Here is a 57,671-nt window from a genome sequence, read left to right on the forward strand (position 1 = left end):
CACATCATACCTATACTTTTGAAATTTCGCATAATAATCCTTTAGAATTACAAAATATTGTTTTATCACTTCAAGATGATGGTAATTATAAAGCATTCCTAACCACTTATCAAATTACCAACCAAGAACGTATTGACCTTTACAATGGTGTTTCTGTAGATTTATCTCAAAGAACCTCAATAAAAGAAATTAACATCAACCAAGTGGAATATGCAAATAAAGTTGGGGGTGGTTGTTATGAATTAGAAAAAGTTGGAGAAGAATGGTGTAACCATACAGACCATACAGTTGAAGCTCACATTTTACAAGGAGGTTATTGCAACCATCCAACAAGTGTTTATGCTTGGGTAGAAGAACCTTGCCCTGGTGAAGAAACTGGTAGTGGGAGTCCTAATGTTCCCTTAAATGGCTCTGATGGGACTTTATACAATAATGGTGGGAATTCTAGTGCAGATGGTGGAACTATAACAACTTCACCTATAGCTTTAGAATGTGATAATTGCTCAAATTCTCTATCTTTAATTTCTAATTTAAATTTAACAGAACAATCACAAATAGATTGGGTAAATGATTCAGCTAATTTAATAGAAGTAAACGCTCTTTTTAATTTTGGAAATACAAAACAATGGTCTGATGACACTAAAACATTCATTAAATCTGTTGTTGAAATTTTATCACTAAAAGAGCTATCTCCTATAAATAATATAGATACTTTTAAAAATAGAATTTTAAAATTGACTTCTAAATTAAAATTATGGGGGAACCCTGAAGATCGAACTTTTGCAGACTATATCCAAAGTTTAGTTACAGATTTCAATAAAATGACAGTTGGTGATGTTTATGATATTTACAAATTAACTGATAAACAAACTAAAATATTAATTTGGAAATATGTTGCTGCTATTATTGTTCCTATTGCTGAAACTGCTTATCCTTTTATAGTTTATGCAGTAACAGAAGCAACTATTGGAGCAGCTCTACCTATGATATCTAGAATTCCTTTAGCAGCAGTTGTACGTGGTGCTAAACTTAATAATATGGTAAGGCAATTAGCTAAACTCGGTAAAGCAGGAACTAGTAGTCGAATAAGATTAATACCCAATGGTTCTTATGAAAAATCTTTAGCCTTATTCAATAAAATTACAAAAAATTCTATTTCTCCTGTAACTACCACAACCACAGCTAATGGAAGAATAATTAAAGTCGCAGATATGGGAAATGGTAATTATATTACATTTAGAAATTTTGATAATACTGGAACTACTAATTTAGTTGCTAATATTGATTTAAAATTTCCTTCAATTTGGACTAAAACAAGAGAGTTAAAATTCATAAGATAATGACTGAAATAGAAAAAATACAATATATCATAATAGATAATTCCTGCCATTTCGAGTATTTATATAGTTTTACGGAAAACATTAAAGAATTTTATCCCAATGCAAAGGAACAAGAAGTAAAAAGTAAAGTTCTTAGGATTATCAAAATTCTTTTATCAAGAAAAATATTGACTGTAGGTAATACAAAAACTTATGAATATTTCGATTTACCAGTTCATAAAGTTATTGAAAAAATTGATAAAATGTGGTTTGAAAATGCTTCACATACTGATTTTTTAAATATGGTATTCTTTTCTAGAACAAAGTGGTTTTCTCAAAAATTGGAAGAGCAAGGGTATGATTTTAAGAGTAATTGGCAAGAATATGTTGCAAAAAATCTTTGGCTTAAAAAAATCTTAAAAATTAGTAAAAGTGATTTAGAGTAAATACAAACCACAACCACGTATATAAAAAATAGCAGTTAAGTGCAAACTTCAAAGCTTGTGCTTTTCTGCTATTTTAATTTACAAACTGAAAATAAAAGTAATTTTACTCTGCTACTTTTCATATTGAAAAAACGTTAAAAAACCTACCCCTTATTCAACTCAGCAGCCTTTTTCTCGAGCTCTGTTTTAAACTCTTCCATAGCTGGTTTTACCTATTTTTTTAGTATCACTAGAATTTTTAACCCAGACCAAAAACTTTGTTTTTTAAAAAAACGAAATTCAGCTAAAAACACCTTAAATATAATCATATAAATATCAGCTATTTATAATTACAACCTCCCCATTGATAGGGAGGCTTACTCCCATAAATGGGGAGAGAAAATTTTCACCATAAATGGGGATTGACAAGCATCCTTTTTCACAATAGCTTTACAAAACAAATAATTGCTGATTTTTTTTTTAACCTTAAAAAGGTATTCGGATCACTAAAAAAGTTGAGTTTACAGTTAAAAACATATGGTTAATAGAGGTTTTTATTGAGATATAAGTGGTTGGTAGCCATTTGATGACATATCGCGTTAAAATTAAATGTTCATAAAAAAGAGAAAGTTGTTTATTTAATCAACAAAAGTCACTCACTTAAAGAGATTTGAACATTAAAAGTGAACAAAATATAAAAATTAAATGATTACTGAAAGGTCGAAAACTAACAGCTCAAGACCTCAATGGAGCAAAAATTATTTTAAAAATGAAAAAGGTATTATCAACTATTATGGTGTTAGCTTTTATGCTAACTTGTACACAAACATTTGCTTGGAAACTTTTCGGTTCTGAAAAGTATAAATTAACAAGTAAAGATGGGTGCACTGTAACAACCTACAAAAAAACATATTTTTTAGGTTTTGTTAGTTCACGTGAACCTCAAGATGTGCAATATATCTGTGGCCCAAATTAAATTTAAACAAGGCTGTTTTGAAATTTAATTTCAAAACAACCTATTAAAAATGAAAAAAATGAAAAAAATTTTCACTCTAATATTTTTACAAACAATAATATTATCATACGGTCAAAAAAAAATTTATGTTATAGACTCATTAACTAACAAAGAAATCGAGTATGCTACTATTAAATTCGATAAAGTGAATGATGGAACTTACTCTAATGAAAACGGAATTTTCCATCTACCAGATAATATTAAAAAAATTGAAATTTCTTGTTTAGGTTATAAAACTAGAAAAATAGTTAATTTACCAAATGACACTATTTTCTTAAAACCAAAAGAAATACAACTTGACGAAATTATATTGAAAAAAAATAAAAAAATTGTTTTTGGAAAGAAGAAAAGTAAATTAGATATAGGTTTCAGCTCGTATTCAGAAAGTGTAATATTTGCAAAGAAAATAGTTTTTAAAGATAATTTTTTTATAACTAAAGCACACTTTGATATCTTAAACGACCAAAAAGAGAGAAAATTTAGATTTTTAATATACGATTTAAATAAAAATTTAATGCCAAATAATAATATTTTGAACCAAAATATTATTTCTAAAATACAACCTTATGATAAAAAAGTTGAGTTAGATCTCGAAAAATTTAATATCTATTTAGAAAAAGGAGAATATTTTATAGCTATCGAAATATTTGATATGTCTAAAACAAATGGTAACTCTTCTATAAAACTTGGTTGTTATAAAACTTCAGAAAAAAATGAAAGTTTATCAAAACCTGTTTTTAATGAATCTGAAAATTGGAAGTCTATAAAAACTTATAATCAAAAGAAAGAATATTCATACAATTTTTATCTTACTCTGGAAATGTAAATAAAACAGCTACCAACACCGTATAAGTTTTATTGCTATTTATGGCAATTTTGGAAAGTTTTCGCATTCTTTTAATTCAATAATTATTTAGTAACAATGTGCTTTACCCATACGCAACAAAGCTTGTACAAACACGTTAAAAAACCTACCCTTTATTCAACTCAGCAGCCTTTTTCTCGAGCTCTGCTTGAAACTCTTCCATTACTGGTTTTACAGTACTTTCTGGGATGTCTGCTACTTTAATGTACATTAAACCATCTACAGCGTTGTTAAATTTTGGGTCTACATTAAAGGCTACCAAACGTGCATTTTGTTTTACGTATTTTTTAATCAAAACAGGAATTCTTAAGGCACCAGGCTCTATTTCATCAATAATTTTATCGAACTTTTGCATATCTGCTTTGGTAGCATCAAACACAAAATCTTTATCGCCATCTTTTAATTTTACCTTATATTCTTTCTTAGGATAAATGTATTGCGCAATATAAGGATCGTAATAATGCGATTTCATAAACTCGATCATTAACGATTTTGAAAAATCAGAAAACTGATTGCTAATTGATACACCACCCATTAAATATTTATGTTCTGGATAACGCAAGGTAACATGTACAATACCTTTCCAAAGTAAAAACAAAGGCATTGGTTTTTGTTGGTATTCCCTTATAATAAAAGCACGTCCCATTTCTATGGTGTTTTCCATCATTTGATGCAACTCTGGCTCAATTCTAAATAAGGTTTGTACATAAAACCCGTTAATACCATATTTTTTGTAAATTTCTTGGCCTAAGCCCATTCTGTATGCACCCACCAAACAATTAGCAACACTATCCCATAAAAACATATGGTAATAGTATTTGTCGTATTTATCTAAATCTATCGCTTTATTGGTGCCTTCACCTACTTCTCTAAAAGTAATTTCTCTTAACCTACCAATTTCATGTAACAAATTCGGAATGTCTTTTGCATTCGCAAAAAACACCTCATAATTTTTACTTTGCAATAACCTGCCTTTCTGTTCTCGTAAACGATTTACTTCTTTTATAAAAGAATCGATACTTTTTTGGGCAGTAATTTTTCTTGCTGGCTTTTTAATTTTTATTTTTTCTGTAGATAAAATTGCACTCTTTTTCTCATAAGGATTTGCCAACATGTAGGTTTTCTTTCTAAGAAAATCAGAAAAAGCGGCAATATTTGTAAACTCTTCTTGGTCTTTAACAGCAATCGGTTTTCCGATTCTAACCTTAATTACTTTTCCTTCTTGAGATATTACTTCAGAGGGTAATTTTGCAGTTCGTAAAGTATCTGATATTTTAGATAAAAAGTAGAAAAAACGACTGTTCTTGGCATGAAAATAAATAGGAATTACAGGAACGTTTGCTTTTTTAATTAATCGAATTGCACCTTCTTCCCAAGGTTTATCTACTTTTAATTTTCCATCTTGGTAGGTAGATACTTCTCCTGCAGGAAATATGCCCAAAGGTTTCCCTTCATTTAAATGAATTAATGCACTTTTAAGACCTGATACACTAGATTTTGCATCCTTTCTTGTTTCAAAAGGATTTACAGGCATTACATAGGGTTTTAAAGGCGCAACTCTATGTAATAAAAAATTGGCAATAATTTTATAATCAGCTCTTTTTTCAATCAGTAGTTTTAACAATAAAACACCATCTATACCTCCTAATGGATGATTAGAAATGGTAATAAAAGCTCCATCTTTCGGAATTCGTTTTAAATCTTTTTCTGGTATTTCAAAACCAATATTGCAATCGTCTAAAACTCCATTTAAAAAATCTAAATCGGTTTTAGTTTTATTGTTATTGTAGATTTTGTTTAAGGCAGAAATGCGTAAAACTCTAATTAGCAACCACCCTATAAAGGTTCCAATAAAACCAAGTTTTTGTAAACCAGCAACTTGTGCAATTTCTTTAGATGTTACTAATGCCATGAGCTTTCGTTAGAACTGAAAGGCAAACATAGTAAAAAAAACCAAATCGTAATTTTTTAATCTTTAAGAATTCGTTAAAGGTTTTCTTAAAATACTGATTAAAATAATACTTGAAAATTAATTAGGGCTCACAACGATTTGTGATGTTTCTTTATTTACTTGTGTTAACAAAGAATTTCCTTTTTCTTCTATGGCTTTTATAGCATTTTCATCAAAATGGCGTACTGTGTATAAATCAACTTCTTTTTGTACATCAATTTTAAATTGTGTTTTTAGCTCTTCATAAAAAGCATCGAACTTATTAAATTTATTGTCAATACAAACCGAAAAACTAATTGCTGAATTTTGAATTAAGTTTACTTTTAATTGATAATCGTGTAGTTTTTGAAAGATAAAACTAATGTTATTTTCTACCATAAACGAGAAATCTAAGGCAGAAATTGATACCAAAATCTGATTTTTCTTTACTATAAAACAAGGAATATAAGGTACTAATCTTGTACCTTTAGATACTTTTGTACCTGCTTCTTTGGGATGTACGAATGAACGCACCAACAACGGAATTTCTTTTCTTTCTAAAGGTTGTAATGTTTTTGGGTGAATTACAGAAGCTCCGTAAAAAGCCATTTCTATAGCTTCTTCATAAGAAATTTGCTCTAATAAGGTGGTCTCTGAAAATACTCTTGGATCTGCGTTTAAAACACCAGGAACATCTTTCCAAATGGTAACACTTTCTGCATTTAAGCAGTAAGCAAAAATACCTGCTGTATAATCTGAACCTTCTCTACCTAAAGTCGTTGTATTTTCGGTATCGTTAGCTGCTATAAAACCTTGTGTAATGTTTATTTTAGAGGCGTCTACTTTTTTGGTGATAAGTTCTTGTGTTAAATCCCAATCAACTTTTGCATCTCTGTAACTACTATCGGTTTTTATGTAATTTCTAACATCGAACCAAACATTATCTTGACCTAATTTTACCAAATATGCACTAACAATTTTGGTAGATAATAATTCGCCAAAACATATAATTTGATCGTATACATAATTATATCTTCGAGAAGTATTTCTAGACAAGAACCAACCTAATTCGCCAAAAAGAATATCAATTTCTTTATAAACCTCATCATCAGCATCAAATAAAGAACTCATAATATTTTTATGAAATTCTTCGATAAAATTTAATTTAGTAGGTAAATCTTCTTTTTTATGATAGTAGGCATCTACAACCTCTTCAAAAGCATTGGTTATTTTACCCATTGCAGAAATTACCACTAAAGTGTCTTTTGCACCTTCGTTTTTAATGATGTTTGCAACATTTTTTACACTTTCTGCATCTTTTACAGATGCACCACCAAATTTAAAAATCTTCATTTTCTAAAATATTAATTCATCAGCTAGGTTGTAGTACGAACTAATTATTTGTGCTAAACCTTAATTTCGGTATTTCAAAACAGGATAAATTTCGCCCTTTTTAAAATGAATTTTATCTTTAGGGAGTTGTATAAAAGCATCTGCATTTACCAAACTTGCCAAATCTCCAGAACCATTTCCTGTAACAGGTGTTGCAACTAATTGCCCTAATCTATACGTTAATTTTACTTGTAAAAAATACGCTAAATTAGGTTTAAACGTAATATCTGCATCTAAAATTGCAGTGGCTACTGGTTCATTTACCCCTACTGATTTGTAATACCAAGCGCAAAAATACGCCAAACAATTTACAAAAGTAGAGATTGGATTTCCTGGAAAAGCAAAAATAACAGCTTGTCTTTTAATGTTAAATTTTTTAGTTTTAGTTGCTTGCTCATCACTTGTAACTAAAATAGATTTACGACCAAACCAAAAAGGTTTTCCTGGCCTTTGCGCTACTTTATGGAATAGTTTTTCTACACCTAACTCTTCGAAAACTTCTGGTAAAAAATCAAACTTACCTTTACTTACGGCACCACTAAAAAGTAATACATCATAGGTTTGCAAGTAGTTTTCAATTTTAGATTTTAAAATTGGTTTATCGTCTGTAATATGTGCTGTTTCTGATGGAATTTTTAAGCGCTCTAACAAAGAAACCAACGTAAAAATATTACTTCTTCTTATTTGATGTGCTTCTGGAACTTCGTTTACACCCACCAATTCATCTCCTGTAGAAATAATCATTACTTTAGGTGGTTTGGCAACTTTTATGGTTGATTTACCAACAGTGGCCAAAACCCCAATTTCTGATGCGGAAATAATGGTGTTTTTGTTGATTAAAACATCACCTGATTTTCTATCTTTTCCTTGGATGTGGATATTTTGTTGGTCTTTTACCTCATTAATATTGATTGTTGCAATTCCGTTTTGTAGGCTAACATCTTCATACCTAACCACTACATTGGTGTTTTTTGGCAAAACTGCACCAGTCATTACTTCTACACAATTCTTTGGATTTTGTAGGGTAATTTGTGGACTTCCTGCTGGCTGAATGCCTTCAATTGTAAATGCCCTTTGTCCGTTTTGAAATGCATCAAAATCGATTGCAATTCCATCCATAGCAACTCTATTGAATGGTGGGAAATCTCGATCTGCAACAATCTCTTCCTTTAAAATTCTACCTACAGATTTTAAAAACGGAATTTCTTCTATACCAAAATTTTGAGTTGAATTTAAAACAGTTTCTAAGGCTTCTTTTACTGAAATCATTTTTAAAACGTGTAATTGTTTATTTGTTTAATCGTGTAATCGTTGTAACTTAAACAACAATTAAACTTTTACACGATTACACTTTTTTTTACCCACCAATTGTACTCATACTTTCAGAAACCCCACCTTTTTTTCGGTTGGCTTCTGCTATAAAACCGTTTTCTGGTTTTTCTTTTACTAAAGATAAAAACAATTCTTTTAAATCTTCATTAGAAGCTCCTTTTCTTATAAAATCGCGTAAATTAAAAACGCCATCATCAAACAAACAGTTTTTAAATGTTCCTGTACTTGTAATTCGAATTCGGTTGCAATCGTTACAAATAGTTCTTGTAAACGCAGGAATGATACCCACAGTTCCTAAATGATTGTCAATGGTATAATTTCTAGAAGTTGATGATTTTTCTGATTGTATTTCTTCTAAAGAAAACTCTGTTTTAATTTCGTCTAAAATCTTTTGAAACGTCCAGTTTTCTTGCATTTCACGCTGACCTTTTCCATTAAAAGGCATTTCTTCAATAAAACGAACTGCAACATTTTTATCTTTTGTCAATCTTACAAAATCAACAATTTCATCAGAATTAAAACCCGATTGTACCACTACATTTAGTTTTAAATTTAGTTGGCTTTTTTCTAACAATTCAAAGGTTTTGTACACTTCAGGAAAAACATCTCTTCTTGTAATTTTGGCAAACTTATCACGTTGTAAACTATCAATACTTAAATTAATGTTTTTTACTTTTTTTAGCTGTTCAATTTTATCAATATGATGCGAAATTAAGGCGCCATTTGTAGTAATATTTATGGCATCTAACAAATCGTTGTAAGACAACATTTCTAGAAACCCAACAAAATCTTTACGCACAAAAGGCTCTCCACCTGTTAAACGTACTTTTTTTACGCCTAATTCTGTAAGTACACGAATTAAACGATACATTTCTTTAAACGTTAATAGTTCTTGTTTAGGTACAATCTCAATTCCGTGAACTGGCATGCAATATTGACAACGCAAATTACACCTGTCTGTAACAGCCAAACGCACATATTCTATTTGACGACCAAAACCATCTATTAATCCGTTCATTTAATTGGGTAGTTTCTTGCTTACTAAACCATATAAAAAGGCCCCTAAAAGAGCGCCTAAAAGTATAATTAAAGCAGGTAAAAATTTGAATCCTAAAATTACAAAAACGGGTGCTGCACAAGCTCCTGAAATTCCCCAACCTAAACCAAATAACGTTCCACCAAAAATGGTACTGATAAATCCTTTTTTCTTTGGTGTTGGAATAATTTTGTTTCCATGAATGTCTTTTATTTTTCCGCTTTTAAAGAGTTGCATAATTATTGCGGATATTACAACTGCACCACCAATAATTCCAAACATATGAAACGATTGAAACTTGAACATTTCGTAAAATCTATACCAAGAAATGGCTTGTACTTTACTTAATACAATTGCAAAGAAAACACCTAATATTAAAAATTTTATATTTTTCAAAATGATATTTTTATAATTTATTTCCAATAATTAAAAGATGCTGAAACAAGTTCAGCATCATACCAATAATGTTTTAAAACAACACTGGTATAATAAACCAGGTTGCTATAATACCCCCAATAAAAAAGCCAATAACCGCTAACAAAGAAGGCATTTGCAAGCTACTTAAACCTGTAATGGCATGACCTGAAGTACAGCCACCTGCGTAACGTGTACCAAAACCAATTAAAAGTCCGGATACTAAAAGAATTAGAAATCCTTTTAAAGAAAAAACAACTTCATCACTAAAAATTTCATCAGGAAAATATTGGTTACCTACCTCTGAAAACCCTAAATTTTTGAGTTCCTGAACCGTTTTTGGATTTAAATCTATAGTTTGTTCTGGTATTAAAAATTTTGCAGAAATAAAGCCACCAATAATTAACCCTACAACAAATAGTATTGCAAAATCGCGTTCTTTCCAATCTTTTTTAAAATAGTCAGAAACCTTACCTGCACCAGCCATTGTGCATAAGGTTTCAAAATTTGTTGAAGCTCCAAAATTTTTACCAAAGTAAAAATACAATAGTAATGAGAGTGCAATTAATGGTCCACCTACATACCAAGCCCAAGGTTGTACTATAAACTCCATAGTTAAATATTCTTTTTTAGTTTCTTATTAGAACTTACAAGCAATTTATTATTGATTAAATAACTCATAATTCGTTTTGTAGCTCCCAAATTATCTTCAATATACTTTTTATTAATAACTCCTGTTAATCCTCTAAAGTTTTCATCATTTTTTAAATTGATAAAAGTTGCTGTAAACTCTTCTTGATTTTTGATTGAAATACAACCTCCAATCTTAACTAAATCTACTGCTTCCTTAAATTTGTCGTATTGATTACCTATAATTACAGGAATTCCGAAAGTTGCTGGTTCTAAAATGTTATGTAAACCGGTCTTTAAACCACCACCTACATAAGCAACATCTGCAGCAGCATATATTTTAGTAAGAATTCCAATGGTGTCTATAATAAAAACTTGATAATCTTTTAGAGGTTGCTCTGTTTTATTCGCAATGACATCAGAATACTTAATAACTTTTTTATTGATAGATTGCTGTAAATCTAAAATAGCATCAACTTTAATATTATGTGGTGCAATGATAACTTTTTCACCTACAGATGCATTATTATTGATGTAATTGATCAATAGTTCTTCACCTTCTGGCCAAGTACTTCCTGCAACAATGGTATATTGATTGTTTTTAAACTTATCAATAAAATCTAAAGTATTATTCTGTTCTAAAATTTTAGAAACACGATCAAAACGCGTATCGCCTGCAATAGTAGCATTGGTAAAACTAATCGTATTCAGGAGTTTTTTAGAATTTTCATCCTGTAAAAAAAAGTGATGAAAAGCTTGTAAGGATTTTCTCATAAAACCACCATACCATTTAAAAAATAACTGTTTATCTCTTAAAATTCCTGAAACTAAAATGGTTGGAACTTGTTTTGTATTCAATTCATTTAATAGGTTTGGCCAAAATTCGTACTTTATAAAAATTGCTAATTTGGGATTTACTTGTTGTACAAATTTTTTAGCATTGGATTTAGTGTCTAAGGGTAAATAACAAACTACATCTGCCAACTTGTAATTTTTTCTAACTTCATATCCTGAAGGCGAAAAAAATGTAACTAGAATTTTATATTGATTGTAATTGTTTTTAATTTCCTCTATAATGGGTCTTGCTTGTTCAAACTCTCCCAAAGAAGCAGCATGGAACCATATTACATTATCACCTTTTAATTTTGAAATTTTAGTAAAAGATTCCTTTCTACCGTCAACAAAAAGTTTTATTTTTTTATTGAAAATAGCTATTACAGGCAGCAGAATTTGAGCTTTAAAAACGAGTATATTGTATAGTAAATTCACAGAATGTAAAAATACAAAATAGATGTTTCAAAACACCACAAAAAAAGCTACTCATTTATGAGTAGCTTGTATAAGTACAATAAAATATTAAGTTATAATATCCCCCAACATTATATTTACAGATTATCGTACTATTGCATAAATTTATAATAAAAAGCTCGTATTTTTTAAAGAAATGTTCTAAACAGCAGTTATAATGTTCTAAAAATCGATAAATTGCTACAATTGCAATTTTTTTAGTACATTTTCCCTATACTTTTTTCCTATAGGAATCGTATAATCAGCTATTTGCACTGAGTTTTGATTAACTTTAAGAACATAATTACTGTTAACAATGTAGCCTCTTTGTATTCTTATAAAGTAATTATTTAGCTTTTCTTTTATTTCATTTAAGCTAGATCTAATTATGAATTTTTGTTCATTTTTACAGTAAATTTCTACATAAATATGATCACTTTTTATGAATAAAATGTCATCAAAAAGAATTTTTTTAAAACTATTTTTTTGTTTGATAAAAATAAAATTTTTAGCTGATGAATTAAGTTCTGTTTCTTTTTTTGAGAAGTTATGTATCGCAATTTCTATAGATGTAAATAATTCGTTTTTAGAAAATGGTTTTACTAAATAAGCATAAGGAGCCACTTCTTTGGCTGCATTTACGCTTTTTACATCGGCATTTGCTGTTAAAAAAATAAATGGAAAGTGATAGTCTGTATTTATGATTTTAGCCAAATCAATACCCGTTTTTTTACCTGATAAATGAATATCTAAAATTGCAATATCTGGTTTATTTTGCTCTATAGTTTTTACAGCTTCAGAGAAATTTAATGCGGGCTCTAAAACATGATATCCTAAATTTTGTAAAGTACTACAAATATTATCTGCAATAATAATTTCATCCTCTACAACTAAAACTTTTGTTTTGTTCATATATAATTACTTTGTTTACTACTAAATTATTTGTTTTCTCGTTAAAGTATCTTTAAATAAAATTTGAAATCTTACACCAGATTGGTTGGTAATTTGCATGCTACCTTGTAGTTGCTTTACTAACCTTTCTACTAATTTTAAACCAGCACTTTTTGTGTCTTGAATTCTAAAATTATTCATAAAACCAGGTCCATTATCTTTAAATATTAACTCATAATTGTTTGTTGATTTTTTTAATAAAGAAATATAAAGGGTGTTATTTTGCTGTTTTTTAAAGGCATGTTTAAAAGAATTGATAACTAATTCATTTAAAATTAGGGCTAAAGGAATTGCTGTATCTACATCAAAATAAATTTCGTTAACATTAATTTCTAAACTTAAATTATCTTCGTACTTGTATAAGAAAGTGAGTTCTTGAACCAATAAATGTATAAATTCATCAAATTTAATTAAATCAGATTGACTTGCATATAATTTCTGATGGATTAAAGACATCGATTTTATTCTACTTTTTCCTTTTTCTAAAAGCTCAATTACTTTTTCATCTTGAATTTCTTCTGTTTGCAACTCTAATAAACTAGTAATTAATTGAAAATTATTTTTAACACGATGGTGCATTTCTTTAATCAGTAACTCTTTTTCTTCTAAAGATTTTTTTACCAATTTATTGGTTTTAGAAAGTTCTGCTGATTGTTTTTTAAGTTTTCTAACAACAAAAAATGCAATTAAAAATAAAGCAAAACATAGAGAAGCAATAATTAAGTATAAGTTGGTTTTTTCTTTTTCTAAAATAATTTCTTGTTCTTTAATTTTTACTGCCTGTTCTGTTTTAAAAGTTGCCAATGATTCAGAGAGTTCTTGAGAATATATTTTTCTCGTAATTTCTATAGCACTATGTTTGTAATCTAAAGCTTCTTTATAGTAATTATGTGATGCTAATGCAAGTGCACAACTATTAATTAAACCAAAATAATCGTTTAAATTTAAGCCTTTACCTAATTCTTCAAATTTCTGAACCAACTCTAAAACATTATTAACTTTAAACTTAGAGAGTATTTTTTGTTTTAATTCCGCATCTGGACTAACTGTAGATATTAATTGCGCATACAAAGAATAAGAATAAATTCTAGAATGTGAATTGTACAACTCTTCCATTAACAGTAATACTTTTTCATCATACCCTCCTTTAAAAATATACGCATTTATAAGATCTGTTATTGTGCTGTAGTAAAACTGACTTTTCTCTGGTAGCTTTTTTTCAAGCTCAAGAATATCTTCACATGTTTTTATATACTCATTTAATTTTTGCTCTTTAACATAAAAAGGCAAATAGTAATTTAAAAAAATAATTTCTAACTCAACATCTTTTTGTTCTCTAGCAATATCGATACATTTTTGCGCAAGTGCTTTACCCTCTTCAATTTCATTTTCAATAAAATACATTACAATTGGGTGGGTTTGTAATTTGGTGTTAGCCCATAAAAAATTGTTATTTTTTTTTGTGAAGTTTGCTACATAGCTTTCTAGCTTACCCTGTTCTAGTAATGCTAAATCTAAAAGTGCTTTATCTCTTAATTGGGTAATTAAAGTCCATTTAATATTAAAAAAGTCCTTATTTAAAGTGGTATAATTTTGTGGTTCTTTAATTTTTTTATTAATAAAACTAGCAACCTCTACAAAGTCTATATTTTGTCTTTTTGATAAGTTTAATAAAAATTCATAATAATCTGAATACGACAGATTATCTTCTAAAATTATTTTTTTTAGAAGGCTTTTATCGTCTCCATCTTCTAGCTTATTTACATAATAAACAGCAGAATCTTTTTGAGAATTTAAAATAAATTCTTCTGTTTTCTGATAATTTTTATTGGTTTGGGCATAAAAATTGAAAGAAATTAAGCAAATGATAAAGTATAAAAGAAGTTTCATAAGAGGGGTTTCATATAAAGGGATTCATAATTTCATATAAAACTAACTAAAGATTTTAATATATCTTAAAAAAAAGCATAAAAAAACTCAAACAATTTAATGTTTGAGTTTATTTTATAGATTAAGCTAATTGCTTATGCTTCGAATGGAGTTACAGAAACATACGATCTGTTATCTCTTTTCTTTTCGAATTCTACAATACCATCAACCTTTGCATGTAAAGTATGATCTTTACCCATGTAAACGTTTTCTCCTGGATTGTGATTTGTACCTCTTTGACGAACAATAATATTTCCTGCAATTGCAGCTTGCCCACCAAATATTTTTACACCTAGTCGTTTCGATTCTGATTCTCTACCATTCTTCGAACTACCTACTCCTTTTTTATGTGCCATTGTATTATGGTTTTAAAATTGAAATTTTTATTTAGTTAGCGCTTCAATTAATTCTGCTTTCTTTAAAGAAGTATATCCAGAGATACCTTGTTCTTTAGCAACAGCTTTTAATTCTGCAACAGTCATAGAACTATAATCTGTTGTTGCTTCTTCACTTACCACAGCTTTAGGAGCCTCTTCTTTAGCAGGAGCCGCTTCTTTTTTTGCTGATTTTTTAGCACCAGTAGCAGCAATAGACTCTATCTGAATCTCGCTTAAATACTGTCTGTGTCCATTTTTCTTTTTGTATCCTTTTCTTCTTTTCTTTTTGAAAACGATAACTTTATCACCTTTTAAGTGACCTAGAATTTGAGCTGTTACTGAAGCTCCTTCTATAGCTGGGGCGCCAATAGATACTTTACCATCATCATCTAATAAAAGAACATTATCAAAAGTTACTTTTGATCCTTCTTCTCCTTGTAAACGATGAACGTATACCTTTTGGTCTTTTGCTACTTTAAATTGCTGCCCTGCTATCTCTACGATTGCGTACATACTATTAATTTTGCGTATTTATACTAATTAATGCATTTTAACTTCTTGAAAATGCGGATGCAAATATACATTTTTTTTAAAACTTATCAACATGTACGCTAATAAATTAATCTTATGGCAGTTATTGTTATATTCCTATTATTTTAACTGTTATTTTAACATTAGCTTCATTATTTTTGATATTTCTAAATTGGCTATGATTTTTCTGTTACAAAACAGATAAGTTTGCGTCAAACAAAAAAAATTAATTAAAAATTAAATAAAAATCAATGAAGAAAAGTATTTTATCTCTTGCTTCTGCTATGCTACTTGCCTTTACAGCAAATGCACAAAAAGTAGAGTTTGAAGAGTACGATTTAAGTAATGGATTGCATGTAATTTTACATCAAGATAGTTCTGCTCCTTTAGTAACTGTTGAAGTAATGTATCACGTAGGTGCAAAAGATGAAGTAGATGGTAAAACTGGTATGGCTCATTTTTATGAACATTTATTGTTTACTGGAACCAAGAATATTCCAAGAGGTAAATGGAGCGAAATTCAATCTGCAAGAGGAGGTTCTGGAAATGCAAGCACAGATTGGGATAGAACAAATTATTATCAAACCTACCCATCTAACGAATTAGAATTGGCCCTTTGGATGGAGTCTGAAAGATTACTGCACCCAATTATAGATCAAAAGGCTGTTGACACTCAGAATGAAGTTGTAAAAGAAGAAAAAAAACTACGTATGGATAACGCTCCTTATGGAAAAGTTATTTATGGTGATGTGTATAAACACATTTTTGATGATCATAACTATGGTAGGCCAATGATAGGCTATATTAAAGATTTAGATGCTGCTAAACTTGAAGAGTTTCAAGCTTTCTATGACAAATGGTACATGCCAAATAACGCTGTTTTGGTAGTTGCTGGAGACTTTGAAAAATCGCAAGCAAAAACTTGGATTAAAAATTATTTTGAACCTATCCCTAAAAGATCGGCTCCTGAAAGAAATAAAATTGTAGAAAAGGAAAGAACAGCAGAAAAAAGAGTTAAAGAATACGATGCCAATATTCAATTACCTTTGGTTGGTATGGGTTTTAAAACTCCATCATTTAAAGAAAGAGATGCAAAAGTATTAGATGTAATTTCTACAATTTTAAGTAATGGTAAAAGTTCTAGACTATACAAGAAATTAGTAGATGACAAAAAGATGGCATTACAAGCATTTTCTTTTTCTAGACCTTTAGAAGATTATAGTGTGTACTTAATTGGATCAATATTATCTCAAGGAACAAATGCCGACGATTTAATTAAAGAAGTTGATGAAGAAATAGTAAAACTACAAACCGAATTAATTTCTGATGAAGATTTACAAAAAGTACGCAACAAGTTCGAGAATCAATTTGTGGCTTCAAATTCTAGCATTCGTGGTATTGCAACAACATTGGCAAGAAACTATTTATTAGCTGGTAACACCAATAGAATTAATAAAGAATTAGAAATTATTAACTCTATTACCAAAGAAGAAATTAGAGAGGTAGCTAAGAAATATTTAGCGAAAGACAGACGCGTTGTAATAGATTACTTACCAGCTTCACAAAAGAAATAATTAAATAAAAAGAAGAATAATGAAAACAAAGATATATTCAATAATAACTTTTTTATTTCTATCATTAACAGTTTCAGCACAGGTAGATAGAACTAAAATACCAGAATCTGGTCCTGCACCAAAAATTAATATTGGTAAGCCAGAAAAATTTACATTGCCAAACGGTTTACAAGTTTTGGTAGTAGAAAACCACAAACTACCAAGAGTTTCTGTAACTTTAAATATAGACAACCCACCAATTGCTAAAGGTGATAAAAAAGGTGTAGAAAGTTTTGTAGGTGGCATGTTAGGAACAGGTAGCAAAACGATTTCTAAAGAAAAATTTGATAATGAAGTAGATTATTTAGGATCAAATATTGGTTTTGGTTCAGAAAGTGCTTTTGCAAGTTCCTTGTCTAAATATTTTCCAAGAGTATTAGAATTAATGGCTGATGCCGCTTTAAACCCTGTATTTAGTCAAGAAGAATTTGATAAGCAAATGAAACAATCTCTTGATGGTATTAAAAATTCTGAAAGCAGTGTATCTGCAATTGCTGGTAGAGTAAATCGTTTACTAACCTATGGTAAAGATCATCCTTATGGAGAATTTACATCAGAAGAAACATTAAAAAATATCACTTTACAAGATGTTAAAGATTACTACAATAAAGTTTTTAAGCCAAACAATGCCTATTTAGTTGTAATTGGTGATGTAGATTTTAAAACGGTTAAAAAACAAATTACAAAATTATTCGGAGTTTGGAAAAAAGCTGATGAAGCTAGTCAAGTATTTCCTGAATTACCAGAAGTTAAAAACCCTGCTACTACAGAAATCAACTTTATTAACATGCCTAATGCTGTACAAACAGAAGTATCTGTTATTAATACTGTTGACTTAAAAATGAGCGATAAAGATTATTTTGCAGCACTATTAGCCAATCAAATTCTTGGTGGTGGCCCAACAGGAATGTTAGATAAAAATCTTCGTGAAGACAAAGGTTACACTTATGGTTCTGGCTCTGGAATAGGTTCAAGCAGATATGCAAGTAGATTTATTGCTTCTGCCTCTGTAAGAAATAGAGTAACAGACAGTGCTGTAGTTGAATTTATGAAAGAAATTAATAAGATTCGCTACAAAAAATCAAAACAAGAAGATTTAGATATTGCAAAAGCAAAATATGTAGGTAACTTTATTAAAAACGTTGAAAACCCAAGTACAATTGCTGGTTATGCGTTAAATATTTTACAAAACGACTTACCTGAAGATTATTACGAAAATTATCTTAAAAATATTAATGCAGTTACTTTAGATGATGTTCAAAATGCTGCTATTAAATATTTTAAAGCTGATAAGGCTAGAATTGTTATTACAGGGAAAGCCATAGACATTCTAGACAATCTTGAAAAAACAGATTATGTAATTAAATATTTTGATAAAAAAGGAAATCCGACTGAAAAACCAGAAATGACCATGCCAATTCCAGAAGGTGTAACTGCTGCAACTGTAGTAGATCAGTATATGGAAGCTATTGGTGGTAAGGATAAAGTTATGGAAGTTAAATCTGTAATGACAGTAGCTAATGCTACAATTCAAGGTACACCTTTGGTTATGACAACCAAAGTTGCAGCCCCTAACAAATCATCTTTAGTAGTTACAGTTATGGGTAATACAATGCAAAAAGTAATTTTTGATGGTTCTGCTGGTTATCAAGAAATGCAAGGAAGAAAAATGGATATGCAAGCTGCACAAATTGAAGAAGCAAAAGCAAGTGCACAACCATTTTCAGACATTACTTATACATCTGGAAAGTTGGATAGAATAGAGCCAATTGATGGTGATAATTTTTATGTGATAAAAAACGGAACTACAGAAATTTTCTATAATGTAAAAACAGGCTTAAAAGCTCAAGAAGTAAAAACGGTAAAAACGCCAAATGGTGAGGTAAAAGTACCGACAAAATTTAGTGATTATAAAGAAGTGAATGGAATCTTATTCCCTCACACAATAAGCACCAAATCTGGTCCAATGGATTTAAACTTCAAAGTTCAAGAAATTAAAATAAACGAAGGCGTTTCTGATGAGGATTTTAAATAAATCTTTTTAGAAAAAAGAATACCAAAAAGGGTCAAAATGTAAGTTTTGGCTCTTTTTTTTTACCGTAAATTATTTTCTACTATTTACTAAGTACACGCCTAGTAAAATAATGATTCCACCAAATAGTTGTACTAACCCAAATTTTTCACCATCAAAAAAACCCCAAAAAACAGCTACTAAAGGAATGATATAAGTTACTGAAGATGAAAAAATAGGAGTAGAAATTTGTACCAATTTATTGTACATTATTTTTGCCAAACCCGTACCAAAAACAGCTAAAATAGCTACATAACCCAAAGCTAATAAACCCTTTCTATCATAAACATAATCACTAAAAAAACCAGTAGCATATAAAACTATGATTGCAGGGATAAAAATCAATAAAAAATTACCAGTAACTATAGCTCTTGGTGGTACATCTTGCAAATACTTCTTAACCATATTCACATTTAATGCATAACCTACTGAAGCAATTAAAACCAGAATAGCATACCAATAATTTTGATTTTCATTTAAAGAAGCACCACTTAAAATTAAAATTGCACAGCCCAGCAAACCAATTAATATGCCATAAAACTGAACTTTTCGAAAAGCAAAACCAAATAATATTGCCCCAAAAATAAGTGTATTAAAAGGTGTAAAACAGTTTAAAATAGAAACTACAGCACTATCAATTTGATTTACAGAAAATGCAAACAAAAACACCGGAAAAAAGCTAGCAGCAAAAGCAGTAAATGTGATGTATTTCCAATGTTTTTTTTGAATTTTTTTTAAGGATGATGCTGATGTTGAAAATAAAAAAATTCCGGTAAAAATAATGCGTAAAGCACCCAATTGAATTGGTGTTAGGCCAATTAAAGCTTTTTTCATTAATATAAAAGAACTTCCCCAAACTAACGCTAGTAATATTAAATACAACCATTTTTGTTGTTGATTATTCATTTATGCTGTATTTATTTCAGTATCAGTTAAATTTTGTGCAAAAATGTTACAATTTTTTAGATTCGCATGTATTTATTAATAAATTTGTAGCATAACTCAATAATAGATTCTAATGAAAACAAAAAAAATACTATTTACAATAGCGATAGCATGTTTTATTGTAACAGGTTGTAAAAATGAAACACCAAAAGAAGTTAAAAAAGAAACTGTAGCTCTTGCCATTTCTGGTATGACTTGCGAAATTGGTTGTGCAAAAACCATACAATCTAAATTATCTAAAAAAGAAGGTGTTTTAGACGCTAAAGTTGTTTTTACAGATAGTATTGCCAACATTCAGTTTGATGCTAATACAACTTCTAAAAAGGACTTAATTGCTTTTGTTGATGGTATTGCTGGTGGTGAAATGTATAAAGCTTCTGAAGCTACTAAAAAAGCACATACTTGTACTGATGCATGTAAAGAAAAATGTGAAATGAAAGCAGAAAAAATGGAGTGTAAAGAAGGTTGCACTATGGCTTGTTGTAAAGACAAAAAAGCTTAACCATCAAAGTTTATAAACTAAAAAAAGCAGGCTTTTAGCCTGCTTTTTTATTGTGTAATTTTCCTTTTTCTTTATTATTTATAATTCAGCATTGATCCAAGACCAACCAGAAATTTCAACTTGAGAACCTGTATTGTAGGTACCTGTTAATGTAGCAGCAACGCTATCAATAATAACATTTGCTAAAGGTCCATCATCAGCCATATCAATGTTAGTGTCATAACCACTTAAATAAAGGTTTGTAATAGTTGCTCCAGATTGTTTTTTAAATTGTAAAGCAATACCACCAGTAGTTGAGATTGCAGTTACGTTTGTAAACATAGGATTTCCATTTTCTTTGTCTGCTTCAAAAGCAGTTGAAAAGTTATCAATGGTATGAGAAATGTAAGTATTAGTTACTGAACCATTCCAACCTTCTGTCCAGTCTACTGCATCATCTTCGTTGTTCTCTAGGTAAATATTGGTTACAGATACTGTACCTCCAAAAAATTCGATACCATCGTCTGCACCATTGATAACAGCTATATTTTCTATTGTAGTTCCTGAACCAACAGCGTATAAAGAAATACCATTATATTCAGAATTTGGATTAATAGCAGCACCAGTACCCCTAATTACTAAATTTTTGATAGAACCTGAGCTATCATCATCTGTTGTACCACCATAAACAAACCCACCGACTTCAGCCTCTGAATTTGCACCAGATGTAGTTGTCGCCTTTCCACAAATAGTTAAACCTCCCCAATCTCCAGGCTCAGCAGCTACAGAAGACATTACTACAGGATTTGATGGAGTTCCTTGAATATCTATTTCGCCATCGATTAAAACCGCTATATATACATCTACACCACCAGCTCTAGCACTTATTTTTGTACCTTCTGGAATAATTAATTTACCACCAGCTTCAACAATGTATGATGAACTTAATCTGTACTTTTTAGAACTATCTAAAGTTAATGTTGAATTTAAAGTTCCGCTTAAATCTACAACTTCTGTTAATTCTGCACTTGCCCAAGAAAAGTTTGCAACATCAACAGTAGCTGCAGCATTATAACTTAATGCAGGATCTGCAGTTAAACCATCTATGATAACGTTTGCTAATGGTCCGTCATCAGCCATATCTACAGTAACGTCATAACCAACTAAAGATAAACCTGTAATTGTAGCACCAGATTGTTTTTTAAACTGTAAAGCTGTACCACCTACAGAAGAAACAGCTGTTAGGTTTGTTAATTTAGGGTTTCCATTTTCTTTATCAGCTTCAACCACTGTAGAAAAATCTGCCTTTGTATTTACAACATAAGCGTTTGCAACTGTTCCATTCCAACCTTCTGTCCAGTCGATTGCATCATCTTCATTGTTTTCTAAATACAGATTGTTTACAGAAACTGTACCTCCAAAAAATTCAACACCATCATCAGCACCGTCAATAACTGCTAAGTTTTCAACTACTGTGCCTGATCCTACAGCGTAAAAAGAAACACCATTATACTCTGACTCTGCATTAATTGCAGCACCAGTTCCTCTAATAATTAAGTTTCTGATTATCCCTGAACTATCTCCATCTGTTGATCCTCCATAAATAAAACCACCAACTTCTGCAGTTGCATCTGCACCTGCTGTTGTAGTTGCTTTACCACATAAGGTTAAACCACCCCAATCTCCAGGAGCACCATTTGTAGAAGCCATAATTACAGGATTTCCTGTAGTACCATTTATATTAATTTTACCTCCTTGTAAAACAGCGATATAAATATCAACACCATTAGCTACTGCATTAATTTGAGTACCTGCAGGTATATTTAATGTTACGCCATCATCGATAAGAAAAGAACCACTTAATGTATAAGAAACAGAAGCATCTAAGGTAAAGTCTTCTTCTAACTTACCGTTCATTATACCGTTTTTAAGATTTTCAATTACTGGAGACTCTTCTGTGATAATTGGATCTGGATCATCACCACAACTTGTAAAAGTAAATGCTAAGATTGTAGCAAATAGAAATAAGAATTTAAAATTTTTCATTTTTTTTATTTTATTTTTTTGTTTGTTTCAGTTCCACAAAAATGATATTAATTGTTGTCTTGTTGTTTAAGTAAATATTAAGTGATTGTTAATGTTAAAAAAGAAAAAAGGCTTTTTGTTAACTCAGTGTTACGCCATAAAAAAAAACGGTTTTTAACTTTTAAGTTAAAAACCGTTTTTCTATAAATATGAAATTAATACAAGTATTTCTTTAAAAGGTGTATTTTAAATTTAACGATAACTGACTGCCTTTTTTATACTGCAAAACAGTTTCTGTTGTTGTAATACCTGTATTTAAGTTTCTAATATCTTGTGTTTGTCTTATAGAAGGATTTAATAAATTTCTTCCAATAAATCGAGCTGTTAATTTTTCTGTAATTTCTTTGCTCAATACCAAATCTAAGGTTACAAAACCTTTCTCAATAATTTCTTCATTAAATAAAGTATCACTACTTGCAAAACTCTCTGGGCTACCTAATGCAAATATTTTGTCTGATGAATAGTTTCCAGATAATGTAGCTATAAATTCTCTTTCTTTTTTATTACTGTAAGAAAGTGAAGAATTTAAAATAAAGTCTGATGCCCCTTGTAATGAAGATTCAGTTTTATTATTGTATTGAAAATTAGTTAATAAATCTTGTGTTAACCACATTTGTGTAACATTACCTGTTAAGCTCATTAGGTTTTCTTCATCATCGTTTTGTAAAAACCCTACTCTACCTTCTACTTCAATTCCAAAAATGTTTGCTTCATCTCCAGTGTTATTAAATTGAAAGATACCTGCAGAACCTCTTGCTTGTGCTAAGTTGATAGGGTCTTCAATTTTTTTATAAAATGTTGTTACAGAAAACAATTCTTCTCTACTTGGGTAAAACTCCCATTTTAAATCAACATTGTAAACGTTAGATCTTTCTATGTCTGGATTACCTTTCGTTACCCTACCTGTTGGAGATACATACTCAAAAGGTGCAAACTCCTTAAATTCTGGCAAGGTTTGTGAAATACTTGTTGCAAAACGAACAAAATTTCTATCATTTAACTCGTATTTTAAGTTAATACTTGGGTTGATGTTGTTATAGTCTCTATTTAAAGAACCTGTTCTTCCTTGAAAGTTAGCAACATCCCATTCTACATAAATTTCATCTCTTTCATATCGTACACCTACATTACCTGTAAATTTATTAAATTGAAAATCGAAATCCGCAAAACCAGCAACTGCATTAAAAGTACCATTATACCTATCTAAAGGTCTTTCTACCAATCGTAAACCATTGTTAAATGCTGTTGATGTAAATGTTGAAGAAAACTCATCTACACTTGGTACTTGAAAACCATCTGCATCTACCCCAATAAAAAGAGATCTAAAGTTTCTTTCTTTATGCCTATAGTTTACACCAAAATTAAGTTTGTAAGGTAAATTGTCATCTTCATTTGCTTCACCTAAAGACCAACTGTCTTTTATATATGCATTGATTTCGTTATCCTCAATTTTTTGGCTTGATTTTCTTTGTTGAAATGCACTGTTATTTGCATATTGAACTGTTGTAGGGTTTAAAATGCTAACTTCATTTCTAATTCTATTAGGTTCTTCAGCTAAAATAAAGTTGAAACCTACTGCCCATTTTAAAGTGTTATTTTCAAACAAATTATGCTCTCCTAAAACTTGATTTACAAACATTAAAGTTTGTTTAAAGTTTTGGTCTCTTACAAATGCGCCATCTTCTTCTGGCTCTTGTTCAAAAACAAAACCATTTCCATTTCTTCCTTGTTCATATAAATAGTCTATGCTTTTTGCTACAAATAAAGAGTTGAATTTAATTTTATGGTCATCACTTAATTTTAAACCAAGGTTAGCATAAGCAGTTGTATTTACGTTAGAGCTAAAGATTTCTACATCGTCAAAAATTTGTTCTACGATATTTGCTCTTGCAATTTTAAATAATCCGTTTTGATAATTAAATGACTTTGAATGTGAAGCCGTTGCAAAAACTGATAATTCTTTACCAAAAACATCAAATTTTGTGCCTCCAGATAATGAAATATTAAAATTTAAAGGTGTACTTTGACTTCTAGTATCCCAACCTTGTCTTGTAATTAAATCTTGAACCGCAAATTGCTTTTGATGAAATCCCATAGTTACATCATCTGTAATAATGGTTCTTCTAAAATCACCAAACTGTCCCATTACATTTGTATTAGATCCCCCTGAAACACCAATTGAAAACTCTTTTCTTCTATATCCTTTGGTTTCTACATTTACATTACCTGAAGCTTGATCTAAATAATTAGAAGTGGCATAAGTTTTACTGATACCAACGTTCTCTATAATACTTGTTGGAAATAAACTTAAGTTGATATTTTTATTATCAACATTGTCAGAGGGTATTGGTAAACCATTCATTGTAGTAGATAAATACCTATCTCCTAAACCTCTTACATAAATATCTCCTGTTCCTTCACTTTTGGTAACACCTGATATTTTTGTTGTTGCATTAGAAGCATTAGACACCCCTGTTTTGGATAATCTTTCAGCACCAATACTTTCAACAATTACTGTTGCTTTCTTTTGTTTTAATAATAATGCAGATTCTTTTTCTTTGCTTGTGGTTGTTTTTATAACAACATCATCTAAAGCAACACCTTCTTCTGCAGACATTAATTGATTAATGGCTACTGTTTCTCCTGCTTTAATCGTAAATGTTTTTTCGATTGTCTTATATCCTAAGAAACTAAAAACAACAGTATGTGTTCCTGCAGGAACAGCAAATGAGTACAAACCATCAAAATCTGTAGTTGCACCAATAGTAGTGCCTTTAATAAGTACGTTTGCAAACGGTAAAGGTTCGTTATTGGTTTCTTTATCGGTTAACAAACCTGTTAATTTACCTTTATCTTGTGCCATTAAAAATTGGCTTAATGCGAAAAAAGTAATCAATAAAAATTTTTTCATTTTATGTATGTTATTTACTGGTGCAAAAGTCCGTTTGTTTTGTAAAGTCTATGTTAGTTGTAAATTATGGTTGAGTTAATTAGTTGTTAAATTAGTGTTATCAAAATCAATCTTTAAATCGTAATTTGTTGCTAGTGAATAAAAATAAAAATGATACTTTTACTTGCGAATTTTTGGGCAAAATTTCATAACATTAAGATAACACTATCAATATGCTGTGTATTTAACTTTGCTTTTTTAAATTGAAGACCAAAAAATGGAAGATCCATATATTTTAATGCTAATTGCATTGGCTGTTTTAGCAATTGTAGATTTAGTTGTTGGTGTAAGTAATGATGCTGTAAATTTTTTAAACTCTGCCATTGGCTCTAAAGCTATTTCTGTTAGAAATATCATGATTATTGCTAGTGTTGGTGTATTCTTTGGTGCAGTTTCTTCTAGTGGTATGATGGAAGTAGCACGAAAAGGTATTTTTAACCCAAGTATGTTTGTATTTCAAGATGTAATGTACATCTTTATGGCGGTTATGATTACCGATATTTTGTTGTTAGATGTGTTTAACTCTTTAGGGATGCCAACCTCTACAACTGTTTCTATTGTTTTTGAATTGTTAGGTTCTGCAGTGGTAATTGCGTTGATAAAAATTACGCAAAATGATACTCAAAGTTTATCTGCAATTTGGCAATATATCAACTACAGTACAGCATCAAATATTATTTTAGGAATTTTATTATCGGTAGTTGTTGCTTTTACTGTTGGGGCAATTGTTCAGTATTTTTCACGTATAATTTACTCTTTTAATTTTGAAAGTAGACCAGCTTATATCAATTCTTTATTTGGTGGTTTTGCTATAACAGCAATTACCTATTTTATCATTATAAAAGGTTTAAAAGGCACTCAGTTTTATGGAAGTTTACAGGGGTATTTAGAGGGAAACACTTTAGAAATTATTGGTATTAGTTTTATCGTTTGGACCATTTTTTCCCATTTAATAACCAAAATTTTTAAACTAAATATTTTAGTGCTCATTATTGGTGTTGGTACCTTTTCTTTAGCCATGGCATTTGCTGGTAACGATTTGGTAAACTTTATTGGTGTACCAATTGCAGCATTAAATTCTTATGAGGCTTGGAGTAAAGCTTTTAATATTTCTGGAACCTCACCAGAATTATTTTCAATGGGTAGCTTAGCAAAAAAAGTACCCTCTAACATTTGGCTATTGTTATTGGCTGGTGCAATTATGGTGATTACACTTTGGACATCTAGCAAGGCACAAAATGTTATAAAAACAGGTATTGATTTATCTAGACAAGGAGAAGGACACGAAAAATTTCAACCCAACAATTTATCTCGAGTTGTGGTTCGTTTTGCGATGTTTTTAAATAAAGGGATCAACCTTTTGATTCCTAATAAAACACAAAATTTTATAAATGAAAAGTTTGAAAAACCCGTAGTTAGATTACCAAAAGACAAGACTTTTGAAATGCCTGCCTTTGATTTGGTTAGAGCTTCTGTAAACCTAATTATGGCCAGCGTACTAATTTCTATTGCAACTTCTATGAAATTACCATTATCTACAACTTATGTTACTTTTATGGTAGCTATGGGTACTTCTTTAGCAGATAGAGCCTGGGGTCGTGAAAGTGCAGTGTACAGAGTTGCTGGTGTTTTAAATGTGATTGGTGGTTGGTTTTTAACGGCAATTATTGCCTTTGTAGCTGCTGGTATTGTTGCTTATTTAATAGATTTAAGTATTGCATTTATTCCTATTTTATTGTTATTAGTTGCTTTTTTAATTACAAAAAATTCTATTGCGCATAGAAATAAAACAAAAGAAATAAAGCGAAAAACCCATATTGAAAGATCTGAATTAATTACCATTAATGGCGTAATTGAAGAAAGTGCTGATCATATTTCTGGTGTTGCAAGTAGAATAAGCAAGCTTTACACCAATGTAGTTAATGACTTGGCAAATCATGATTTAAACAAACTACGAAAAACTGACAAACACGTAGAAAAGTTAAATAATGAAATTGATGATTTAAAAGATAATGTATTTTATTTTATTAAATCATTAGACGAAACCTCAGTTCAAGCCAGTCGTTTTTATATTATGGTTTTGGGCTATTTACAAGATTCAGCACAATCTATAAGTTACATATCAAGAGCTAGTTTTAAACACGTAAACAACAATCACAAAAATTTAAAAAAGGGACAACTAAAAGATTTAAAAGCAATAAATAACGAGCTTTCTCAAATTCTTGACAATGTTAGTGATGTTTTTAAATCTCGTGGTTTTGATGATTTAAATTCTATTTTGTTTGATAAAAGAGTGCTTTTAGAAAACGTTTCAAAATCTGTAGAAAAGCAAGTAGCAAGAATTAGAACAGATGAAACGAGCCCGAAAAACTCAACCTTATATTTTAGTATTTTACTTGAAACAAAAGATTTAATGAAGGCTTTAATGAACTTACTAGAAACTTATGAAGAGTTTTATCTGAGTACTAAATAAAAGTTTTTCAGCTTTTAAGTTTTAAAACCAAAAGCCTAAATTAAATACCCAAAAGTCTTGTTGCCTTCCTGGAGACCAAGTATACTTTAGTTCTATTGGGCCAATTAAACTATTGTAGCTATAACCTAAAGCATACCCAGACTTAATGTCTTTAAATATTTCTATATCTTTAAAAACATTACTATCTAGTCTTGCATAATTGGCAATAAATGTTGCATAATGGTTTTCTGCAACAGCATATCTAAACAAAAACTCTGATTTTACAAAAGAATCTCCAGATAATTCTGCAAAATCGTATCCGTATAAAGAAACAAAAGTATTTATATAGTTTTGGTTATATCCTCCTAAATAAAAATCGAAAACATCAGAACCTGCAGTGTTTATTGTGAATCCTGCTTCATTTGTAATTTTAAGCGTTAATTTATCAAAAAAAGTGGTGGCAAAACCCAACGTTCCTTGGGTTTGGGCAAAACTTTTAAACGTTTCATTATGGCTATTAGCCTTTAAATACCATTTAAAATTTAAATCGGCAAAATACCCTTTAGTAACAAAATGCTTTTTATTGTAGGTGTCTAATTTTAAATAGCCAAACACATTAAAATAGTTGCTATTGTCTATAATTGTTTTTTCACCATTTACAATAATGGTTTCTGTAGTTGCTTTTAAAAACTTGTGCTCTGCCCCTACACCTAAAGCAAACTTTCTATCGAAAGTAGTTTGAAAAAAGAGTTGGTTTGTGATATCTGTATATCGTAAATCTATACTACTAATAGTACTATACTGAGAGGTTATAGGGTTAAATTTAGAATTTGCTCTAAAGTGATTGTATCTAGACTTAAAACCATAACTGATATAAAAACCGTTATCTACAAAATAGTTTAAATTGTATCGAAGATTATCGCCCAACACAACATCTAAAGAAAATAGGTCGTTATTTGTTAGTACATGTTTTTGATTGTAATTTACCAAAACTCCAGATTTGTATAATAAATCATAGTGAGCACCAACACTTACGTATGCGTTTTCATTGCCTTCTTTTACAGTAAAGTTTAAATGATAAGAACTATCTTTTTGGCTTAGTAATTTATAGGTTATTCTGTCATAATTTTTAGTTGCAGATAAAAGGTTTATTCGCCTCGATATTTCTTGTCTAGTAATACTATCTCCTTCTCTAATTTTTAGCTTTCCTAACACAAAAGCCCTTGTATAATCTTTAGAGTCATTTAGATTTATTTTAGATATGTATCTTTTATTTGTATTGATACTTACAAGCGTTTTCTTGTTTTTAGTTTTTTGCTTATCTGCAAGTTCTTTAAAAACTTTAGTATATTTTTTTGCTTCATTTTTACCTTTTTCTAAAATTTCATCCTTTTTATCAAAATCTACAACACTAAACTTATAAATATCTGGGTGTATGTAAACATCTAGTTTCTCTTTTTCCTTTTTGCTTGTATCATAAATTTGATAGCTCAAAATTTGATTTAAAATTTCAATTGCAGAGGTTAGTTTTTCTTTTTCAAACAATCTACCCTCAACATCAACACCAATTATAAAATCCATACCTTTTGCTTTCATTATAGAAACCGGAAAGTTGTTGGCAATACCACCATCTAAAAGTAGTTTATCATCTATATTTACAGGGTTTAGTAATGTTGGAAAAGAGCCACTTGCTCTTAATGCTATGGGTAGTGAGCCTTTTTCTAACAACACTTCACTACCTGTTTCTACATCTGTAGCCAAGCAAAAAAAAGGTATGGGAAGTTTAGAAAAATCGTTGATGTTTTCGGTAGCATCTAATAATTCAAACAATAAATTTAAAATATTTTGTCCTTTAGATACTCCTTTTGGTAAACCAACTTTACCTTTTGAAACGGGCAAGGTAATTTTAGTTTTTTCTAAGTATTCTTTTTCAAAAAAAGGGGCAGAACTTCTGGGTAATTTATCTCTTAAAAGATTTACAAAATCAGTTTTTTTTACAATCTCTTCAATTTGAATGGCAGAATAACCAGCAGCATACAAACCCCCAACAATGGCGCCCATACTTGTACCACCAATGTAATTTAACTGAATACCTGCTTTATCTATTTCTTTTAAAACACCTATATGTGCAAAACCTTTTGCTCCACCACCACTTAACACCAAACCAATTTTGGGTTGCTTTTGCTGCGCCAACATCAGAGCTGGAAATACGAGTGATAAAAGCAAGAGTTTAGTTTTCATTTTCTTTTTTTGGATGATAAAATTGATGCACCTTTATGGCTCTTGCATTACCAATAACTTCTTTTAAATCATTAAACGAAGCTTCTTTAACACGTTTAGCCGATTTAAATTTACGCAATAAAGTGGTAATAGTTTGCTTTCCAACGTTAGGAATTTGTTCTAATTCTGATTGTATGGCACTTTTACTACGTTTGTTTCTATGAAATGTAATCCCGAATCTGTGGGCTTCGTTTCTTAAAAACTGGGTAATTTTTAAGGTTTCTGATTTTTTATCTAAATATAAAGGTATTGGATCATCTGGATAATAAATTTCTTCCAAACGTTTTGCAATACCAATAATGGCAATTTTTCCTCGTAAACCTAAAATTTCTAAACTTTTTACAGCAGATGAAAGTTGCCCTTTACCACCATCAATAATAATTAATTGAGGCAGAGATTCACCTTCTGCAAGTAAGCGTTTGTATCTTCTATACACTACCTCTTCCATAGATGCAAAATCATCTGGACCAACAACTGTTTTTATGTTATAATGTCTGTATTCTTTTTTGCTTGGCTTGCCATCTCTAAACACCACACAAGCAGCCACAGGGTTTGTACCTTGAATATTAGAGTTGTCAAAACACTCAATATGTCTAGGTTCTTCATGCAAACGCAAATCTTTTTTCATTTGTGCCATTAAGCGTTTTACATGTCGATCTGGGTCTACAATTTTTATCTGTTTAAACTGTTCTTGTCTGTAATATTTTGCATTGCGTTCTGAGAGTTCTACAATTCGTTTTTTATCACCTAATTTAGGGATGGTTACTTTTATATTTTCACCAATAGCCACCTTAAAAGGCACATATATTTCTGGAGATTGTGAATGGAAACGTTGCCTAATTTCTACAATAAAAAGTTCTAATAATTCTTGATCTGTTTCGTCTAGCTTTTTCTTAATTTCTGTAGTATGCGATTGAATGATTGAACCGTTAGAAATTTTTAAGAAATTTGCATATCCATGGGTTTCATCAGAAATAATACTAAACACATCTACATTACTTATAGCAGGGTTTACAATAGTACTTTTTGCTTGATAACTGCTTAATCTATCTAATTTTTCTTTAATTTTTTGTGCTTTTTCAAACTCCATTTTTGCAGCAAAATCATGCATCAATTTGGTTAAACGATCTACACTTTCTTTAAAATTACCTTTGATAATGTTTCGAATTTCTTTGATAGATTCGTTGTAATGCGATTCTGTTTCTAAAGCCTCGCAAGCTCCTTTACAATTTTTTAAATGATATTCTAAACACACTTTATATTTGCCTTCGCTTATTTTTTGGGGACTTAAATCGTAATTACATGTGCGTAAAGCATATACATCTTTTATAACCTCTAAAAGTACTCTTACAGTTCTAACCGAAGTATAAGGACCATAATATTCAGAACCATCTTTTATAACTCTGCGTGTTAAAAAAATTCGTGGAAAACGTTCTTTTTTTATGCATAACCAAGGGTAAGTTTTATCATCTTTTAATAAAACATTGTAACGTGGTTTGTACTTTTTGATTAAATTATTTTCTAGTAAAAGTGCATCTGTTTCTGTATTTACAACAATGTGTTTTATACGTACAATATTTTTTACAAGTACTCGGGTTTTACCACTATCGTGTGTTTTTGTAAAATAAGAACTTACTCTTTTCTTTAAATTTTTAGCTTTTCCAACATAAATAATCTTGTCTTCCTTATCAAAATATTGATATACTCCAGGAGCATTGGGTAAGGTTTGTATTTGAAGTTCTAAAGATGCAGACATACTCAAAAGTACTTATTTTTGAGTGATAAATTAATCGATTAGCGCATCAAATTCTGTTAAAAAATTTGAGTTTGTATTGTCTACAACTTGCCAACCGTAAATGGCTGATAATTGATAAATTTTAGAAATTTCTTCGAAAAAGCGTGTTTTTGCCTCTTTTTTTAAAGATGTTAAGGCCAATGTTTCTTTGATTTTCTCGATACTTTTTTGGTTGATTTTATTCAAATCTTCTTTAGAAAATGTATTAAACTGACTTTGTTGTAAATCGAAATATTTTACATCAGGTGCAATGCTAACTTCCTCTTTTGGTATTTTATTGATATATATTTTTTTAGCTAAAGAATCAATTTGAACTTCTAGTTTCGATAAGTCGTAACCAACTTCTACTTTAGCATTTACGGTAACAATTGCCTGTTTATCAAAAGAAACATAATCATAAAAATACTTTTTAGAATCTTTAAAATTGTAAACTTCAGAGAAATTACTGCTTGAAACCACTAATTTGCTTAGGTTTTTAATTGAGTTTACAACCACTTTTGTTTCTTCTTGTGTTTGATGCCTATCGTCTTTCTGATACCAAAACTTGGCAATTAAAAAGCCGATTAAAAAAACAAGGATGTATCTTGAAATTTTCATAAAATGTTATTAATCGTATTAAACGAATCGTTACACAAGTTACAAAAAACGAAGAGGAAATTTATTATTCTGCAGTTGTAGTTTCAATTTCTTTCTTTTCTTCTTTAGGAAAAGCTTGTTTGCTAAAAATAAAAAGCAAAGCAACCCCAATAGAAATATAAGAATCTGCTGGATTAAAAATATACTGAAAAAACGTAAATGGATCTCCACCTACAAAAGGAATCCATTCTGGTAAATCACCACTCCAAATAGGAAAATAAAACATGTCTACCACTTTACCAAAAAACAACTTACCATCTGTAGTTTCTGGGAAAAGCGTTGCTACTTTGTTACTGGGATGATTAAAAATGACGCCATAAAAAATAGAGTCGATTATATTGCCAACTGCACCAGAAAAAATTAAAGAAATACCAATAATTACAGCATTATGTACTTTGCGTTTTATGGTACCCATTAACCAATAAACAATAGCACCCACTGCTACAATTCTAAATAATGTTAAAAAAAGTTTACCAGCATTACCCCCAAATTCAATGCCCATTGCCATGCCGTTATTTTCTACAAAATGGATTCTAAACCAGTCAAAAACTTTAACTTCTTCACCCAACACAAAATGTGTTTTTACATAGATTTTTATAATTTGATCTAAAATAATGGTGATTAAAATAGTAAGAATTGCAATATTCTTTTTAGACATTTTTATGAATTTGAAGTCACAAAAATAAGAATATTATTCAGAATAGATTACTCAATATATAAACTGTCTAAAAGTTTGTTTTTGTGGGTTTTGTTCAGTGATATTATTACAACATTTGAATTTCTTTAGAGATATTTTTTCTGGCTTTTTCTTCAAATAGATGTTGATATTTAGTTGTGAAGTACAATTTTTCTCTGTCTAAAAAATTCAATAATACTTTTTTCCTTGCAGGATTGTATAAGAAACTGGGGTAAATTTTATATTCTTTTCTAATGTTTTGAATATAAATTTCATAAACATCCCAATCAGCGCCTAAAATAGCCAAGTCAAAGTCTAATAAAAAAGCATTATCAAAATTATCTTGTACAATAATTTGATGTTTTTTTGTAGATAAAATCAATTTGTAAATTCTACCAATATCAAGTTTTTCTCTTGGAATGTCTTTTAAGGCTATTTTTGTATAATCTGCACTTTTTTCTTCATTATTATTTGAGGTTACTGAATAAATAATATCATGAAACCAAATTGCAAACAACAATTCATCATAGTTTTTTATTTGATATTTATTTTCCGATGCTTTTTGTAACATCGAATGTATATGCATTAAATTATGATAATACCGATTTTTTGAGGAATAGTTTTTTTTAATATTTTCCCACAAAACCAACGCTTCAGAAGCATCCGAAAAATATTTTTCTGCCAGTTGAAACCAGCTTTTATGTAAATTCACTTCAACCAAAAAACTAGAATTGTTTATGAACCATTGTTGCACTTGCTTGTGCTGTTGGATACACAATTAAATCTTCGATATTTACGTGATAAGGCCTTGTAACCACAAAGTTGATAATGTCTGCTATATCTTCTGCTTGTAAGGCTTTAAAACCTTTGTAAACTGTTTTTGCTCTTTCTGTATCACCTTTAAAACGTACATTAGAAAATTCGGTTTCTACCAAACCAGGGTGAATGCCTGCAACTCTAATATTGTATTCGTTTAAATCTAATCGCATAGACTTATTTAAAGCGTTTACAGCAGATTTTGAGGCACAATATACATTGCCATTTTTATAGACTTCTTTACCAGCTGTAGAGCCAATATTTACAATAAACCCAGCGTTATTCTCAATCATTTTTGGGATAATTGCTTTTGACACGTACAACAATCCTTTTACATTAATATCTAACATAGCATCCCAATCATCAATACTACCTTCTTGTATGGTGGTTAAACCATGAGCGTTCCCTGCATTATTGATTAAAATATCGATGTTTTGAAAATTTGTGGGTAAGGATTGTATCGCTTTTTGAACTTCTTCTCTTTTTGAAACGTCAAAGTTGAGTGTAGTTACTTCTGTTTGATTACTTAATGTTTTCTGCAACTCGCTTAATCGTTCTTGCCTTCTGCCACACAGAATTAACCCGATGTTGTTTTTAGCAAATAACTCTGCTGTAGCTTTACCAATACCAGAAGTTGCGCCTGTAATAAATGCTGTTTTTTTCATAATATTTGTTTTTCCTATAAAGAGGTATCTATTTTTTTACTAAGATTTCTGCCTTAATATAAATGACAGATTTGTTGTACAATTTACCAGTAAATATTGTAAAATAGGATAACAAAAGTATAAAACTGATTTTTTTTAAAGGTTATTTCATAAACGAACTTTTTATCAATTATAAACAACGAAAAAGCCACCCTCCTCAGGGTGGCTTCTCTTTCAGTTGATTATTTACTAATAACCAACTAAAAATCAACTAACCAAACTTTATTTTAAATTTCTTCTATTCTTTGTTTTCCTTTGTATTTTAGTACGTTTTCTATTGTTATTCCTTACAAGTTCTTTGGCAGTTTTAACATTCTTTTCACCTTTTAAATACTGTATAAAACCTCTTCCTCCAAAATCATAAGTAGTATCTGAGTTTATATGATATAGACTAATTCGTCCATCATTTATAACGCTCAATTCAAACTCTTCAATATCTCCACCATCATAATTCAATGTTAAAATTTTTAGGTCTTCAAAACCGTTTACATCAAATATTTCATATCCACCTACATAATCCCAATTAATATTTGCAATTTGTGTGCCAAAATCATCTTGAGAACTATAAAATGTTGTTATATTTTCTGGTGTAAAACCTAAGTAGTTTTCACTATCAAAAGGGTTTTCTGTACCGCCAACAGCCTTTATTTTTTCCCATGCTTCATATTCTTGTAAAAAGTACTCTATGTTTTCATAAAACAACTTATCATAATCAAAATTACTTAAGCTATATCCTATTAAATAGTAGGCTACATTTTCCCTAACATTGTACAATCTAATTTCGTTATTAGAAATAATATCGACTTCAAAATCGTTAAAACCGTCAACATCATGATTGGTTTCTAAAAAGCCGTTAAAAGCATTGTAAGTACCTACATCAATTCCAAAACCATTTCCTGTTCTTCCAATATCAACAATATTGTTGTTGGCAAATAAAACACCATTGATGAACGATAAGGTAAATGCTCTTGATACATAAGGTACATCTCCTGTTCCTGTTGTTCTATGATAATCTACATACCATAAATCGTAACCAGAAACCACTTCTTCTAAAGTTAATGGATAATCATCTACAAACCCATCATTATACACTGTACAAGAACTTAATAATGATCCTGTAATGATAATCGTAAATAGTAGTTTTAGCGTCTTCATAAGCTTTGGTTTTATGGTTATGCTTTTAATTATTCAAATTGCGTGCCAAAAAAAATATACTCGAAGACTAATAAGGTAAACTCTTGTTTTTCTATTGTTTAGCAGCTGAAGGAAAAGAAATTGATTTTTCTTTTTTGAGTGATTTAATTTTATAATATTTTAATTTTCCATTGATTCTATAACTGATGATAGCATCATTTTCATGAAGTTTAAAGGGAAATTTTTGGATAACTGGTACAGGATTATTGATTTCTTTGGTTGGGTTGTTATCAATTGCAACTTCATTTTGTTTTGTTGATGTTTTAAAATAACCAATAACTAATTTACCAGATGTTGCTTTTTTAGTTTGAAGATTTGTTACTTTATTTCTAAAATACACATTTTCAAAATCAATATCTTCCTTTGTGGTATAGTTGATTTTTACGTTTGTTCCTTGAACCCCTGGTTGACCACCTGTCCAGTTTTCATAAACTGCATTTGTAATTTTAAATGGTGGTTTTTCATCAAATTGTAAACTACCACATTGCGAAAAGTTGGTAATGGCTATAAATAATGATAAAATTTTTAGTGTTTTCATGTGTAAGGTTTTACTTAATTTGTTCAAATTATATGCCAAGGTAAACAACAAAAATAAATTTTACCATACGATAGCCAAGAAAGTAAAAAGGGTAGCAATTAAAATTGCTACCCTTTTTTATTTTATTCTTTAATTGATATTAAAGAATCTTGTTTTTAATTTAGAAATTGAATCTAAGTGCTGCGTTCCAAGTAGTTCCGAAACCAAACCAAACTGAATTTCTTACGTCAATACCTTCCCAAGTTACTGAGTTTGCATCAGTAGCAATGTTAGTATTAGATTCTGCAATATATACAGTATCAAAAACGTTATTCACGTTTACTCTAAAAGAAGAGTCCATACCTAAGATTGTAAATCTTGCAGTTGCTCCTAAATCTACTAATCCGTAAGAAGGCAATTTTAAAGCACCATCATTATCTTCAGTATCAAAATCTTCGATAGAATAATCTGCATATAAACCATCTACAAAACGATAGTTAGCATCAAAACTAATTTTATCATTTAAGTTGTAGTCTACTCCTAAACTTGCAGTTGTTTGCGCTGCATCACCAACTTTAACATCTTCTAAATATAAAGTACCTGTACCAACCAAAGTTTGGTTATCATCAAATAAAGATGATTCAAAATCTTTAGTATATCTCCAGTCTCCTAAAGAAAACATACCTCTAATTTTTAATTTATCGGTTGCAAAATAAGTAGCTTCACCTTCAATACCATTATGTTGTACATCTATATCTGTAAACTGTGCTGTACCAAAGTTTGAAGAATTTGGAATAGGGAAACTTCTTGCTAAGAATCTGTTACCCCAAGTAGTTGCGTATGCATTAATTTTTACGTCTAATTTACTAGTTTTATAACCATAACCTAACTCGAAAGATACAATTTGTTCATTTTGTAAATCATCAGACACAGCATTTCCAAAGTTTGGAAAAACAGCATCGAATAATGGTTGTCTAGAGATAAAACCTGCATTAAAAAATACGTTTGATTTTTCGTTAAAGTTATAGTTAGCACCACCTTTTACGTAACCACCAGTCATGTTTTTAGTATCTGAGATTGGGTTATTTCCTGGTTGATTGAAGTAGTCTTCTCTTTGAAAAGATTGATTAGAAACACCAAATTGTAAAACTGCTGTAATCTTCTCTTCGTCATTGTATTCAACTAAACCGTTAACACCTTGCCAACCAACTACACCTACGTTATAGTAATCCATTTTTACAGTTTTTAAACCTGTATCGTTAAATGGAGAAGCTGCAACTGTATGATTTATAATTTGTCCAGCTGAATTTTCATCACCTGTAGCAAAATAACCGTCTAAACCTAATAAATCGTTTAATACTCTATAGTGATAACCTCTATAAGATCTTAAATCTACACCAATAGAAGCATTCCATTTTCCAAAAGTTGCATCTAAACTAGAGATACCTCCATACCAGTCATGAGAGTTCATAGAAGCTCTTCTTACCAAAACTTCTCTATTTACATTATCGTCTCTAAATCCATTAGAACCAATTAACTGACCAGCGTAATCACCAACAGACCCAGTATATGGAGAAGTAGAAGCTCTGTTCTCTGCTACTAATGCATCAAAATTGATTGTACCATCTGCATTTCTTGCACCTCTACCATTTTCATTATAATGCTCTGTTAAATCTCTATTAAAAGGTAAGATATCTAAAGTTGCATTTCTAAAGTTATTTCCTCTAGGACCTGTTCCACCTCCACGACCCCAAGAGCCATAAAGAGAAGTATTTAATTCTAAGTTTTCAGAAATTTCCCAATCCCAGTTGAATGTAGCTAAAGGTTTGTTATAGAAATTTCTTCTTAAGTTATATTCTTCACCATTTAAAGTACCTCCATTAGAGTTCCATCTTCTATCAATACCACTTTCTCCAAAGTTTTGGTAGTCTCTAATAGAAACCCAAACATCTCTTTGGTGGTGCCACTGACCTGCGCCTAAGAAAGATAAATTAAATTTTGATTTTGATCCTTCTGGTTCATAACCAACAGCAGCAAAATACGTATACCCTTCACCAGAAGTATTGTTTACATAACCATCTCCTTCCCATCTTGATAACAATACTGAGAATGCCCAACCTTTATCGTTAGTACCTGTATTGTATGACGCTCCTGTTTTTAAGTAACCATCATTACCAACCATTTGAAAGAAAGAACCTCCTTGAGTTTTCTGAGCAGCTTTGGTAAAAATAGATACTGTACCCCCTACTGAAGGAACAGCTAATCTTGATGCTCCTAAACCTCTTTGAATTTGGATACCAGAAGCAACATCTGTTAAACCTTGCCAGTTAGACCAATACACCCAACCGTTTTCCATATCGTTTACAGGTTGACCATTGATTAAGAAAGAAGTGTTACTTTGATCAAAACCTCTTAATGAAATTCTAGAATCTCCATAACCACCACTAGTTTTAGTAGCATACACACCTGGTGTATTGTTCATAATTTCTGGGAATTCTTGGTTACCTACTTTCAACGAAATTTCTTGAGGAGTAATTGTAGATACAGCAATTGGAGTTTCTCTCTCTTTTGCAATATCAATTACACCAGAAGTAATTACAATTTCATCTAAAGAGTTTCCTAACTCTAATTTAATAGTTCCAACAGAAGAAGAAGAAAAAGCAACTTCTTTAGTTTTGTAACCAATGTAAGAGATTACAAGAGTACCAGAATTTGCAGAAGCTTTTAATGTAAACTTACCGTTAAAATCGGTGTCAGTTCCATTTTTAGTTCCTTTTTCTAGAACGCTTGCTCCAGGCATTGGTTGATTTGTTTCGTCAACAACAGTTCCAGTAATTTTAGTTTGTCCTAAAACTGTAGCCGATACAAATAATAACGCAACAAGTAATAAGTTTTTAAAATTTTTCATTATTTAATTTGTTTATTGAATGTTTGGCAAAAGTCCATCTTTTGCCTGATTGTTTTGTTAATTTAACGTTAAATTTTAACAAGAAATTAAGACTGTAAATTTATAAAAAACAGCCCTGAGCCATTTAAAATCAAACACTTATATTTTACCCTATTTGTTAACAAAATTGCTCTTTTTCGTAAACATTTTGATAAATAGATTTGTTATACTTAAATCTATTGTTTGTTCAATAATTTTTTAGCCAATTCCTTACCTAATTCTACTCCAAATTGGTCGTAACTATAAATATTCCATAAAATACCTTGAGTAAAGATTTTATGTTCGTACATCGCTACTAGCTTACCTAAAGACTTAGGTGTAAGCTTATCGAAAAGTATTGCTGTACTTGGTCTATTACCTTCAAAAACTTTAAAGGGTAGTAATTGGTTAATTTTATCTTCATCACCAGAAAATTGTAATTCTAAATGCACCTCTTCTTTAGTTTTACCAAAAGCTAAAGCTTCCATTTGTCCATAATAATTTGCCATTAACTTTTTATGATGATCTGTTAAACCATACAAAGATTCTTTGTAGCCAATAAAATCTGCAGGAATTAACTTTGTACCTTGATGCACCAATTGCATAAAAGCATGTTGCATATTTGTACCTGTGCTACCCCAAACTATGGTGCCTGTTTGGTAATCTATTTTATCGCCATTTCTATCTACACCCTTACCATTACTTTCCATAATGGCTTGCTGTAAATAATCTGGAAGTTTCTTTAAATATTGTGAGTATGGTAAAACAGCCTCTGTTTCAGCGAAATAAAAATTGTTGTACCAAATGCTAATTAATGCTAAAACTACAGGGATATTATTCTCGAAATCTTCGTTTCTAAAATGATTATCCATTTCTTCTGCACCATCTAATAAAGCTCTATAATTATCAAAACCTATAGATAAACTGATAGACAAACCTACAGCAGACCATAAAGAAAAACGACCACCTACCCAGTTCCACATTGGGAAAACATTCTTTTTATCGATACCAAAACTATCTACAGCTTCTAAGTTTGTAGATACTGCCACAAAGTGTTTTGGAATATCAAAAATAGTTGCTGATTTTAAAAACCAATTTTTAATAGTTTCTGCATTACTAATGGTTTCTTGCGTAGTAAATGTTTTAGAAACAATTACAAACAATGTAGTTTCTGGATTTAAATTTTTAATGATTTCAGAAACGTGATCACCATCTACATTAGAAACAAAATGTGTATTTAATTGATTTTTATAAAATTTAAGTGATTCTACAATCATATCTGGTCCCAAGTCAGAACCTCCAATACCAATATTAACAACATCTGTTATTGATTTTCCAGTATACCCTTTCCATTTTCCAGAAATCACTTTGTTAGAAAAGCTTTTTATTTTTCGTAAAGCGGTTTGTATTTGTGGTTTTATGTTTTTACCATCTACTAAAACTGGCTCTTCTGATGTACTTCTTAATGCGGTATGTAAAACTGCTCTGCCTTCGGTAACGTTAATAACTTCACCAGAAAATTGACTTTCTATCGCTTTTTTAAGTTCGACTTCATTTGCGAGTTCTAACAGTAAATCTAAGGTTTCTTTGGTGATTCTGTTTTTAGAAAAATCAACTAATAAATCATCAAATTGTAAAGAGAAGTCATTTACTCTATTTTCGTCTTTATACAAATCTTTTATTGTGATATTTTGAATATCGTTAAAATGATTTGCTAGTTTTTGCCAAGATTGTGTTTTAGTTGGGTTGTGATTTGGTAAAGCCATTTTTTAGTTTTTTGCTATGATTTCATTAACTTCGGCAGGCTCCTCTACAGGAACTCTGTCGTAATCTAATTGATATTTTAGTGGTTGTATGAATTTAAAAAAAGTGGGTTTAATCTCTTTTTTCATGGGTTTTGCTGCTGGTAATTTTTCCTTTAATGGATCTACTTGTTTGCCATATTTCCAAAAACGATAGCAAACATGTGGCCCTCCTGTATTACCTGTCATACCCACATAACCGATGACATCTCCTTGTTTTACATATTGCCCTTTTTTTACGGCCTGATTTCTCATGTGTAAATATTGGGTAGAATAGGTGTTGTTGTGTTTTATTTTAACAAACTTTCCATTACCACCTCTTCTGGTAGATTCTACAACTGTACCATTTGCAGTTGCTATAATTGGTGTACCTATTTTGGCTGCAAAGTCTGTACCTCTGTGAGGTTTTACTCTGTTGCCATAATACGCAATTCTTCTGCGTAAATTGTATCTTGACGAAATTCGATATTGAAATTTTATAGGAGCTTTTAAAAACTGACTTCTTAGCATTTTTGCATTCTCATCATAATACTCGTGAATATTTAAAATGGAATCTGCTAAAAATCGGAAAGCGTACAAATCCTTTCCATTATGATTAAATACTGCTGATTTTACCTTACCATAACCCGCAAAAGTTGTGTCATCAATAAACTTTTCTTCGTACACTATTTTAAATTTGTCTCCTTTTTGAAGTCTTAGAAAATCTAAGGTCCAAGCATAAATATCTGCCACTTGGTAAGTTAAATTTGGTCTTAATCCCAAACTATCCATAGAAAAAGTAAAGTTAGCATTGATAATGCCATTGGCAACTTTTTCTACAATTTTAATGGGCTTTTTGTAGTGTTTTGCTGTAATTGTAGAATCTTTAAAATCTAGAATTGTGGCATTTATTTTATCGTGTTTATAAATAAAAACCTGAGCTTTTTCAGTAGAATCTTTACTGGCTAAAATTGTATAGGGCTTGCCTGCTCTAACTCTTCTAACATCAAAAGTATCTTTAGCTACAGTGGCGATTTCGTTTATTTTAGGATACATTACATGATGCCTGTCTAAAATAATACCAAAACTCTCACCACTTTTAATCGTATCTTGAATTACCTTATAATCATCAATTTTATACCCAAATCTAATTTCTGGTTTGGGCGCTTCTTTTTTAACGATTACGGGTTTAGGTGCTTCTTTTTTACAGGATGAAAAAGAAATAATAAAAGCTAAAAAAATAAGTGTTTTTTTCAATGAAAATGGCTGTTTTAATCAATTTCAAAAGTACAAATAAAATTGATTTATTTTAAAACTAATACCATAAGTTCATCAAACGGTTTCGTTAATTTTTTTTAGAGCTTTTTAAATGAATTTGCTAAGCCTTTATAAGCCTCTAATTCTGCTCGTAAAGAGCCAACAGCAAGTGAAGCTTGCATTTTTATGGGTATTTTATTGTCATCATCTGTAATCCAAATGGTAACACTTTCTTGTTCTTTAAATATTCTACCAGATTCAACTAAAGGTCTAAACACTAAAGATTTTACCTTTCCGAATTTTGTTCTCAAGATTTCTCTACCTAAAAATCGTAATTTAAACGGATATACTTTACTATCTAAAAACATATCTAACGCTAATTCTTCTCCTTTTTTTAAGTTTTTTGTGTCTGTATTTCTTAAATAATAAAAGGAAGATAACATGTCTTGTACGTTTTTAAAAGCAACAGAAGTGTCTTTTTGATTGGTAAAATCTTGCACATATGCTTTTTTTGAATCGTAATTAAATGTTGTAATTCTATGTTTTTTATAACCCCCTTCGTTTATTTTTCTTTTAAATACATAGGGTTTTATTACATTTTTATCAAAATAAGATTCGTATAAATCATCTACCTCAAAAAACCATTTAATCATACCAGAGGTCCAGCCTGTACCTTTAGTGTAAAATACTTTTTTACCATTAAGCTCTTTTTCTTGAACTTCTAATATTGCTGATCCTGCTCGTAAAAACCCACTGTAGCTCATCTTATAACGTAACCACTCACCACTTTTAAATGCTGGCTTTTTTTCTTGACTTTGGCTAAGTGAAAAATAAAATAACGCGAAAAATAAAAAGATATACTTTTTCATAAATATCAAACTTATAAAAAAGGAATGACAAAATGCGTTCCAAAAGTGGAAAAGAATGGTTTAATGTATAAGAACTTACTTTTTTAATATAATTTTAAGAAGATTAAAAGTTACCCCAATTGGCTAATTCTTCTGTATTCCACAAATAAGGATAAAAAATTCTTCGTTGATATTTAGGGTGCATGTATTTTCGCCAGTTACTACCACCTGTTGCTTGCAATTCTGAATCGTTACCACCAATATATTTTGCAGCTGCATTGTAATGAGCCATCACCCATTTTACATTTACAGTATAATCGTAATGACGCATTGCTTTTATTAAATCTTGGTTTTCTTGTACTTTTTTTGGTAATTGTTTAAATTTTAATGATAGATTGATGTCATTATAATCTTCCATAAAGTCGATAAAATCTCCCATGTATTTTTTTTCAAAAAGATTTAATAAGGTTGATTTTTGCCCTGTTGTATAATTTTTTCCTGCGGCTTGCCAATACAAATGGTTGTAGGCATTTCTAAAAGAAGAGTTTCTATCAATCGTATCTCTATAACGTGCATCTATTAAATTGATGAGTTCTGTAGATGCAAACTCAATTTTTCTGTATTGTGCTGACTGAAAACCACTTGCAGGTGTTAAGGTATTTCTAAATTTGAGATATTGTTCACGCTCCATTCCATCTGTCATCACTGTAAATGAGCTACACAACATATCAAAATATCTACTTACTCTGCCTAAATGCATCGAAAATTTATCAGCAGTTAATTTAATTGCTTTTGCAACTTGCTCAATTTCCCAAAGAATCATTTTAAACAACAATTCATTTACTTGATGGTACATGATAAACACCATTTCATCAGGTTGATTGGTTCTTGGCGTTTGTAATCCTAAAAGCGCATCTGTCTGAATATAATCCCAATAAGTAATAGGAGTACTATGCAATAAACCTTCTAACATGGCGTCTACAGGAACGCCCAGTTTGTCATACTTTTCTTCTATGGCTTTTAAAATTTCGTCTCTATTCATGTGATTATCTAATTCTAGAAATCTTATTATATCTTATTTTCGATCAATTTCAACATTGTTTTCTCTAAGAATTTGATATAATTTTTTTGTTGATACTCGGTAATCTTTACAAAGATCTAAAACATTTGCCTTTCTTCTTTTGTATAGCCTAACTATAGTTTTTACAGCTCTTTTGTTAAAATAGCTATTGATATTTTCCATAATTTCAACCTCAGTTTCATCGGATGTTTTAGCCAATTCTCTAATATCTTTTATTATTTTTTTGGTAGCTTCATTCATTAAATATCTTTTATTTAGTATTTGTTTATAATTAGTAAAGTTATAAAAAGCACAGTTAATAGATAAAAGTATTAAAAAATATTAGAACCGTTCTTTTTTTTATAAAAGAACTCTTACCTAATACAAAGCTAAATTAGCTTGATAAAAATTGATTATGTTAAAGTGTTCCTCTTTTTTGTTGCTCTCTTTCTATGGATTCAAAAAGTGCTTTAAAGTTGCCTGCACCAAAACCTTTTGCTCCCATTCTTTGAATGATTTCGAAAAACAAAGTTGGTCTGTCTTCTACTGGCTTTGTAAAAATTTGTAACAAATAGCCTTCTTCATCTGCATCTATCATAATTCCTAAAGCTTTTAAACTTTCGATATCTTCTCTTAATTCGTGGCTAAATTCTTCTAATCTACCAGGAACAGCTTTGTAATATTCTTCTGGTGGTGTAGATAAAAACTCTACTCCATTTAAGCGTAATTGTGTTACTGTAGCAACAATATCATCTGTAGCAACAGCAATATGTTGTACACCTGCACCTTCGTAAAAATCTAAATATTCTTCTATTTGCGAACGTTTTTTTCCTTCTGCTGGTTCGTTTATTGGGAATTTTATGCGTCCATTTCCATTAGACATTACTTTACTCATTAATGCTGAATATTCTGTATGAATTTGCTTGTCATCAAAAGATAAAAAGTTTTCGAAACCCATTACATCTTCGTACCATTTTACCCAAACATCCATTTGATTCCAACCTACATTACCCACCATGTGATCTATGTATTTTAAACCTGCAATTGGCGGATTGTAATCGGATTCCCATTTTTTAAAGCCAGGTAAAAATGCACCTTTGTAATTTTTACGTTCTACAAACATGTGCACAGTTTCTCCATAAGTATAGATTCCTGCTCTAACCACTTCTCCATGTTCATCTTTTTCTACTTTGGGTTCCATGTACGATTTTGCGCCTCTTGAAGTGGTTTCTTCATACGCTTTTCTGGCATCTTCTACCCAAAGTGCTACTACTTTTACACCATCGCCATGTTTTACAATATGATCGTTAATTGGAGATTTACTATTAAGAGGAGTTGTGAGCATTAACTTGATTTTGTCTTGGGTTAACACATAACTTACAGAATCTTTAGATCCTGTTTCTAAACCACGATAGGCATGCGATTGAAACCCAAATGCTGTTTTGTAGAAATGTGCCGCTTGTTTTGCATTCCCTACATAAAATTCAACATAATCTGTACCTAACAATGGAAGGAAATCTTGTGCTCCTTCGAATATTTTTTCTAATCCGTAATTGACTGATTCTATTTTTTTACTCATCTGTATTTTGTATAGAAGATAGAAAAAAGAGACAAGAAAAAAGACTTTTAAAGTTTGTTTTGAAAGCCCATTGTCATTTTTTGAAATTCTTGAATCTTCAATTCAATCTTTGTTAATTGTTCTTTTGTTATATACTTTCTTTTAAAAGCTATTATTAATTGTGTTTCTAATTCATATGATGACCCAAGAGAAATATCAATAAAATGAGAAAAAGATTTATCTGTTCTTGATGAACCTTCTGCAATGTTACTTGTAATAGAAACTGAACACCTACTTATTTGAGATATTAATCCAAATCTTTCATCTTTTGGAAACTCTCCTATTATAGAATAAACATCATCTACAATTTCGATTCCTAAATTCCAAATCTTTAAATTTTTGTAGTTATGTCTTTTCCTTTTTTCCATTCTCTTTATTCTTTTTTCTTGATTCTCTTTTCTAATTACTCCAACCAAGATTTATAATATGCTTCATCTGCAATTTTTATGGCTTCTTCTGTAACTTGTAAAGGTTTAAAAGTATCTACCATAACTGCTAATTCTTCGGTTTTTGTTTTACCAATACTGCGTTCTGTAGCTCCTGGATGTGGACCATGTGGAATTCCTGCAGGATGCAAAGAAATATGACCTTGTTCGATATCGTTTCTGCTCATAAAATCGCCATCTACATAATACAAAACCTCGTCTGAATCGATATTACTATGATTGTAAGGTGCAGGAATTGATTGCGGATGATAATCATACAAACGTGGCACAAAACTGCAAATTACAAAGGCATTGGTTTCAAAAGTTTGATGCACTGGTGGTGGTTGATGAATACGACCTGTAATGGGTTCGAAATCGTGAATTGAAAATGCATAGGGAAAGTTATAACCATCGTAACCTACTACATCAAAAGGATGTGAGGCATAGATCATTTCTATAATTTCGCCTTGTTTTTTTACTTTGATTGTAAAATCGCCCAATTCATTATGCGTTTCTAATTCTTGTGGTCTGCGTAAATCGCGTTCACAAAAAGGCGCATGTTCTAATAACTGACCAAACCAGTTTCTGTATCTTTTTGGCGTGTAAACTGGACTGTAAGATTCTACAATAAAAAGACGATTATTCTCGTCATCAAAATCTAATTTGTAGATAATTCCGCGTGGAATTACCAAATAATCTCCGTATTTAAAGTCGATATTTCCTAAATGCGTTCTTAATTTTCCTGTTCCTTTGTGGATGAAAATTACCTCATCTGCATCTGTATTTTTATAAAAATAATCTTTTGTTGATTCTTTTGGAGCTGCTAAAATGATGTTGCAATCAGAATTGGTTAGCACCACTTTTCTACTTTCTAAATAATCGTTTTCTGGTTTTACTTGAAATCCGCGAAAGCGATAAGATTGTATATTATTTGCTTTGGCAATTTTTGGTTTTACAGAATATTGTTTTCTAATTTCTTTGACCATTGTTGGCCTATGTTCGTGATAAGAATTTGTAGACATTCCATCAAAACCAATGGTACCAAAGAGTTGTTCGTAATACAAACTGCCGTCTTTTTTACGAAACTGTGTGTGTCTTTTGGGTGGGATTTCTCCTAATTTATGATAAAAAGGCATATTGTTCTTTTTTGACATTCCTGTAAAAACAGGAATCTTGTTAATGATTGTTCTTTCTTATTTTCGAGTTTCCTGCCTTAGCAGGAATGACAGAAAGAAACTTCATTCTGGATTGCGTTTTATTAAAAATTTTAAGTGTATGAGTAACTCTAAAAACATCTCAATCGATTTCGTTGTGTAACAAAGATACAAAAAGTACATCAGAAAGTTTTGTTAAGAGTAGGATGGGATTTGTTGTATCGATAAGATTTTTTGAAATCCGTTCACTTAAATTTGAGTAAAAAAAATCCGAAACAATGTTGTTTCGGATTTATATATTTTTTGCTGATACTTTTTATTCTGTTGGTAATCTTTCGTCTATCATTTTTAATGGCATATCTCCCATTAAATCGAATATATCAATAATACTTCTTACAGTATCTTCTTCTTCTACTTGCTCATTTACAAACCATTGCAAAAATACTTCCGATGCAAAATCGTTTACGCTTCTTGCTTTGCTAAAACATTTATAAATAGATTGTGTAACCCCAATTTCTTGGTCTAAAGATTTTTCGTAAATTTCTCTTAACCCTTCAAAATCATTGTTTACTTCTGGTATTGCAGGCGAAATTGCTGCGCCTCCAGCATCATTTACAAAGTTGAAAATTTTCATACCATGTGCTCTTTCTTCTTCTGCTTGCCTGTAAAAAAAAGCTTTGCTATTTAAAAGTTCACGTTGGTCGCACCAAGATGCCATTGCTAAATAAGAAGCAGATGCATGCATTTCTAGTGCTATTTGGTCGTTTAACAAATCCATCACTTCTGGATGTATGGTCATTTGTCTTCTTATGGCTGTTTTCATAATTATCAATATTTACTATACAAAATTACAAATAAAACAGATTATATCTATACTAAAATTTATATTTAAATGTAATCTAAATAAAAGAAAAAAGGTGATAATCGAAATGCTAATAGTTGCAAAAACAGAGTTCTATTTCTTCTTTTAAATCTAACAATTTTGGAACCTCAAAAAATTCTAAATGTTTTCTATCTGCAATAAATAAGAGCACAAAGTTTTCGTTTTGAATGATGTGTTCTAAACTATCTAAACTAGTTAAAGTTTGTACTTTATTTCTTAATTGTAGTAATTGTGGAAAAGTAAGCGACATTACTTTATCATCTATCTTTAATTGATAGTTGCAAAACGTAATTTGTTCTAGTTTTATATTGAATTGTATGCCTGTAAAAACGCTCACAGTACAAAAATAAACATTTATTTAGAATAAATAAAAATAATTTTATAAATTAATTTAGGCTAAGATTTTAGATAATTTAAATGATTAAATAAAAAACTACATATTTCTTTTAATTGGCCCTGTAAAATCGTCAATATCATCTTTTACGCCATTAATTTCTTTATTAATATCTTTAGCAATATTGGTATCTAAATTGTGTTCTTTAGAAGTATTGTTAATTTCTCTTTTAATATCGTTAGTAGCATCTTTTACTTGACGCATTCCTTTCCCTAATCCTCTAGCAATATCAGGTATTTTATCTGCACCAAACACCATAACAACAATTAACATAATTACAAATATTTCTGGTGCACCAATAAATAAAAAAATTGTATTCATAGATGAAACAAAGATAATAGTTATTCTGTAACTAATTTAATTTAATGACACTAAAAATCAGTCAATCAAAATTTAAAAGCTGTTTTTATAGCTTCCTTTTTTAAAGTCATTTTGTTAAAATAATTGAAATCAACTTATTTTATAAAAAACTGTTTATAAATAGTTTATATAATTTCAAATGCTTTTTTTTTATTTTTTAAACAATTTGTTTTTTTTAGAAAAAAGTGTACCTTTGTAAGTAGTAACCCCTAAACCCCTAATTATGAAACCCCTACTTAAAAGTATAGCTTTAGCTGTAATTGTTATCTGTGCATTATCTTTTAACAAAAAAGAAACAAAACCTTTAGAATCAGCCCTAAATTTAAAGAGTATTAACATTGATAAAGTGCTTTCAATGCATCAATTTGAGTGCAGACCTTCTTCTGATTTTAATTTTGATGTAGAAACTAGTATCATCAAAAAAATTAGAGGTGGCAGTAATATCAAAACTAAAGTATTTATCGTTGATAAAACTACAGGAAGAAAAAAATTATTAGCTCAAGAAAACATACAAGTTAAAAATTTTAAAGACGCAATTGCTATTAAAGATCATGGAAATAATGAACACTATGTAAAAAACTTTAAATTAGTTAATGGTGATAAAATAGTGGGAAGCCAAAATGATAACCCATACAACTTTCAAGAATTGATTCAGTATGATTTTATTTACAACAAATATATTCGTGCTACTAATAAACTTTTACATTTAAAAAGGTCTATTTAGAAAATAATTAATTTAAATTTTTTGCCTAAAACCTTTAGTATTTTTTGCTTTTTGATATCTTGAAAACCTAAATATCATTACATTTTTGTTTTACTTTTTCTTTGATTGTTTACCTTGCATCAAAAAGTAAAAATGCTCAAAAATCCTGAATTAGAACTTGCTATTAATTTTATTGATAAAACAGCTAGAAACCTTTTTATTACAGGAAAAGCAGGTACAGGAAAAACTACTTTTTTACATCAAATTAAAAATGAATCTTTAAAAAGATTGGTAATTGTTGCGCCAACAGGTGTTGCAGCTATTAATGCAAAAGGAGTTACCATTCATTCGTTTTTTCAAATGCCTTTTGGCCCAATTTTACCAAATCAAACACAAAACAACCAACAGCGAAGATTTTCTAAAACAAAAATTGATATTATTAAATCGTTAGATTTAGTAATTATCGATGAAATTTCTATGGTTCGTGCAGATTTGTTAGATGGTATAGATCAAGTGATGAGACGTTATAAAAACCGTAATAAAGTGTTTGGTGGTGCACAAGTATTAATGATTGGAGATTTGCAACAATTAGCACCTGTGGTTAGACCAAATGAATGGAGTTTACTAAGAAATCATTATGAAACCGTTTATTTTTTTAGTTCAAAAGCATTTCAAGAAGCCAATGTTGTTTCTATCGAATTAAAACATATTTATCGTCAAAAAAATGAAGCTTTTATTACCATTTTAAATGAAATTAGAAACGATAATTTATCTGAACAATCTGCAAAAATTTTAAACGAACGTTACAATCCAACCTTTTCGCCAGATAAAGAAGATGGTTATATTACACTAACCACACATAATAAAAGAGCCAATTTAATCAACGAATCTGAACTGAATAAACTCAAAAACAAAAGCTACTTTTTTGAAGCTGATGTTTCTGGAAAGTTTAATGAAAACTCTTTTCCTAATGACGAAAAATTAGAACTTAAAATTGGGGCACAAGTAATGTTTATTAAAAATGATTCATCACCAGAAAAAAGATATTTTAATGGTAAAATAGGAATCGTTACTGATATCTCTAGCCAAAATGTAACCGTTCAGTGTGCCAATGAAGTTGACGAAATTGTTACAGAAAGAGAAAATTGGGACAATGTAAATTACTCCATCAACGAAGAAACAAAAGAAATTAAAGAAGATGTAATTGGTTCTTTTTCTCAAATTCCATTACGATTGGCTTGGGCAATTACCATTCATAAAAGTCAGGGTTTGACTTTTGAAAAAGCAATTATAGATGCAGAAGCTTCTTTTGCTCACGGACAAACTTATGTGGCGTTGAGTAGGTGTACTTCTTTAGAAGGTTTGGTGCTAAAAACTCCAATTTCTAGCAATGCAATTATTAATGATAGCACAGTAAGTTCTTTTAATCAAAGTGTAGAAGAGAATCATCCTGATGAAAAAGAATTATTGCAATCAGAAAAAGAGTTTCAATTGAATTTAATTGCAGAATTGTTTGATTATCAACCTTTTTTATACCCTACAACGCGTTTGATTGACATTTTTTACAAAAATCAAACTTCTATAAAAGGTGATGTTATCGATCATTTACAAACTATAAAAGATGATGGAGTTGTTGCTTTAATGAAGATTTCGAACGGATTTAAAAATCAGTTGAATACTCTCTCAGAAGACAATGTGCTGCCAGAAAATAGTTCTCAAATTCAAGAACGATTTACAAAAGGCGTAGCTTATTTTTTAAATCATACTAAAAATAACATTCAAAAACCTTTGGATGCGATTCAATTTTCTACAGATAACAAAGCTGTAAAAAAAGACTTTTCGAAACAGTTTGATGCTTTACAAGAAAAATTAGAAGAAAAGTTATTTGCTTTAGAGAAAATGACAAATGCTTTTAAGGTAAAAGAATATTTACAAGTTAGAGCAGATTCCGTTTTACAAAAAACGGAACCTAAAAAGAAGAAAAAATTATCGACCAGAAAAGACCCTTTATTGGCTTTAAAATTACGCGAGTTACGAGACGAAATTCGAATTGCAGAAAACATACCAGCGTTTCAAATTTTTACACAAGAAACTTTATATGCAATGTGTGATGCTTTACCGAGAACAGAAAAAGAATTGCTAAAAATTTCTGGAATGGGAAAAATTCGCGTGAAAAAATATGGTGAAGAAATTTTAGAAGTCATTGAAACCTATTGCAAAGAAAATGGTATTAACAAATTCAATGAACAGAAAAAAGAAGATAAAAAAAACACCAAACAAATTACCTTTGAGTTGTTCAAATCAGGCTTATCACCCAAAGAAATTGCCAAAGAACGTAGCTTAACGTTAAACACCATTCAAAGTCATTTAATGACGTTTATTCCTACAGGTGATGTTGATATTTTAGAGTTGATTGAATTAAAACGTTATAAAAAAATCATTCATCAAATAGAAGAAGTAGAGTTTAAAAATCTTACAGAACTCAAAGAAAAAGTAGATAAATCTTTTACTTTTATGGAGTTGCGTATGGTTTTGTTGTCTATGGAGCGTTAGAATTAATTCTTGATTTTATTCTTTTTAACTACAAATAATTCATCATCAGAATGTCATTTCGAAATGAGCTTTTCAGCGATTGAGAAATCTTAGAATTAATTAATCATATTACACAAGATTCCTCCTCATTCTTCGTTCGGAATGACATTTTGATTATAAAACATCATTGTTCAGGAAATCCCAATTTGGATTAAATTCAGATATGAGTTTATTTTTCTTTTCTCTTCTCCATCCTTTCAATTCTTTTTCCCTAAGTATAGCTAAATTAATGTCATCAAAAGTTTCATAATACAGTAAATAATAACAATTATATTTTCCTGCAAAAGACCTTTTAGCATTTTGACTATCAAAATAATGTTGAGAAAGTCTTTTTTGAAGATTATTTGTTACTCCAATATATAAAACTGTTTTCTTTTCATTTGTAATTATATAAATAAAGTATTTTTTAAACATATTTAAATATAATTAATTTCTACAATTAACAATAAATCATCAGAATGTCATTTCGAAATGAGCTTTTTTTAGCGATTGAGAAATCTTAAAATTAACTAATAATATTGTGTTAGATTTCTCCTAACGTCGAAATGACATTCGTTAGATAATAATTATTTTCTTAACTTTAAAACATCAACCCAAAAACTTATTCTTATGAAATTAGGAGCCATGTCCATCAGTTTAGCAGTAAAAGACATTCAGAAGTCAAAAGCATTTTACGAAACCTTGGGTTTTACTGTTTTTGCTGGTCAATTAGAAAACAACTACTTAATTATGAAAAACGGAAATGCTTTGGTTGGTTTGTTTCAAGGGATGTTTGAAAATAACATTTTAACGTTTAATCCTGGTTGGGATGAAAATGCCAATAAATTGGATGCTTTTGATGATGTGAGAGACATTCAAAAACACTTAAAAGAAAATCATATTCAATTAGAAAGTGAAGCAGATACTAACACTTCTGGACCCGCAAGTATTGTATTTTTTGATCCTGATGGAAATACGATTTTGATTGATCAGCATGTTTAAAATCATATATCATCCAATTTTATCTGACTTTGTTCGGTTACAATTTTCACATAAAAGTTGAATATTTCTATAAGTGTTTGATCCACCTTTGGAGAATGGAATGATGTGATCAAATTCCAATTTTTCATTTGAACCACATTCAACACATTTACCATTGTCTCTATTCCAAACTTGATTCTTAACTTTTTGACTTATTCGTCTTGTTTTATTTTTTGTAGAATCAGTTAAAATCTCTTTTTCAGGTTCTTTTAATGCTTCAAATTTGAAGGCTGAATATAATGAGTTTCCTTTTCTAACTGCATTAAAATCCCATTCTAAATAATTCTCTAAATAATTTTTAATTCTACTATTACCCACAGAAAGATATTCTTGATAATGTAATAAATATACATCTAGAATAGTTTTTATATCCTCTATTGAATCAACACTGTGTTCTTGTTTTCTTTTACAATTACAACATCTAAATACTATTGTTGAGTTAATATCCCAAATCTGAAAAATTACATTAGAACATTTTATACAAGGAGTAATTTGGTTAGATAACTGAATTAAAATATTCTTTATTTCTTTTTTTAAGTTTAATGTTTTTTCATTTTCATCAAGCCATTTATCAAATTCTTTTTTTTCTTTTGGCTTCTCTAATAATTGATACCAAACCCCTATAATTATAACTAAAATAATTATAACAATAAATATAATAAGTCCTTCAAACTTATCTTGATTAAATTTTAAAAAAGTATTCATTTTATATCCTTTAACACCAATTGTATCGACTTAAACCCATTCCATTCGTTTTCATCTAAGGTATACACAATATCAAAATCGTTTTGAATAACCTAAATTTTATTACCAAATTAAAAGACCACTAAATCTAACACCAATACTAGGGAACCATTTATAAACTATTTCACCATCAACATATATTTCACTTTCTTGATTTTTCAGCGTTAAAATACCTCTACAAATTAAAATTTCTTCATTTGCTTCTGTCATAACAATTTTAGGTAATATGTGTTCCAAGTACTTTTCTTTTTCAAACATTTCACAAATTTAAACTTTATCAAACATAATTTAAGCAGTAACCTCGATCAACTTATTTCTATACGCAGTTAATAATTTTGATTTCGATATAAAACCTACATAGGTATTGCCTTTAATTACTGGTAAATTCCAAGCGCCACTTTCTTTAAATTTTTGCATTATTTGCGATACAGAATCTTCATATTGTATGGTTTCTGGAGCAGCTTTCATAATGGTTTGTACTGTAACACTTTTGTACATTTCTGAGTCGAACATTATTGGGCGGATATCATCTAACAACACAATACCTAAAAATCGGTTCTTTTTATCAATAACAGGAAAAATATTTCTGGTTGATTTTGCTACCGCTTTTTTTAGCATATCTCCTAAAAACATTTCTGGATAAACGGACTTAAAATTCTTTTCAATCAATTGATGAATGTCCATCATCATTAGTACATTTTTATCTTTATTATGGGTAATTAATTCGCCTCTTTGTGCTAATTTGTAGGTGTAAATAGAATTGGATATAAAGTATTTTGTAAAGGCAAATGAAATAGCAGCCACCAACATTAAAGGCACAAATAAATCATAACCACCAGTAATTTCTGCAATTAAAAAAATGGCGGTTAAAGGCGCATGTAAAACTCCTGCCATTAAACCTGTCATACCAATTAACGTGAAATTTGCTTCAGATACATGAAAACCAAAACCCAAATTATTAATAATTTTTGCAAAGGCATTGCCTAATGCACTTCCCATCACCAAAGTAGGTATAAAAATACCACCAACACCACCAGCAGCAAAGGTTGTACTCATGGCTATTGCCTTAAAAAATGTAATTAGCAAAAGAAGAATAATTACAATCCAAATATTGGTTTCATCAAAAGAAAAAGGTGTATTACCAATAGCTTCAATATGATTTCCTTTTAGTAAATTATTGATTAAACCATACCCTTCACCATATAAAGAAGGCATTAAAAACAAAATAAGTCCGATAATGATACTTCCAAAAATTAAGCGTGTAAAACGTTTTTCAAAGCGATGAAAAAATTTACGAATTGAAAAGTAAACTACAGAAAAATAGACAGATATAATACCCGTAAAAATTCCAAAGATGGCATAAAAACCAATTTCATCGATTTCAAATTTTTCATTCAATTCAAAACCCAATAACACATCAGAACCTAAAAAGAAATACGAAGTTACAATTGCGGCTACAGAGGCTAACAAAAGTGGAACTAATGACACAAAAGCAATATCTAAACTAAACACCTCTAAAGCAAAAACAATACCTGCAATTGGTGCTTTAAACATTGATGACATTGCACCTGCTGTTGCACAACCAATTAACAACATTCTCGTTTTTGTGTTCATATGAAACAAACGCGAAGTGTACGAGGCTAAAGCTGTACCAGCACTTACTGCTGGCCCTTGTAAACCAACAGAACCTCCAAAACCTACTGTAATTGGTGCAGTTAATAAAGAGGCATACATATTGTAATTGGGAATGATTCCTTTTCGTTTAGAAATAGCATACAAAGTTGTAGAAATACCATGACCAATATGTTTTTTTAACCATGTTTTTTTGATGATTGTTACGATTAACAAACCAATAATTGGAAAAATAAAATAGATTGAACCTTGATGATTTTTTAAAAAATCAATAGATAATAACAACTGAATATAGTGTGTAAAGTTCTTTAAAACCACAGTACCAATACCTGCTAAAAAACCTACTAAAATGCTTAGAATATACACAAACTGGCGTTCAGAGATGTATTTATATCTCCACAGTAAAATTCGTTTTAAAAGTTTGTTTTTTGTTGGCATTGATGTTTTTATATAAAAACTTACTAATAGATTCTTTTTTGGTACTTTAAAAAACCGCTTTCACGAATTTCTTTATGAATTGCTACAATATCCTCTGGAATTTCTGGAATTAATAACCAATTTACATCTAAACCGTTTCTAATGGCTTCTTCCATTAAGAATTTATTAGCGGATATAAGGTTTCCTAAAACTTTTAAATTCTCTTCAAATTCTATAAAAAAATCATCATTTAATTTATTAATAATTAAAAGAATTTTAAAAACTCTTGCCATTACAGCTATGCAAAACTTTTTTCGTTTTGCTGGTGGCTTACTATTTAAAATAAAGTTTCTGTTTAGTTTTAAAACTTCATTTAGCATTACTAAATTCAAGTGCGCTTCACCAAATTTATCTTTAGTAATACTTACGTGTTCGTTAATTAATCCACTTAAATCTCTAACCTCAAAATTTAAATAACCAATAGAACTATGCCCTTTTTGTGCAGTTCTTTCTACAAAAGACAACAAACGTTTTTCAAGCTTATCTCTTTGATCTTCAACAGTATCAGTATTTACTAATTCAAACAATAAACGATTTGCAAGAACAAGATCTTTTTTTAGCAAACGTAAAATCAGTTTATCTTTTTCTTTTGAGGGTAGATTGCTTAGTGCTTCTTTAAATTCTTTAGAATATGTCATTTTACTTCTTTTTAGATAAAATATCGGTCCCTAAATATTTATCATCTTTATTATAAAACCACGCTCTTGTTTTTGGCATTTTTATATCATTAATGATTTCTAAATCTGATAGTAAAATATACTCTCCACTGTCTTTAGTTTCTTTAAAAAACTGATACACTTCCATAGCAAACGTTTTTGGATTAAAATAAAAGTACCAAGTATCTTTACCTATTTCTTTGGGATAACTTACTTTTAAAACTAAATAATTTTTTCCTTTAAACTTTCTTTTTTCTACTTTTTGATCGATAATTGTAGCTTCATCCTTTAATTTCATAGGTAAACCATACAAGTACGTATAGTAATTTTTGTACAAATTGGCTCTTTGTTCGTTTAAAGCATATTTCTTTTTGAGTTCATCAGAAGGATTTTCATCACCATTTAAACTGATGCTTACCTTGTTTTTATGAATGGTAAAATGGGTAAGAATAGAATCTCTTTTAGCAGTAACAGAAAAATACTGTTTTGGTAA

Annotated in this window: 52 protein-coding genes (1 of these 52 running past the window's edge); 11 read left to right on the forward strand and 41 right to left on the reverse strand. The window is 29.9% G+C overall.

Annotated elements, in window-relative coordinates; all coding sequences use genetic code 11:
* The 4 genes from ACTG3V_RS03550 to ACTG3V_RS03565 form a co-directional block, all read left to right on the forward strand.
* On the forward strand, nucleotides 1-1,340 hold a 1,340-nt coding region (locus ACTG3V_RS03550; protein ID WP_439130758.1), incomplete at its 5' end, for a hypothetical protein.
* A complete protein-coding gene (locus ACTG3V_RS03555; RefSeq protein ID WP_439130759.1) occupies nucleotides 1,340-1,765 on the forward strand; it encodes a hypothetical protein in 426 nt (141 codons plus the stop codon). The genes ACTG3V_RS03550 and ACTG3V_RS03555, both read left to right, overlap by 1 nt.
* A 748-nt stretch (nucleotides 1,766-2,513) precedes the next feature.
* Nucleotides 2,514-2,720 (forward strand): hypothetical protein, encoded by a 207-nt coding sequence (locus tag ACTG3V_RS03560; RefSeq protein ID WP_439130760.1) that lies wholly within the window; start codon nucleotides 2,514-2,516, stop codon nucleotides 2,718-2,720.
* 58 nt (nucleotides 2,721-2,778) lie between these two features.
* Nucleotides 2,779-3,585: a carboxypeptidase-like regulatory domain-containing protein gene (locus ACTG3V_RS03565; protein WP_439130761.1), complete on the forward strand. Its 807-nt coding sequence runs from the start codon at nucleotides 2,779-2,781 to the stop codon at nucleotides 3,583-3,585.
* 145 nt (nucleotides 3,586-3,730) lie between these two features.
* On the opposite strand, the gene ACTG3V_RS03570 is transcribed toward ACTG3V_RS03565, so the two are convergent.
* From ACTG3V_RS03570 to rplU, 11 genes are all read right to left on the reverse strand, one after another.
* Nucleotides 3,731-5,536 (reverse strand): GNAT family N-acyltransferase, encoded by a 1,806-nt coding sequence (locus ACTG3V_RS03570; protein ID WP_439130762.1) that lies wholly within the window; start codon nucleotides 5,534-5,536, stop codon nucleotides 3,731-3,733.
* Between the two features lie 117 nt (nucleotides 5,537-5,653).
* Entirely contained in the window at nucleotides 5,654-6,907 is a 1,254-nt protein-coding gene (locus tag ACTG3V_RS03575; RefSeq protein WP_439130763.1) for an aspartate kinase, read from the reverse strand.
* Between the two features lie 60 nt (nucleotides 6,908-6,967).
* A complete protein-coding gene (locus tag ACTG3V_RS03580; protein ID WP_439130764.1) occupies nucleotides 6,968-8,215 on the reverse strand; it encodes a molybdopterin molybdotransferase MoeA in 1,248 nt (415 codons plus the stop codon).
* 88 nt (nucleotides 8,216-8,303) lie between these two features.
* On the reverse strand, nucleotides 8,304-9,296 hold the full coding sequence (gene moaA, locus ACTG3V_RS03585) for a GTP 3',8-cyclase MoaA (RefSeq protein WP_439130765.1): 993 nt from the start codon (nucleotides 9,294-9,296) through the stop codon (nucleotides 8,304-8,306).
* The gene (locus ACTG3V_RS03590; RefSeq protein ID WP_439130766.1) at nucleotides 9,297-9,710 is read right to left on the reverse strand and encodes a YeeE/YedE thiosulfate transporter family protein; all 414 of its coding nucleotides are present in this window, start codon (nucleotides 9,708-9,710) and stop codon (nucleotides 9,297-9,299) included.
* Between the two features lie 73 nt (nucleotides 9,711-9,783).
* Nucleotides 9,784-10,341: a YeeE/YedE family protein gene (locus ACTG3V_RS03595; RefSeq protein ID WP_439130767.1), complete on the reverse strand. Its 558-nt coding sequence runs from the start codon at nucleotides 10,339-10,341 to the stop codon at nucleotides 9,784-9,786.
* A 2-nt stretch (nucleotides 10,342-10,343) separates the two neighbouring features.
* On the reverse strand, nucleotides 10,344-11,627 hold the full coding sequence (locus tag ACTG3V_RS03600; protein ID WP_439130768.1) for a 3-deoxy-D-manno-octulosonic acid transferase: 1,284 nt from the start codon (nucleotides 11,625-11,627) through the stop codon (nucleotides 10,344-10,346).
* 219 nt (nucleotides 11,628-11,846) lie between these two features.
* Complete coding sequence (locus ACTG3V_RS03605) at nucleotides 11,847-12,557, reverse strand: LytR/AlgR family response regulator transcription factor (RefSeq protein WP_439130769.1); 711 nt, start codon at nucleotides 12,555-12,557, stop codon at nucleotides 11,847-11,849.
* Nucleotides 12,558-12,578: 21 nt separating this feature from the next.
* On the reverse strand, nucleotides 12,579-14,486 hold the full coding sequence (locus tag ACTG3V_RS03610; RefSeq protein WP_439130770.1) for a sensor histidine kinase: 1,908 nt from the start codon (nucleotides 14,484-14,486) through the stop codon (nucleotides 12,579-12,581).
* Between the two features lie 134 nt (nucleotides 14,487-14,620).
* Nucleotides 14,621-14,881, reverse strand: coding sequence for a 50S ribosomal protein L27 (gene rpmA, locus ACTG3V_RS03615; protein ID WP_439130771.1), 261 nt, complete (start codon nucleotides 14,879-14,881; stop codon nucleotides 14,621-14,623).
* Between the two features lie 27 nt (nucleotides 14,882-14,908).
* Nucleotides 14,909-15,415 (reverse strand): 50S ribosomal protein L21, encoded by a 507-nt coding sequence (rplU, locus tag ACTG3V_RS03620; protein WP_439130772.1) that lies wholly within the window; start codon nucleotides 15,413-15,415, stop codon nucleotides 14,909-14,911.
* 269 nt (nucleotides 15,416-15,684) lie between these two features.
* Between rplU and ACTG3V_RS03625 the strand changes: the two genes are divergently transcribed.
* Together ACTG3V_RS03625 and ACTG3V_RS03630 are read left to right on the forward strand one after the other, a co-directional pair.
* Nucleotides 15,685-17,007, forward strand: coding sequence for a M16 family metallopeptidase (locus tag ACTG3V_RS03625; RefSeq protein ID WP_439130773.1), 1,323 nt, complete (start codon nucleotides 15,685-15,687; stop codon nucleotides 17,005-17,007).
* 19 nt (nucleotides 17,008-17,026) lie between these two features.
* On the forward strand, nucleotides 17,027-19,081 hold the full coding sequence (locus ACTG3V_RS03630) for a M16 family metallopeptidase (RefSeq protein WP_439130774.1): 2,055 nt from the start codon (nucleotides 17,027-17,029) through the stop codon (nucleotides 19,079-19,081).
* 69 nt (nucleotides 19,082-19,150) lie between these two features.
* On the opposite strand, the gene ACTG3V_RS03635 is transcribed toward ACTG3V_RS03630, so the two are convergent.
* A complete protein-coding gene (locus ACTG3V_RS03635; protein WP_439130775.1) occupies nucleotides 19,151-20,023 on the reverse strand; it encodes a DMT family transporter in 873 nt (290 codons plus the stop codon).
* A gap of 112 nt (nucleotides 20,024-20,135) precedes the next feature.
* Between ACTG3V_RS03635 and ACTG3V_RS03640 the strand changes: the two genes are divergently transcribed.
* On the forward strand, nucleotides 20,136-20,564 hold the full coding sequence (locus tag ACTG3V_RS03640) for a cation transporter (RefSeq protein WP_439130776.1): 429 nt from the start codon (nucleotides 20,136-20,138) through the stop codon (nucleotides 20,562-20,564).
* A gap of 78 nt (nucleotides 20,565-20,642) precedes the next feature.
* On the opposite strand, the gene ACTG3V_RS03645 is transcribed toward ACTG3V_RS03640, so the two are convergent.
* Both ACTG3V_RS03645 and ACTG3V_RS03650 read right to left on the reverse strand, forming a co-directional pair.
* Nucleotides 20,643-22,589: a hypothetical protein gene (locus tag ACTG3V_RS03645; RefSeq protein WP_439130777.1), complete on the reverse strand. Its 1,947-nt coding sequence runs from the start codon at nucleotides 22,587-22,589 to the stop codon at nucleotides 20,643-20,645.
* Nucleotides 22,590-22,800: 211 nt separating this feature from the next.
* On the reverse strand, nucleotides 22,801-25,539 hold the full coding sequence (locus ACTG3V_RS03650; RefSeq protein WP_439130778.1) for a carboxypeptidase-like regulatory domain-containing protein: 2,739 nt from the start codon (nucleotides 25,537-25,539) through the stop codon (nucleotides 22,801-22,803).
* A 256-nt stretch (nucleotides 25,540-25,795) separates the two neighbouring features.
* Here ACTG3V_RS03650 and ACTG3V_RS03655 point away from each other — a divergent pair, with 256 nt between their 5' ends.
* A complete protein-coding gene (locus ACTG3V_RS03655; RefSeq protein ID WP_439130779.1) occupies nucleotides 25,796-28,051 on the forward strand; it encodes an inorganic phosphate transporter in 2,256 nt (751 codons plus the stop codon).
* Between the two features lie 21 nt (nucleotides 28,052-28,072).
* Here ACTG3V_RS03655 and ACTG3V_RS03660 read toward each other — a convergent pair whose 3' ends face one another.
* The 20 genes from ACTG3V_RS03660 to ACTG3V_RS03755 all read right to left on the reverse strand — a co-directional run bounded on the left by ACTG3V_RS03660 (nucleotide 28,073) and on the right by ACTG3V_RS03755 (nucleotide 49,315).
* Nucleotides 28,073-30,271 carry a patatin-like phospholipase family protein gene (locus tag ACTG3V_RS03660; protein WP_439130780.1) on the reverse strand — a complete coding sequence of 733 codons (2,199 nt, stop codon included), beginning with the start codon at nucleotides 30,269-30,271 and terminating at the stop codon, nucleotides 28,073-28,075.
* Complete coding sequence (gene uvrC, locus ACTG3V_RS03665; protein WP_439130858.1) at nucleotides 30,261-32,066, reverse strand: excinuclease ABC subunit UvrC; 1,806 nt, start codon at nucleotides 32,064-32,066, stop codon at nucleotides 30,261-30,263. The genes ACTG3V_RS03660 and uvrC overlap by 11 nt, the downstream gene beginning before the upstream one ends.
* 30 nt (nucleotides 32,067-32,096) lie before the next feature.
* Nucleotides 32,097-32,702, reverse strand: a complete 606-nt coding sequence (locus ACTG3V_RS03670; RefSeq protein ID WP_439130781.1) for a DUF4230 domain-containing protein — start codon at nucleotides 32,700-32,702, stop codon at nucleotides 32,097-32,099.
* A gap of 64 nt (nucleotides 32,703-32,766) precedes the next feature.
* On the reverse strand, nucleotides 32,767-33,399 hold the full coding sequence (locus ACTG3V_RS03675; protein WP_439130782.1) for a lipoprotein signal peptidase: 633 nt from the start codon (nucleotides 33,397-33,399) through the stop codon (nucleotides 32,767-32,769).
* 106 nt (nucleotides 33,400-33,505) lie between these two features.
* Nucleotides 33,506-34,171 carry an HD domain-containing protein gene (locus ACTG3V_RS03680; protein ID WP_439130783.1) on the reverse strand — a complete coding sequence of 222 codons (666 nt, stop codon included), beginning with the start codon at nucleotides 34,169-34,171 and terminating at the stop codon, nucleotides 33,506-33,508.
* On the reverse strand, nucleotides 34,143-34,898 hold the full coding sequence (locus ACTG3V_RS03685) for an SDR family NAD(P)-dependent oxidoreductase (RefSeq protein ID WP_439130784.1): 756 nt from the start codon (nucleotides 34,896-34,898) through the stop codon (nucleotides 34,143-34,145). Before ACTG3V_RS03685 ends, ACTG3V_RS03680 begins: the two co-directional genes overlap by 29 nt.
* 261 nt (nucleotides 34,899-35,159) lie before the next feature.
* Nucleotides 35,160-36,092: a hypothetical protein gene (locus ACTG3V_RS03690; RefSeq protein WP_439130785.1), complete on the reverse strand. Its 933-nt coding sequence runs from the start codon at nucleotides 36,090-36,092 to the stop codon at nucleotides 35,160-35,162.
* Nucleotides 36,093-36,183: 91 nt separating this feature from the next.
* The gene (locus tag ACTG3V_RS03695) at nucleotides 36,184-36,669 is read right to left on the reverse strand and encodes a hypothetical protein (protein ID WP_439130786.1); all 486 of its coding nucleotides are present in this window, start codon (nucleotides 36,667-36,669) and stop codon (nucleotides 36,184-36,186) included.
* Between the two features lie 160 nt (nucleotides 36,670-36,829).
* On the reverse strand, nucleotides 36,830-39,556 hold the full coding sequence (locus ACTG3V_RS03700; RefSeq protein ID WP_439130787.1) for a TonB-dependent receptor: 2,727 nt from the start codon (nucleotides 39,554-39,556) through the stop codon (nucleotides 36,830-36,832).
* Nucleotides 39,557-39,771: 215 nt separating this feature from the next.
* Entirely contained in the window at nucleotides 39,772-41,340 is a 1,569-nt protein-coding gene (gene pgi, locus ACTG3V_RS03705; RefSeq protein WP_439130788.1) for a glucose-6-phosphate isomerase, read from the reverse strand.
* A 3-nt stretch (nucleotides 41,341-41,343) separates the two neighbouring features.
* Complete coding sequence (locus ACTG3V_RS03710; protein WP_439130789.1) at nucleotides 41,344-42,612, reverse strand: peptidoglycan DD-metalloendopeptidase family protein; 1,269 nt, start codon at nucleotides 42,610-42,612, stop codon at nucleotides 41,344-41,346.
* A gap of 98 nt (nucleotides 42,613-42,710) precedes the next feature.
* Nucleotides 42,711-43,481, reverse strand: coding sequence for a DUF3108 domain-containing protein (locus ACTG3V_RS03715; RefSeq protein WP_439130790.1), 771 nt, complete (start codon nucleotides 43,479-43,481; stop codon nucleotides 42,711-42,713).
* 103 nt (nucleotides 43,482-43,584) lie between these two features.
* Nucleotides 43,585-44,502, reverse strand: coding sequence for a tryptophan 2,3-dioxygenase family protein (locus tag ACTG3V_RS03720; protein ID WP_439130791.1), 918 nt, complete (start codon nucleotides 44,500-44,502; stop codon nucleotides 43,585-43,587).
* A 33-nt stretch (nucleotides 44,503-44,535) separates the two neighbouring features.
* Complete coding sequence (locus ACTG3V_RS03725; RefSeq protein ID WP_439130792.1) at nucleotides 44,536-44,781, reverse strand: hypothetical protein; 246 nt, start codon at nucleotides 44,779-44,781, stop codon at nucleotides 44,536-44,538.
* 157 nt (nucleotides 44,782-44,938) lie between these two features.
* Nucleotides 44,939-46,099: a 4-hydroxyphenylpyruvate dioxygenase gene (hppD, locus tag ACTG3V_RS03730; RefSeq protein ID WP_439130793.1), complete on the reverse strand. Its 1,161-nt coding sequence runs from the start codon at nucleotides 46,097-46,099 to the stop codon at nucleotides 44,939-44,941.
* Between the two features lie 47 nt (nucleotides 46,100-46,146).
* Nucleotides 46,147-46,506: a four helix bundle protein gene (locus tag ACTG3V_RS03735; RefSeq protein ID WP_439130794.1), complete on the reverse strand. Its 360-nt coding sequence runs from the start codon at nucleotides 46,504-46,506 to the stop codon at nucleotides 46,147-46,149.
* Nucleotides 46,507-46,541: 35 nt separating this feature from the next.
* Nucleotides 46,542-47,699: a homogentisate 1,2-dioxygenase gene (locus ACTG3V_RS03740; RefSeq protein WP_439130859.1), complete on the reverse strand. Its 1,158-nt coding sequence runs from the start codon at nucleotides 47,697-47,699 to the stop codon at nucleotides 46,542-46,544.
* Between the two features lie 334 nt (nucleotides 47,700-48,033).
* The gene (locus ACTG3V_RS03745) at nucleotides 48,034-48,540 is read right to left on the reverse strand and encodes a ferritin (protein ID WP_439130795.1); all 507 of its coding nucleotides are present in this window, start codon (nucleotides 48,538-48,540) and stop codon (nucleotides 48,034-48,036) included.
* Nucleotides 48,541-48,649: 109 nt separating this feature from the next.
* Nucleotides 48,650-48,937, reverse strand: coding sequence for a hypothetical protein (locus ACTG3V_RS03750; protein WP_439130796.1), 288 nt, complete (start codon nucleotides 48,935-48,937; stop codon nucleotides 48,650-48,652).
* Between the two features lie 96 nt (nucleotides 48,938-49,033).
* Complete coding sequence (locus ACTG3V_RS03755; protein WP_439130797.1) at nucleotides 49,034-49,315, reverse strand: Sec-independent protein translocase subunit TatA/TatB; 282 nt, start codon at nucleotides 49,313-49,315, stop codon at nucleotides 49,034-49,036.
* 262 nt (nucleotides 49,316-49,577) lie between these two features.
* Between ACTG3V_RS03755 and ACTG3V_RS03760 the strand changes: the two genes are divergently transcribed.
* Both ACTG3V_RS03760 and ACTG3V_RS03765 read left to right on the forward strand, forming a co-directional pair.
* A complete protein-coding gene (locus ACTG3V_RS03760; protein WP_439130798.1) occupies nucleotides 49,578-50,078 on the forward strand; it encodes a hypothetical protein in 501 nt (166 codons plus the stop codon).
* Between the two features lie 132 nt (nucleotides 50,079-50,210).
* Nucleotides 50,211-52,610, forward strand: coding sequence for a helix-turn-helix domain-containing protein (locus ACTG3V_RS03765; RefSeq protein WP_439130799.1), 2,400 nt, complete (start codon nucleotides 50,211-50,213; stop codon nucleotides 52,608-52,610).
* A gap of 153 nt (nucleotides 52,611-52,763) precedes the next feature.
* Here the strand turns inward: ACTG3V_RS03765 and ACTG3V_RS03770 are convergent, their stop codons facing one another.
* The gene (locus tag ACTG3V_RS03770) at nucleotides 52,764-53,063 is read right to left on the reverse strand and encodes a GIY-YIG nuclease family protein (protein WP_439130800.1); all 300 of its coding nucleotides are present in this window, start codon (nucleotides 53,061-53,063) and stop codon (nucleotides 52,764-52,766) included.
* A gap of 195 nt (nucleotides 53,064-53,258) precedes the next feature.
* Between ACTG3V_RS03770 and ACTG3V_RS03775 the strand changes: the two genes are divergently transcribed.
* Nucleotides 53,259-53,630, forward strand: a complete 372-nt coding sequence (locus tag ACTG3V_RS03775) for a VOC family protein (RefSeq protein ID WP_439130801.1) — start codon at nucleotides 53,259-53,261, stop codon at nucleotides 53,628-53,630.
* 9 nt (nucleotides 53,631-53,639) lie between these two features.
* Here the strand turns inward: ACTG3V_RS03775 and ACTG3V_RS03780 are convergent, their stop codons facing one another.
* The 6 genes in view from ACTG3V_RS03780 to ACTG3V_RS03805 are tightly spaced (at most 51 nt apart) and all read right to left on the reverse strand, a layout consistent with a single transcriptional unit that may run on beyond the window.
* Nucleotides 53,640-54,374 (reverse strand): HNH endonuclease, encoded by a 735-nt coding sequence (locus tag ACTG3V_RS03780; protein WP_439130802.1) that lies wholly within the window; start codon nucleotides 54,372-54,374, stop codon nucleotides 53,640-53,642.
* Entirely contained in the window at nucleotides 54,371-54,463 is a 93-nt protein-coding gene (locus ACTG3V_RS03785) for a hypothetical protein (protein ID WP_439130860.1), read from the reverse strand. Before ACTG3V_RS03785 ends, ACTG3V_RS03780 begins: the two co-directional genes overlap by 4 nt.
* 13 nt (nucleotides 54,464-54,476) lie before the next feature.
* Nucleotides 54,477-54,650, reverse strand: coding sequence for a hypothetical protein (locus ACTG3V_RS03790; protein ID WP_439130803.1), 174 nt, complete (start codon nucleotides 54,648-54,650; stop codon nucleotides 54,477-54,479).
* Between the two features lie 51 nt (nucleotides 54,651-54,701).
* Complete coding sequence (locus ACTG3V_RS03795; RefSeq protein ID WP_439130804.1) at nucleotides 54,702-56,483, reverse strand: chloride channel protein; 1,782 nt, start codon at nucleotides 56,481-56,483, stop codon at nucleotides 54,702-54,704.
* Between the two features lie 23 nt (nucleotides 56,484-56,506).
* Complete coding sequence (locus ACTG3V_RS03800) at nucleotides 56,507-57,160, reverse strand: hypothetical protein (protein ID WP_439130805.1); 654 nt, start codon at nucleotides 57,158-57,160, stop codon at nucleotides 56,507-56,509.
* Nucleotide 57,161: 1 nt separating this feature from the next.
* On the reverse strand, nucleotides 57,162-57,671 hold the 3' portion of the coding sequence (locus ACTG3V_RS03805; protein ID WP_439130806.1) for a DUF6503 family protein. It continues 198 nt past the right edge of the window; only the last 510 of its 708 coding nucleotides appear in the window; its start codon lies off the right edge, out of view; the stop codon is at nucleotides 57,162-57,164.

It is taken from the genome of Polaribacter sp. (assembly GCF_965660385.1).
In the GTDB taxonomy this organism is placed as follows: Bacteria; Bacteroidota; Bacteroidia; order Flavobacteriales; family Flavobacteriaceae; genus Polaribacter.

Coding starts and splice junctions, on each gene's coding strand:
- ACTG3V_RS03655 (WP_439130779.1), top strand. CDS start 25,796: ATGGAAGATCCATATATTTTAATGCTAATTGCATTGGCTGTTTTAGCA.
- ACTG3V_RS03555 (WP_439130759.1), top strand. CDS start 1,340: ATGACTGAAATAGAAAAAATACAATATATCATAATAGATAATTCCTGC.
- ACTG3V_RS03800 (WP_439130805.1), bottom strand. CDS start 57,160: ATGACATATTCTAAAGAATTTAAAGAAGCACTAAGCAATCTACCCTCA.
- ACTG3V_RS03735 (WP_439130794.1), bottom strand. CDS start 46,506: ATGGAAAAAAGGAAAAGACATAACTACAAAAATTTAAAGATTTGGAAT.
- ACTG3V_RS03760 (WP_439130798.1), top strand. CDS start 49,578: ATGAAACCCCTACTTAAAAGTATAGCTTTAGCTGTAATTGTTATCTGT.
- ACTG3V_RS03695 (WP_439130786.1), bottom strand. CDS start 36,669: ATGAAAACACTAAAAATTTTATCATTATTTATAGCCATTACCAACTTT.
- ACTG3V_RS03570 (WP_439130762.1), bottom strand. CDS start 5,536: ATGGCATTAGTAACATCTAAAGAAATTGCACAAGTTGCTGGTTTACAA.
- ACTG3V_RS03685 (WP_439130784.1), bottom strand. CDS start 34,898: ATGAAAAAAACAGCATTTATTACAGGCGCAACTTCTGGTATTGGTAAA.
- ACTG3V_RS03640 (WP_439130776.1), top strand. CDS start 20,136: ATGAAAACAAAAAAAATACTATTTACAATAGCGATAGCATGTTTTATT.
- pgi (WP_439130788.1), bottom strand. CDS start 41,340: ATGGCTTTACCAAATCACAACCCAACTAAAACACAATCTTGGCAAAAA.
- ACTG3V_RS03780 (WP_439130802.1), bottom strand. CDS start 54,374: ATGAATACTTTTTTAAAATTTAATCAAGATAAGTTTGAAGGACTTATT.
- ACTG3V_RS03690 (WP_439130785.1), bottom strand. CDS start 36,092: ATGAAGACGCTAAAACTACTATTTACGATTATCATTACAGGATCATTA.
- uvrC (WP_439130858.1), bottom strand. CDS start 32,066: ATGTCTGCATCTTTAGAACTTCAAATACAAACCTTACCCAATGCTCCT.
- hppD (WP_439130793.1), bottom strand. CDS start 46,099: ATGAGTAAAAAAATAGAATCAGTCAATTACGGATTAGAAAAAATATTC.
- ACTG3V_RS03675 (WP_439130782.1), bottom strand. CDS start 33,399: ATGTCTAAAAAGAATATTGCAATTCTTACTATTTTAATCACCATTATT.
- ACTG3V_RS03580 (WP_439130764.1), bottom strand. CDS start 8,215: ATGATTTCAGTAAAAGAAGCCTTAGAAACTGTTTTAAATTCAACTCAA.
- ACTG3V_RS03770 (WP_439130800.1), bottom strand. CDS start 53,063: ATGTTTAAAAAATACTTTATTTATATAATTACAAATGAAAAGAAAACA.
- ACTG3V_RS03595 (WP_439130767.1), bottom strand. CDS start 10,341: ATGGAGTTTATAGTACAACCTTGGGCTTGGTATGTAGGTGGACCATTA.
- ACTG3V_RS03775 (WP_439130801.1), top strand. CDS start 53,259: ATGAAATTAGGAGCCATGTCCATCAGTTTAGCAGTAAAAGACATTCAG.
- ACTG3V_RS03605 (WP_439130769.1), bottom strand. CDS start 12,557: ATGAACAAAACAAAAGTTTTAGTTGTAGAGGATGAAATTATTATTGCA.
- ACTG3V_RS03565 (WP_439130761.1), top strand. CDS start 2,779: ATGAAAAAAATTTTCACTCTAATATTTTTACAAACAATAATATTATCA.
- ACTG3V_RS03575 (WP_439130763.1), bottom strand. CDS start 6,907: ATGAAGATTTTTAAATTTGGTGGTGCATCTGTAAAAGATGCAGAAAGT.
- rpmA (WP_439130771.1), bottom strand. CDS start 14,881: ATGGCACATAAAAAAGGAGTAGGTAGTTCGAAGAATGGTAGAGAATCA.
- ACTG3V_RS03795 (WP_439130804.1), bottom strand. CDS start 56,483: ATGCCAACAAAAAACAAACTTTTAAAACGAATTTTACTGTGGAGATAT.
- ACTG3V_RS03660 (WP_439130780.1), bottom strand. CDS start 30,271: ATGAAAACTAAACTCTTGCTTTTATCACTCGTATTTCCAGCTCTGATG.
- moaA (WP_439130765.1), bottom strand. CDS start 9,296: ATGAACGGATTAATAGATGGTTTTGGTCGTCAAATAGAATATGTGCGT.
- ACTG3V_RS03755 (WP_439130797.1), bottom strand. CDS start 49,315: ATGAATACAATTTTTTTATTTATTGGTGCACCAGAAATATTTGTAATT.
- ACTG3V_RS03670 (WP_439130781.1), bottom strand. CDS start 32,702: ATGAAAATTTCAAGATACATCCTTGTTTTTTTAATCGGCTTTTTAATT.
- rplU (WP_439130772.1), bottom strand. CDS start 15,415: ATGTACGCAATCGTAGAGATAGCAGGGCAGCAATTTAAAGTAGCAAAA.
- ACTG3V_RS03650 (WP_439130778.1), bottom strand. CDS start 25,539: ATGAAAAAATTTTTATTGATTACTTTTTTCGCATTAAGCCAATTTTTA.
- ACTG3V_RS03725 (WP_439130792.1), bottom strand. CDS start 44,781: ATGAATGAAGCTACCAAAAAAATAATAAAAGATATTAGAGAATTGGCT.
- ACTG3V_RS03625 (WP_439130773.1), top strand. CDS start 15,685: ATGAAGAAAAGTATTTTATCTCTTGCTTCTGCTATGCTACTTGCCTTT.
- ACTG3V_RS03765 (WP_439130799.1), top strand. CDS start 50,211: ATGCTCAAAAATCCTGAATTAGAACTTGCTATTAATTTTATTGATAAA.
- ACTG3V_RS03635 (WP_439130775.1), bottom strand. CDS start 20,023: ATGAATAATCAACAACAAAAATGGTTGTATTTAATATTACTAGCGTTA.
- ACTG3V_RS03645 (WP_439130777.1), bottom strand. CDS start 22,589: ATGAAAAATTTTAAATTCTTATTTCTATTTGCTACAATCTTAGCATTT.
- ACTG3V_RS03715 (WP_439130790.1), bottom strand. CDS start 43,481: ATGAAAAAGTATATCTTTTTATTTTTCGCGTTATTTTATTTTTCACTT.
- ACTG3V_RS03745 (WP_439130795.1), bottom strand. CDS start 48,540: ATGAAAACAGCCATAAGAAGACAAATGACCATACATCCAGAAGTGATG.
- ACTG3V_RS03740 (WP_439130859.1), bottom strand. CDS start 47,699: ATGCCTTTTTATCATAAATTAGGAGAAATCCCACCCAAAAGACACACA.
- ACTG3V_RS03560 (WP_439130760.1), top strand. CDS start 2,514: ATGAAAAAGGTATTATCAACTATTATGGTGTTAGCTTTTATGCTAACT.
- ACTG3V_RS03720 (WP_439130791.1), bottom strand. CDS start 44,502: ATGAATAGAGACGAAATTTTAAAAGCCATAGAAGAAAAGTATGACAAA.
- ACTG3V_RS03630 (WP_439130774.1), top strand. CDS start 17,027: ATGAAAACAAAGATATATTCAATAATAACTTTTTTATTTCTATCATTA.
- ACTG3V_RS03610 (WP_439130770.1), bottom strand. CDS start 14,486: ATGAAACTTCTTTTATACTTTATCATTTGCTTAATTTCTTTCAATTTT.
- ACTG3V_RS03700 (WP_439130787.1), bottom strand. CDS start 39,556: ATGAAAAATTTTAAAAACTTATTACTTGTTGCGTTATTATTTGTATCG.